The organism is Pseudomonas sp. JDS28PS106 (assembly GCF_036706555.1).
Classification (GTDB): domain Bacteria; phylum Pseudomonadota; class Gammaproteobacteria; order Pseudomonadales; family Pseudomonadaceae; genus Aquipseudomonas.
Genome location: NZ_JBAJGT010000022.1, coordinates 1 through 40,604 on the forward strand (window position 1 = coordinate 1; position 40,604 = coordinate 40,604).

Genomic DNA, 40,604 nt, shown 5'->3' on the forward strand with positions numbered 1-40,604 from the left:
GTTGATACGCCTGAACGCCATGGCGCGGGATGGAACCCCGTGGAGGGATCAGCCGGTATGACGACGCCCGGATGAGGCGGGCTGCGCCCGCTCATCGGAGAGAGTCGAAAGACAGTTGGCTCCTACAGGTTTTCGTAGGAGCGGATTTATCCGCGAGGCGCCAGTACATCCAGCACTCTACCCGCAGGCGAATTCAGTCCACCGTTACCCCAAGCTCGGCAAGGCGCTTGAGAAACGCATCTTCGTCCAGCACCGGCAAGCCCAGCTGATTGGCTTTGGCAAGTTTCGAACCGGCTCCCGGCCCTGCCACGACCGTATGGGTCTTGGCCGAGACGGACCCAGCCACTTTGGCGCCGAGGCTTTCGAGTTTTTCCTTGGCAATGTCGCGGCTCATGATTTCCAGCGATCCGGTCAGTACCCAGGTCTGCCCGGCCAGGGGCAGGCCCTCGACTTCCTTGCGCTCGCTGCGCCAGTGCATGCCGAAAGCCATCAGTTGAGCTTCGATTGCGCGAGCACGCTCGGCGTTGACCGGCTTGTCAAAGTATTCACGCACCGCGACCGCCTGGCGCTCCGACAGGGTCTGGCGCATGTCCAGCCAGTCCGCCTCGATGATCCGGTCCAGGGTGCCGAACTTGTCGGCGAGCTTCTGCGCCGAACCGGGCCCCACGTACGGGATGTGCAGTTTGTCGATCAGCCCGCCAAGGGTCGTGCCGGCTGCCAGATCGGCGCTCAGTTCGCCCTCCTCCTGCAGCTCGAGGCCGCACTCGCCCAGCAGCGCATCGATGACATTGCGGTTGTGTTCGTCTTCGAAGAAGGCATGGATCTCGTGCGCCACTTCCTGGCCGATATCCGGCAGCCAGGTCAACACTTCCGGCAGTGCCTCCTGTACTCGCTGCAACGAACCCAGGGATCGCGCGAGCACTTTGGCGGTTTCTTCGCCGACATCCGGGATACCCAGCGCATAGATGAAGCGCGCAAGGCTCGGCTTGCGACTCTCGGCGATGGCACCAAGCAGTTTTCGGGTGGATATTTCGGCGAAGCCTTCCAGCCCGATGATCTGCTCATGACCCAGCTTGTAGAGATCAGCCGGCGAGCCGATGAGCTTTTCGTCGACCAGTTGCTCGATGGTTTTGTCGCCCAGGCCTTCGATGTCCATCGCCCGGCGCGACACGTAATGGATGATCGCCTGCTTGAGCTGCGCTGCGCAGGCCAATCGACCGATGCAGCGATACACCGCACCCTCGCTGACGGTTTCCTTGCCCTTGCTGCGCTTTATCAGCTGGGTGCGCTCCACATGGGAGCCGCAGACCGGACAGGTGCGAGGGACTTCGACCGCACGGGCGGTGTCCGGGCGACGCTCGGTCACGACCTGCACCACTTGGGGAATCACGTCTCCCGCACGACGGATGATCACCGTATCGCCGACCATCAGCCCCAGCCGCGCGACTTCATCCATGTTGTGCAGCGTCGCGTTGGCGACGGTCACGCCCGCGACCTTGACCGGTTTGAGACGTGCCACTGGTGTGACCGCCCCGGTGCGACCCACCTGAAACTCGACGTCCAGCAGCTCGGTGAGTTCTTCCAGCGCCGGGAATTTGTGGGCGATGGCCCAGCGTGGCTCGCGGGCACGAAAGCCCAACTCGCGCTGCGCCGCCAAGCTGTTGACCTTGAACACGACACCATCGATTTCGTAGCTTAGCGACAGGCGCCGCTCACCGATGTCGCGGTAGTAGTCCAGGCATTCCTCGATACCGTCCGCGAGTTTGAGCTCGCGGCTGATCGGCATACCCCATTCCTTGAGCCGATTCAGCACGCCCACGTGTGTATCGGCGATTTCTTCGGAAACCTGCCCAATCCCGTAGCAGCAGAATTCCAGCGGGCGGTTGGCGGTGATCTTCGAGTCCAGCTGGCGCAGACTGCCGGCCGCAGCGTTGCGAGGGTTGGCGAAGGTCTTGCCGCCGATTTCCAGTTGGCTGGCATTGAGCCGCTCGAACCCGGCCTTCGACATGAACACCTCGCCACGCACCTCCAGCACTTCAGGCCAGCCCGAACCATGCAGTTTGAGGGGTACGTTGCGGATCGTGCGCACGTTGACGCTGATGTCCTCGCCGGTCGTGCCATCGCCGCGGGTAGCGCCGCGCACCAGCGCGCCCTCGCGATAAAGCAGGCTCACCGCCAGGCCGTCGAGCTTGGGTTCGCAGCTGTATTGCACCCGGGCGCTCTCGCCCAGCAGATCGCCGGCCGGGATATCGAGGCCTTCGTTGACCCGGCGGCCGAAATCACGCAGGTCGGACTCTTCGAACGCGTTGCCCAGACTCAGCATCGGCAACTCATGACGCACTTGGGTGAAAGCCGACAACGCTGCGCTGCCGACGCGCTGGGTCGGCGAGTCGGGCGTTACCAGATGCGGGTTGTCCGCTTCCAGCTTCTTGAGCTCCTTGAACAGCCGATCGTATTCCGCGTCCGGAATGCTCGGCTCGTCCAGCACGTGATAACGGTAGTTGTGTTGATCCAGCTCGGCGCGCAGTTCAAGGATTCGAGTTTCGACGGCCTTCATACGGTGTTCCTTCAAAAAGCAAAAGAGCAGCCTTGGCTGCTCATTTTTGTATTAGAGGTCCACCCGACGGAGGCGCAACGCTCCCCGCTCGGGCGGATTCGCCATCCGGTGGCGATCAGCGGCGTTGAGTCAGGGCACGACGCTCGAATTCGACGATCCGCTGGCGGTAATGTTCAATGGTCTGCGCGGTCATGACACTGCGCTGGTCATCCTTGAGCTCGCCGTTCAGTTCATGGGCCAGCTTGCGGGCGGCCGCCACCATGACGTCGAACGCCTGCTTGGGATGACGAGGACCCGGCAGCCCCAGGAAGAAGCTGACGGCGCGGGTGCTGAAATGGTCGATGTCGTCCAGATCGAAAACACCCGGCTTGACCGCGTTGGCCATCGAGAACAGCACTTCGCCGTTGCCGGCCATGCTTTCATGACGATGGAAAATGTCCATCTCGCCGAACCGCAGGCCACTTTCCAGAATGTTCTGCAGCAGCGCCGGCCCCTTGAAACCACCTTCGTCGCGGGAGATCACGCTGATGACCAGCACTTCCTCGACCGGAGCCAGATCCTTGTCATCGCCGCCACGCTGAAGCTTGTCGTCGGCGATGTCATCGTCCCGCCCGGTGAACAGGCTCGGCCCGTCCATGTCCAGACTCAGGTCCGGCTCGTCCTTGCGTTTCTTCTCGTTCGCCGCGCGCTTGGGCTCGCGGGGCGTCGCGCTCATCGACGGCAGGTCCTGCTCGTCGAGCTGCGGTTCTTTCTGGGTTTCCAGTACACGGGATGGACCAAGCACTTCCGCGGAGGATGAGTCGTCATCGTCCGGCAGATTGGAGTAGCTCCGGTCGAGCCTGAATTTCAGTTTTCCCTTGCCGCCGCGCATACGGCGCCAGCCGTCGAAGAGAATACCGGCAATGACAATGATGCCGATGACGATCAGCCACTCGCGCAGACCGATTTCCATGTAATCCAGTGCCTCTAATGAAAATTCTTGAAATAAGGGCCTAAACCCCTTTAATACGTGGTGCCAAGTCTATGTTCTGACTGGCATTTTGCCCACGGGAAAATAAAAAGTGGTCACTAAACTAGCACGACCAAAGGCAACTTTACACCGTCTGTTACGTCTGTCTGCTTTGTAAATTGACAGGTATCGCACTGAAGTCACAACTTTCATCCATCCGGGGCGGTTTCATGCAGGCAAAGCCTGTCCGGCTCAGGCGTCCACGAGGGCCATCGCCTCTTCGACGTCCACGGCCACCAGTCGTGAACACCCGGGTTCATGCATGGTCACGCCCATCAATTGATCGGCCATTTCCATCGCGATCTTGTTGTGAGTGATATAGATGAACTGCACTGTCTCGGACATTTCCTTGACCAGTCGGGCGTAACGTCCGACGTTGGCGTCGTCCAGCGGCGCGTCGACTTCGTCGAGCATGCAGAACGGCGCGGGGTTGAGTTTGAAAATGGCAAACACCAGGGCCAGGGCCGTGAGTGCTTTTTCCCCGCCGGACAGCAAATGAATCGTGCTGTTTTTCTTTCCGGGCGGGCGCGCCATGATTGTCACCCCTGTATCGAGTAGATCTTCGCCCGTCAGTTCCAGATAAGCCGAGCCGCCACCGAAAACTTTTGGAAAAAGTGCCTGGATTCCACTATTTATCTGATCGAAGGTCTCCTTGAAGCGGTTGCGGGTTTCCTTGTCGATCTTGCGGATCACGTTTTCCAGGGTGTCCAGGGCTTCGACCAGATCGGCATCCTGGGCATCGAGATAGCGCTTGCGCTCGGACTGCTGCTGATACTCATCGATTGCCGCAAGGTTTATCGCACCCAGACGCTGGATGCGCGCACCAATGTTTTCCAATTGTTGCTCGGCGTCGGCTTCGCTGGCTTGCGGGGTTAACGTGGCGAGCACGCCGTGCAGGTCGTAGCCGTCTTCCAGCAACTGGTCCTGCAACGTCTTGCGACGCACGGTCAGCGACTGCCAGTCCAGACGTTGCTGTTCCAGTTGACCGCGCAACAGTTGGGCCTGTTGCTCGGCCTGAGTCCGGCGCTTCTCCACCTCGCGCAGCTCGCGGTCGGCGTCTTCCAACGCCAGTTTGGCGATGCGCATCTCGTCATCGACCACCATACGCTTTTCCAGCAATTCTTCGAGCTTGAGGCGCAGTTCTTCCAGGGGCGCGGCGCCCTCCTCCAGGTTCAAACTCAACTGCTCGCGTTTTTCGCTCAGGCGTTCGGACTGCATCTGCAAGCGCTCCAGCGCCTGTCGCGTTGAATCGTGCTGCGCCCGTAGCGAGCCCAGACGCACCGCCAGCTGGTGGCTGCGATCCTTGTGCAGACGCGCATCCTGCCGCACTCGATCCAGCCGCTCGCGCAGGCTGTCGCGCCGGGCCTGGAGAAGTTCACGCTGCTCGGTGTCCTGCGCCATCGCATCGAGCGCATCCTGCAGTTGCAAGCGCGACTCGCCCAGCTCTTCGTGCTCGATGGCGCGCTGCTCCGCCAGTTCGGCCAGTTCCTCGTCCAGACGCCCGCGGCGCAGGGTCAATTGCTCGACCTTGGCCCGCGCCGCCGACAGCTGTGCATTGAGCTCGCTGTGCTGGCGTGCCTGATCCTGCAACTGACGGCGCAGGTGCTCGCGGGTCTCTTCTTCACGGGTCTGCTGTTCGCGCAGGCTCTGCAATTGCTCGTCGAGAACGGCCAGCGCCGCTTCGCGCTCGTCCCGTTCCAGCGCCAGCGCGCCGAGTTCCTGAGCCCGGGCGAGCACGCCGCTCTGCGCCTCGCTGGCACGTCGAACGCGCAGAAAATTTCGGCCTACCCAGTAACCGTCGCGGCTGATCAGGCTCTGTCCATCGCCCAGTTGCGAGCGTCGCGACAGTGCCTCGTCGAGGGTTTCGACCGGCAGCACCTGGCCCAGCCACGCGGAGAGGTCGACGGCGCTTTGTACTTTGTCCAGCAGGCTGCCCGGCGAGGACGAGCTGCCTGGCGCACCACTGTGCAGACGCAAATCGCCCTGGCGAAAGGCGGCCAGATCCAGATCGGAGAAATCGTCCACCAGCACGGCTTGCAGGTCCGCGCCCAGCACGGCTTCCACCGCCAGTTCCCAGCCCGGCTCGACACTCAAGCCTTCGGCGAGCCGCGGCCGGTCCGCCAGTTGTTGATCGCGCAGCCACTCGGCAGTACCGGTGTCCGGGTCGAGCGCGGCCTGCTGCAAGGCTTCGAGTGACGCGAGCCGGCCATCGAGCCGTTGCAGCTCGCCCTGCGCCTGCTGCTGCGACTGCCCGGCGGCCTGCAGGTCCTGGCGCATTTGTTCCAGTCGCTCGACGGCCTGCTCTTCCGCCATTCTCAGCTCGTCGAGGGTCAGCTCGCGGGTCGCCAGCTCTTCGGTCAGCTCAAGAATCACCGCTTCTTCCGGCGCTTCGACCAGCGACTGACGCTCTTCGCCCAGACGCCGCTGGCGCTCGGCGAGGCGTTCCATGCTCTGTTCGAGCTGCTGAATCCGCGACTGCTGGACCTGTGCCTGACGCTGGGGTTCGACGGACTGCTGGTTGAACCGGTCCCACTGCTCCTGCCAGCCCTGCATGTTCGCTTCGGCGTCTTCCAGGGCAACGGCCGACTCTTCGGCGGCCGCGCTGGTCATTTCCTGTTCGGGTTCAAGCATTTCCAGCTCTTCGCCCAACGTGGCCAACAGCGTCGTGTCGTGGCCCAGATGCGATTCGGTTTCCTGGCGTGCCCGTTCGGCCTCGCGCAAGTCGTCCTGCAACTGACGCAGGCGCTGCTGACCATGCTGAATACTCTGCTCGACTCGCGCTATATCGCCGCCGACCGAGTAGAAGCGCCCCTGCACCTGGTTGAAGCGCTCGGACAGGTCGTGATGGCCGTCACGCAGGCGCTCGATACCCGCGTCGGCGTTGCGCTGCTCGGCCACCAGTGCTTCGAAGGCCACTTCTTGATCGCCGATCACCGCCTCGCGCTGTCCCACCTGCTCGTTGAGCGCCTGCCAGCGCAAGGCCGACAGCTGCGCCTTGAGCTGGCGCTCTTCGGCTTTGTATTCCTGATATTTCTCCGCGGCCTGGGCCTGCCGATGCAGGCGTTCGAGCTGGCGCTCCAGCTCTTCGCGCAAGTCAGTCAGGCGCGCCAGGTTTTCGTGGGTCCGGCGAATGCGGTTCTCGGTTTCGCGACGGCGCTCCTTGTACTTGGAAATGCCGGCGGCTTCTTCGATGAAGTTGCGCAGATCCTCGGGCTTGGCCTCGATCAGCTTGGAGATCATGCCTTGTTCGATGATCGAGTAACTGCGCGGACCCAGGCCGGTCCCCAGGAAGATATCGGTGATATCCCGGCGCCTGCACTTGGTGCCGTTCAGGTAATAGCTGTTCTGGCTGTCGCGGGTGACCTTGCGGCGAATGGAAATCTCCGCGTAGGCGGCGTATTCGCCCACCAGCGTGCCGTCGGAATTGTCGAACACCAGTTCGATGCTCGCCTGGCTTACCGGCTTGCGGCTGGTGGAGCCGTTGAAGATGACGTCCGTCATCGACTCGCCACGCAAGTTCTTGGCCGAGCTTTCGCCCATGACCCAGCGCACCGCGTCGATGATATTGGATTTGCCGCAACCGTTGGGGCCGACCACAGCCGCCATGTTGCTGGGGAAGTTCACCGTGGTGGGGTCGACGAAGGATTTGAACCCCGCCAGCTTGATGCACTTCAGGCGCATGGATTCAACCCGCGTTCAGCGCGGTCAAGACCAGCCGACAGCTGCGCTGACCGTAGCTGAGCAGCACGCTGCGCACTTTCGCCAGATCGCGGGCCAGCACCGCTTCGAGCAGCTCGTCGAACAGCGCCAGATAGCCGCTCATTTCCGCCTTGCGCTCGTCCAGCGCCAGGAAATAACTGCGGTTCATGGACGGCTGCAGGTTTTCCACCGTCTCTTGCAGATAAGGGTTGGCGGCGAACGGGTAAGCCGCGCGCATCACGTTGAAGCTCTCTTCGACGAAGCTGCGCACATCCGCGTTCTCGTGGCTGGCGCGCAGGCGAGCCTGGATGTCGAGAAACGGCAGCAGGTCTGCTTCGGTCTGCCAGCGGGTGGCGACGGCCGTAGCGAGCAGCACGTACAACTCGCTCATCAGCGTGCACAGGCTGGTGACATTGTGCGCGTCGAGCACCGTGACCTGCGCGCCGCGACGCGGCAGGATCGCCACCAGATGGCGCCGTTCCAGGATCAGCAACGCTTCGCGAACCGAGCCACGACTGACGTTCAGCGCCTGGGTGACCTTCTGCTCCTGAATGCGCTCCCCAGGCTGGAGCTCGCCGCGAATGATCCGGTCGGCGAGGTGGTGAGCGATCTGCTCGGCGAGGCTGTCCGGGGCCTTGAACGTCATGGCTGTCCTTCAGGAACGATTGAATATACAAGCCGCGGAGTGTATCGCAACGGCAGCTGTGGCGCAGGGCCATTGCATGGCGACTGCAACGAAAGATGACCAGAATCATCGCTGTTGTCGCCGCCGGGGACATCGCTGCTTACAATGCATATCCGGCCCGAACGAGACTTCGGCCGAATCGATTGCCCAATCGCTGCCCGCCGCGCCGCGACAGCCGACATGAGAATCTTATGAGTCCGAAATCAAGCCGTACCGCCTACCGCGCCTCGATCATCCACTGCATCGCCGACCCCGCCGAAGTTCCGGCCGACGACGCCTGCCGCTATTTCGCGGACGGCCTGCTGATCGTGGAAGACGGGATCGTCCAGGCAGTCGGCGAAGCCAGCGACCTGCTCGCCACGCTGGGCAGTGATGTGACCCTTGTCGAATATCCCGATGCGCTGATCACTCCCGGCTTCATCGATACCCACATCCACTTGCCACAGACTGGCATGATCGGCGCCTATGGCGAGCAACTGCTCGACTGGCTGCAGACCTATACCTTTCCCTGCGAGCGTCAGTTCCAGGACCCGGCGCACTGCGCCGAAGTCGCCGACATTTTCCTGGCCGAGCTGCTGCGCAACGGCACGACCACGGCGCTGGTGTTCGGCAGCGTGCACAAGGAATCAGTCGAGGCGCTGTTCAGCGCGGCCGAGAAGCTCGACCTGCGGCTGATCGCCGGTAAAGTGATGATGGACCGCAACGCCCCGGACTATCTGGTCGATACGCCTGAGTCGGGCTATGCCGACAGCAAGGCCCTGATCGAACGCTGGCACGGCAAGGGCCGCCTCAGCTATGCGGTCACGCCGCGCTTCGCGCCCACCAGCACCCCGGAACAACTGGCCCTGGCCGGACAGTTGCTGGGCGAATACCCCGGCTTGTACATGCAGACCCACATCAGCGAAAACCTTCAGGAAGTAGAATGGGTCAAGGCGCTGTTTCCCGAGCGCAAGCATTACCTGGACGTCTACGACCACTATCAGTTGCTGGGCGAGCGCTCGGTGTTCGCCCACGGCGTGCATCTGTGCGACGCCCAGTGCGCGCGTCTGGCCGAAACCGGCTCGGCCATCGCATTCTGCCCGACGTCCAACCTGTTCCTGGGCAGCGGCCTGTTCGATCTGCCCATGGCCGAGCGGCATCAGGTCAATGTCGGCCTGGGCACCGACGTGGGCGCGGGCACCAGCTTCTCGATCCTGCAAACCCTCAACGAAGCCTACAAGGTGATGCAGCTGCAAGGCGCACGTCTCACGCCATTCAAATCGTTGTACCTGGCTACCTTGGGCGGGGCCCGCGCCCTGCGTCTGGAAGACAAGGTCGGCAGCTTCCAGCCGGGTAACGAGGCGGACTTCGCGGTGCTGGATTACAAGGCTACCCCGCTGCTGTCCTACCGTCTCAAACAGGCGAAGGATATCGAAGAGATCCTGTTCGTGCTCATGACGCTGGGAGACGACCGGGTCGTGAGCCACACCTATGCGGCCGGGCGTCTGGTGCATCGCCGCTGACGAAAACGACACCGCGCATCGCACCGGCCAGAGCGGCGCGCGGGTATTCCGTCCCGTGCCACTTGAGCCGCCCCCTTCGAGCCAGTATCCTCCGCCGCCGCTGTCGATCGGGAACTCATTCCAGGATTCCCGCCGCCCGTTCAACCGGGCGGCCAATCGGCAGCGCGCCCGTTCCTGCCAGACACTGCCGGACCGAACCTCCAAACATTCCGAGGTTCCCGGAAGTGCGGACGGCTATTGGGCTGCGCGCCTGCCACAAGCAAGGCGAGCAGACCGACACGTTATGACTTGGGGACAAGCGCCGACAAAGAGCGCGATCCCGACTTTATCGAACCAGGGGAGCACCGCATGAAACGTATTTTTTCCAACCTGTTGCTGGCGGGTAGCCTGCTGACAGCCGGACCGGCATTGGCCGACGGTCTGTTCCAGTGGCAGAGCAACAGCCTGACCTACCTCAACGGTCGGGACTTTGCGGTCAACCCGCACATTCAGCAGACCTTCACTTTCGAGCATGCGGATGCCTGGAAGTACGGTGACAACTTCCTCTTCGTCGACAAGATCTTCTACAACGGCAAGGGCGACGCAACCTCGGGCGACAATACCTACTACGGCGAAATCTCTCCGCGTCTGTCGATGGGCAAGATCTTCGGTCAGAAATTCGAATTCGGCCCGATCACCGACGTGCTGCTGGCCGCGACCTATGAGTTCGGCGAGGGCGACAACGAATCCTACCTGATCGGTCCTGGATTCGATCTGGCAATTCCCGGCTTCGATTACTTCCAGCTCAATTTCTACCATCGCCAGACCAAGGGCAATCGCGCCGGCGACGGCGTGTGGCAGATTACCCCGGTGTGGTCCTACACCATCCCGGTGGGCAAGTCGGATGTGCTGATCGACGGGTTCATCGACTGGGTGGTCGACAACGATCGCAATTCCCAGGGCAGCTACCACGCCAACCTGCACATCAACCCGCAGATCAAATACGACCTGGGCAAAGCGCTGAGCATGCGCGACCGCCAGCTCTACGTCGGCATCGAGTACGACTACTGGAGCGACAAGTACGGGATCAAGGACTCCGGGGCCTTCGATACCAACCAGAACACCGCCAGCCTGCTGGTCAAAGTGTTCTTCTGACCTTTGCTGTCCGCATGAAAAAGGGCGCCTGCGTGGCGCCCTTTTCATTCATCCATCCGCCATCAGGCCCTGGCGCTTTTCCAGACTTTGCTCACCAGCGTGAACGCCAGCACCAGCACGGCGCCTGCGACGATACCTGCCACGGCGTCCAGCAAGGTCGGCACGATCACCGCCACAGCGCCGGCCGCTGAAGCGACCTGACCGGTTACGCCTTCAACCAGGTGATGCAGGAACGGCAGGCCATGCACCAGAATGCCGCCACCGACCATGAACATCGCGGCCGTCCCCAGGATCGACAGCACTTTCATCAATACCGGCGCCAGCCATAGCAGGCCGTTGCCGATGGCTTGAGCAGCCGAGCCGGCCTTTTTCTTCAGGTACAGGCCCAGGTCATCGAGCTTGACGATACCCGCGACCAGCCCGTAAACGCCCAGCGTGATGACCAGCGCGACGATCACCAGCACGCCGACCTGATCCAGGAACGGCCTGGACGACACCACGCCGAGCGCCAGTACGATGATCTCGGCCGACAGGATGAAGTCGGTACGTATCGCGCCTTTGATGCGCTCTTTCTCGAACGCGACCATGTCGACCTTGGCGTCGGCGGCGGCCGTCTTGCGCTCTTCGTGTACGGCACCGGTTTCGGGGTGCAGCCATTTATGGGCGATCTTCTCGAACCCTTCGAAGCATAGGAATGCACCGCCGATCATCAGCAATGGCGTGATCAGCCAGGGGACAAAGGCGCTGATCAACAATGCGGCGGGGACGAGAATGGCCTTGTTGAGCAGGGAACCCTTGGCAACCGCCCAGACCACCGGCAACTCGCGGTCAGCGGACACGCCGGTGACTTGCTGCGCATTGAGCGCCAGATCGTCGCCGAGCACACCAGCGGTTTTCTTGGTAGCGAGCGCTACGTCGTCGAGCAGCGTTGCGATGTCGTCCAGCAGGGTCAACAGACTTCCAGCAGCCAAAATGAATATCCTTGATCGATAGTGAAACGTGAACGACACGTATTGAATCACAGCCAGGGGTGATTGGCGTGACATCGTTCAGACCAGGACTGGCGTCGTTGGTTTACTGGCTACGGACATTGCCCTGCCTACTGTAGGAGCCAGCTTGCTGGCGAGCTGCCGCAGCGCGGCAGCACAAACCGCGTTGTCATTCATCGCCAGCAAGCTGGCTCCTACGGATACGCGCTGGAAATCACTGACTCCCAAACGCAAAAAACCCGCCGAAGCGGGTCGTTTTGCAAACATGACCATCCCGACATCCTGTCGGCGGCCTCCTGGCTATGGTCGATCCTCCCTGACCACCGCAGCGATCCATCGCTGCAGCTGTTGAATCGAATCCTACCCCCCACCAGCCGCCGAGAACATAGCCATTTGCCTGACTTGCTGTAAGTCATTACCTACATAAAGAGACCCGCGTAAAAAAACGTGACTCCCTGCTCAGGTTTGGTCATTTCGGGCCGAGACGCTTTAGAGAAGAACCGAAACCCAGCCGGGGCTTGCTCAAAACAACAATAAGGATATCGGGGAAATGACCATGAACTTGCGCAGTTTGACCATAGGCCGGCGGTTGTGGCTGATTCTCTTTGTCGCGGTACTGATGCTTTTCGTACTGGCGGCCGCCATGCTCAAGCAGATCCACGACGATCTGTATCGTGCCAAGGCCGAGAAAACGACGCATGTGGTGCAGACCGCCAGCGGCCTGCTCGCCTACTATCATGGGCTGGAAACCGCGGGCTCGCTGACTCGCGAAGCAGCGCAACAGCAGGCGCTTCAGGCGATCCGGACCCTGCGCTACGGGCAGAGCGACTATTTCTGGATCAACGATTTGCGCCCGGCGATGGTCATGCATCCGACCAACCCCAAGCTCGAAGGTCAGGACCTGTCCGGCATCCGCGACCCCGACGGGTTTGCCGTCTTCAACGAGATGGTGACGATCGCCCGCGGTAAGGGCGCCGGGCTTGTCGATTATCGCTGGCCCAAGCCTGGTGCCAGCGAACCGGTGAGAAAGACGTCTTACGTACAGCTGTTTCAGCCTTGGGGCTGGGTGCTGGGTTCGGGAGTCTATGTCGACGACGTCGCCGCCGAGTTCCGGCAGCAGGTGATCCATGCCCTGCTCTACAGCGCGGCCATCGTGCTGGTCATGATGGTGCTGCTCGGGTTGATCGTACGCAGCATCGTCAGGCCGCTTCGCACCGCCGTTCAGGCCATGGCGAACATTTCCAGCGGCGAAAGCGACCTGACCCGCACCCTGGAGACCGACGGCAAGGATGAGGTCGCCGAGCTGGCCCGGCATTTCAACGCTTTCGTCGCCAAGCTGCGCAACGTCGTAAGCCAGCTGCAGACGTCCGCCGTGGGTCTGGCCGGTGCTTCCACTGAACTGGGCCGCAACGCCGAGCAGGCTCAGTCGCGTAGCCAGCAGCAGTCGCAGCAGATGGACCTGGTGGCCACCGCCGTCAACGAGGTGACCTACGGGGTGCAGGATGTGGCGAAGAATGCCGAGCATGCCGCCAGTGAGATGCGTGACGCGGAATCCCAGGCGCAGCAGGGCCAGGTCAACATCGACAACAGTCTGCGGCAGATCGAACATCTGTCCGCGACCATCGGCCAGGCTGTCGAAGTCATGCAGACCCTGGCAAGCGAAAGCACTCAGATCGGCAGCGTACTGGAGGTGATCAGTTCCATTGCCGAGCAGACCAACCTGCTGGCGCTCAACGCCGCCATCGAAGCGGCACGGGCCGGCGAACAGGGTCGCGGCTTTGCGGTGGTGGCCGACGAGGTAAGGCTGCTGGCCCAGCGCACCCAGAAATCAACGGCCGAAATCCAGGCCATGATCGAACGCCTGCAGCGTCATTCCGATGCGGCGGTGAAGGTGATCGGCGATTCCAGCCGGTCTTCGCAACTGACCATCGAGCAGGCTCATCAGGCCGGACAGAGCCTGACCTCCATCAGTCAGGCGCTGCGTAATCTCAACAGCCTGAACGCTTCGATTGCGAGCGCCACGCTACAACAATCCCATGTGGTCGACGACATCAACCAGAACGTGACGCAGGCCGCTCAGCTCTCCCAGAGCACCGCTCTGGCGGCCGAGCAGTCGACCGACGCCAGCCAGCACCTGCTCGGACTGAGCGAGCAGCTCAACGGCCTGCTCAGACAGTTCCGCGTCTGACCTGCGCTGCGACGACCCGCATGGAACCTGATGCGGGTCTTGTTGCCAGAGGCCTATCACTGGGAGGGCGTATAGATGCGCACACTGCAAATGGCCGGCCACGACGTGCCGGTCCTGGGCCAAGGCACCTGGCACATGGGCGAGAACGAAGATCGGCGCTCGGCCGAGATCGCCGGGCTGTGCCTGGGCATCGAGCAAGGGCTGACCCTGATCGATACCGCCGAGATGTATGCCGAAGGTGGCGCCGAGGAAATCGTCGGCCAGGCGATTGCCGGGCAGCGGGACAAGGTGTTCATCGTCAGCAAGGTGTATCCGCACAATGCCGGTCGCGCCGCCATGCAGCGCTCCTGCGAAGCGAGCCTGCGGAGGATGAAGACCAACCATATCGATCTCTATCTGCTGCACTGGCCGGGTCAGCACCCGCTGGAGGAAACGGTCGAAGCCTTCGAGCGTCTGCGCGAGGCGGGCAAGATCGGCCGCTGGGGCGTGTCCAACTTCGATGTCGCCGACATGATCGAACTCGACGGGATTCAGCGGCCCGACTCGCCCTGCGCGACCAATCAGGTGCTCTACAACCCGGAACAGCGCGGGATCGAATTCGACCTGCTGCCCTGGTCCGCCAGCCGGGGTCTGCCGACCATGGCCTACTGCCCGATCGGTCAGGCCGGTGACCTGCTGCACCACCCCGCCCTGCAGGAAGTCGCCCGGCGCCACGACGCGACGCCGGCACAAATCTGCCTGGCCTGGGTGCTGCGTCAGGACAACATGATCGCGATTCCCAAAGCGACCGATCCGCACCACATTCGTCTGAACGTGGCTGCGGCGGATATCCGGTTGACCGCGCAGGATCTAGCCGATCTGGATCGGGCCTGGCCAGCGCCGACGCGCAAGAAATCGCTGGCGATGGTCTGACACGGGACCCATCGCCAGCAAGCTGGCTCCTACGACCTGTAGGAGCCAGCTTGCTGGCGATGAACGATTACGCGGTGGGTCTGATACACCAAGCCGTCAACGCTGCGAAGCTCAAGGCCCGGTCGGATCCGGCGGCACGTCGCCTTCGCCGCTGGTATCGATGCTGACGACAACCGACATGCCCGGCCGCAGGCGCTCGGCCATCGGCTGGTCAGGATCGACGATGATCCGCACCGGAATGCGCTGGGAGATCTTGACGAAGTTGCCGGTGGCGTTATCGGCCGGCATCACACTGAACTCCGACCCGGTAGCCGGGGAGATGCGCTGCACCCGGCCATGCAGCTTGTGGTGATCGAGCGCATCGACCGTAAAGCTCACCGGTTGACCCAGACGCACGTCGGCCATCTGCGTCTCTTTCATGTTGGCGACGATCCATAGCCGGCTTGGCACCAACGCCATTAACTGGGCACCCGAGTTGACGTAAGCCCCCAGACGCACGCCGATCTGCCCCAACTGACCGTCGCGCGGCGCGGTGATCCGCGTGTTGTCCAGGTCGATCCGCGCTAGCTCGATAGCCGCCTCGGCGTTGGCCACCGAGGCCTCCAGCGATCCTCGATTGACGATCACCGTTTGCAGGTCTTCCCTGGCAATCGCAACCGCCGCCCTGGCTTCGGCCACGGCGGCCCTGGCCTGGGCATCGGCGGCCTGGGCGACGTCCAGTTCACTTCTGGAAATCGATCCGTCGGTGACCAGCGCCTTGCTGCGCCGCAGGTCCGCCCCGCTCTTGGTGCTTTGCGCGATCGCATTTGCCAGCTCGGCCTCGCGCTGGGCAATGGTCGCCTGCGCGCTGCGGCGCTGCTGCACGTTGTTGGCCAACGAAGCCTTCTGCACGGCCAGTTGCGCCAGCGCCTGATCCAGACGTTGACGGTAGATACGATCATCCAGCCGGACCAGCAGGTCGCCGGCCTTGACGAACTGGAAGTCCTGCACCGGCACTTCGTGAACGTAACCGCTCAGCTGCGGACCGATCACAGTGGTCTGCCCATGCACCCGGGCGTTTTCCGTGCTCTGGATCGGGCTGCCGAATGGCGGCAGCTGCCAGGCATAGAGCACGATCAGCACGCCGATCAGGGCAATGGCCGCGAAGATCGCCGAGGAGATGATCCGTTTGCGAGGTGAACTGGGCTGGCTTGTCACAGGCGCTTTGAGCGGCGCCGGCGGCGGGCCGTCGGAGCGGTTCCCGGGCTCCCCGCCAGGGGCGGGAGTGCGGGGCGAGCTGTTATCGGACTGCGTAGGTTCGGTCATACGGGTCGGGTACCGCCAGGGGTTACGGAAGGCGCGGGCGCGGGCGCCACAGGGGCCAGCGCCAAGGGCTGGGTCGTCAGCTTGAGCCAGAGCACGCGCAGGGAAATCCAGATCATTGTCAGCACCGCAATCAGGGCGATCAACATGAACACATCGTTATACGCCAGCACATTGGCCTCGCGAGTCGCCGCCGTCGCCAGCGCACTCACGGCGTGGGTATTGCGCAGGGCCGGATCTGCGATGTGCCCGGCGTAGCCGGCGGCATAGCTCTGAATGCGGGCCTGAACCGTCGGATCGATCAGCGTCAGGTGTTCGACAATATGGCTGGAATGAAATTTCTCGCGCACGATCTGGAAGCTGCCCAGCGCTGCCGAGCCGATCAGCCCGCCCAGGTTCTGGGTGATGCCGAACAGCACGGAAAAACTCACCATGTTGCGCGGGTTGGCGAGCACGCCACTGATGCCCAGCACCAGCGTCGGGCCGAGGAAAAAGGTGCCGCCGAATGCCAGCAGGAACTGGCTGACATACATGTTCGACTGGCGGGTCAGGTTGGTCGAGCCGCTGTCCATCCAGGCGCCCACTGCCATCATCGCCAGCGAGATCAGCAGCGGCTTGATCAGGTGCGCCGGATTGATCGTCAGGGCACTGACCGCGAGACCCGCGATGCTGCCCAACAGCATCACCAGATAAAGCGTGTGCAGTTGCTGGCTGCCCATGTTGAGCGCCTGAAGAAAACCCACCGCGCCTGTCGACTGCTCTGACAGCACGATGCGAAACAGCATCACTGCCAGGCCCAGTCGCAGGATCGCGCCGCTGCCCAGCCAGCGCGTGATCAGCAGGGGGTTGCGGCGATTATGCTCGATGGCGAGCCCGGCGCAGATCAGCACGATGGACGCCGCCGAGGCAACGCCGATCCATGGCGCCTCCAGCCACCATTCGATGCGTCCCAGCGACAACACTGCGCACAGTAGCGCCACGCCGGTGGCCAGCAGGGCGAAGGTCACGAAGTCGAGCTTCTCGAATGCCTTGAAGCGGTCACCCGGCGGAAGTTTCAGGACCAGCACACAGCCCAGCGACACCAATGCCATGCCGAGCTCGAACAGGTAGAGTCCGCGCCATTCGGCGATCTGCAGCAGATCCTCCGACACCAGCCGCGCCAGCGGCGTCGCCAGCTGCGCGGTGCCCAACCCCAGGACCATGGCCTTGACACGCCATTTCTGCGGGAAGGCCTGAATCATGTAATACAACCCAAGGGTGCTCAGCGCCGCACCGACCATTCCATGGGCCGCACGTACGGCGATGGCCGATTCGATATCGTTGACGAACAGGTGCGCCAGCGTCACCAGCACGTACAGCACCAGGAACAATTCGGTGAAGGCGCGCAACCCGTACTGCTGGCGGAACTTGACCAGCAGCAGGTTCATCGACACGTTGGTCATGATGTAGGCGGCGGGCAGCCAGGCAATATCCTGAGAGGTCGCACCCAGCGCACCTTGCAAATAAGGCAGGTTGGCGACCACCAATGCGTTGCCCAGGCCGCCGGTCAACGCCACGATCACCCCGATAATCGCGAACGCCCAGCGCCGCGGCGTGGAATGCAGCGGCGTGGACGGCGAGCCGGGCATGCTCGGACGTTCGTGGGGCGCCCACTCGCGCGGCGCGTACTTGTCACTCATCAGGATCGGTCACGGGCAAAGTCAGTATGGAGTTGAGCCTGATCGACTCCCCTGTGTGACAGCAACCAACAGCAGAATATTCATCGCAACCCGATCCGGACCTTCCGCGAAGTTGGCGGGTCCGATGCCACGGAGGCTATTCCGCGGGCCAGCCATCACGCTGCCGTGCCGTCTTGCATTGCACTCGCGCGCTGCTAGGATCAGCTGCGTGCGCCGGCGAACACAAGAATAACAAGCGAACATGAAGACCGAACATGAACAAGGAGTTCAGCATGAGTTCACAGGTTTCACCCGCCTTTTCGCCACGCCAGGCATCCCGGACCGCAACCGTACTGGTCGATGTCCGCAACCACATCGGCCATTTGACCCTCAATCGCCCGGCCGGGCTGAACGCGCTCACTCTGGAGATGGTCCGCACGCTCAGAAATCAGCTCGACGCCTGGAGCGAAGACGATGCCGTGTATGCCGTGGTGCTGCGCGGGGCCGGTGAGAAGTCGTTCTGTGCCGGCGGGGACATCCGCGCGCTGTACGAAAGCTGGCAGGCGCGCCAGACCGATCTTGGGCCGGCGGGCGAACCGCCCCACATGACCTTTTTCGCCGAGGAGTACGCACTAGACCAGCTGCTGCACCATTACCGCAAGCCGGTTCTGGCGCTGATGGACGGTCTGGTCCTGGGCGGCGGCATGGGCCTGGCGCAAGGCGCGGAGCTGCGCGTCGTCACCGAGCGCAGCCGGCTGGGCATGCCGGAAGCGGCCATCGGCTATTTCCCGGATGTCGGCGCCAGTTACTTTCTTTCGCGCCTGCCCGGTCAACTGGGCAAATACCTGGCCCTGAGCGGCGTGCAGATCGGTGCCGCCGATGCGCTCTACTGTCGGCTGGCCGACTGGGCCATGGACAGCGCCCTGCTTCCCCGTCTGGACCATATGCTCGACCATCTGAAATGGAAGTCCACGCCGCTCAAGGATTTGCAGGGTGCGCTGGCGAAAGTGGCCAGTCAGCATCTCCCCTCCCCGCCGCTGGAGACTCTGCGCCCGGCCATCGACCACTTCTTTGCGCTGCCTGACATCGCGAGCATCATGGAACAATTGCGGGAAGTCACTGTGGCCAACTCGCGTCAGTGGGCACTGGAAACCGCCGAACGTATGCAGGCCCACTCGCCGCTATCCCTGGCGGTGACCCTGGCAATGCTTGACCGGGGACAGCATTTGCCGCTGGCCGCCTGCCTTGCGATGGAGCTGCATCTGGATCGGCAATGGTTCGAACGCGGCGATTTCATCGAAGGCGTGCGCGCCCTGATCATCGACAAGGACAAGAAGCCGCGCTGGAAGCACACCTCTGCGCAGGACGTGACGTCCGCCGAGGTGGAGGCTTTCTTCAGTGGCCTGGAGGCTTGAATCGTGCAAGACATCGAATTGACCGAAGAGCAGGTGATGATTCGCGATATGGCGCGCGAGTTTGCCCGCAATGAAATCGCTCCACACGCGCACGCCTGGGAAAAGGCCGGCTGGATCGACGACGGGCTGGTGGCGAAGATGGGTGAGCTGGGCCTCTTGGGCATGATCGTGCCGGAACAATGGGGCGGCAGCTATGTCGACTACGTGGCCTACGCGCTGGCCGTGGAGGAAATCTCCGCGGCCGATGCCGCCGTCGGTACGCTGATGAGCGTGCACAGCTCGGTGGGCTGCGGTCCGGTGCTCAATTTCGGCAATCAGCAACAACAGCAGCAGTGGCTCGAAAAGCTGGCGAGCGGCCAGGCCATCGGCTGCTTTTGCCTGACCGAGCCGCACGCCGGCTCCGAGGCGCACAACCTGCGCACCCGCGCCAGGCTCGAAGGCGACGAATGGGTGATCACCGGCGCCAAGCAGTTCGTCAGCAATGGCCGCCGGGCACAACTGGCGATCGTGTTCGCGGTGACCGATCCGGAACTGGGCAAGAAAGGATTGTCGGCATTTCTGGTTCCGACCGACAATCCGGGGTTCGTGGTCGAGCGCAGCGAGCACAAGATGGGCATTCGCGCCTCGGACACCTGCGCGGTGAGCTTCGTCAACTGTCGCATACCGGCGGCCAACCTGCTGGGGCAGCGCGGCAAGGGGCTGGCGATTGCCCTGTCGAATCTGGAAGGCGGCCGGATCGGCATCGCCGCGCAAGCGCTGGGCATCGCCCGCGCCGCGTTCGAGGCGGCGCTGCGCTATGCCCGCGAGCGGGTGCAGTTCGACAAGCCGATCATCGAGCACCAGAGCATCGCCAACCTGCTGGCCGACATGCATACCCGCATCAACGCGGCCCGGCTGCTGGTCCTGCATGCGGCCCGGCTGCGCAGCGCAGGCCAACCCTGTCTTTCGGAAGCCTCACAGGCCAAGCTGTTCGCCTCGGAGATGGCCGAACGGGTCTGCTCCAAGGCGGTCCAGATTCATGGCGGCTACGGTTATCTGGAGGACTATCCGGTCGAGCGGTATTACCGCGATGCCCGGATCACCCAGATCTACGAAGGCTCCAGCGAAATTCAACGGCTGCTGATCGCCCGCGAGCTGCGCGACTATGTGCTGTAAGCCTTCTCCGCAGCGCTCTGCCCAAGGAGCCGACTTAACGCCGGGGGTTGAAACGCTCGCGTCCGAGCAAGGTTATCAGCAGCGCTACGCTATCGGCATTGCTCATCATCAACTCTGCCCGCTTGTTCTGATCGGCGTAAAAGACATCTCGAGCCTGCTCGAGCGTTTTCGCGCCGGTCACGCGCAGAATCGTTTGTTTGGCATCACCATCGCTGCGACTCAGATCACGCCATGATCCTTCCTCCGCTCGTCTGAAAAGCCTGCTTCGATCAGTGTTGTAAGACAGCGTTCGTTGCTGCTGCTCCATGATCTCGTTTTTCTGCGTCAACCGGTACGCACTCGAGTCGTCGAGCAAGTCGATATAAGGCCTTTCGGCATCCACGTAGACAATGTCGTCGGTATGGAGCACCAGATGGGTCAGCTCATGGAGCAGGATGGTTGCGTAATGATGTGATGCCGCGCTGAACGTTCCAGCCCGAACGACTTGAGTCTTCAAGCGGTGAACAGGCACCCGAAAGAACTTTTCAGTCAGGAAGAATCTTTCCTGCGGGTCATGGCGGAAAGTGAAAGCAGTGATGGATTCGTGCCATTGACGATTGATGCCGACGACGAAGCGGTCCGAGTTCTGGGGCGACAGGGAAGGATGCACGAGGCTCTCATAAAGCTTGACCACTGCGCGCCTGATAGACCTGTATAACGTGGTATCTGGTCGATGCTGCGAAAAGTACTCGTCGACCACACGCTGCGTGGTGGGGTGAACCGTCCCCGTAGACGGACGTGGGGTCAGATTGTCGATGCAGTTTTCAAGGTAGACACGTGCTTGCTCATGCCCGCTTTCGATAGCGGCTGCCCAACCGGTGGACTTGCGCCGGATTTCACGCATCCCACGGGCTTCAACCATGAGCATGTCATCGACCTCACGGTCCACGGCCGTCCCTCTCAGCCGACTGCCAGAGACACCCCCGCCTTTCAGCCCACCGAAGGTCAACTGCCACCTCTGATTCTCGCCCAGCACTACGGCCGGCCCCCACCGGTCGTCGATCACGATGAACCAGTGGTCCTGCTGGCGCGCGATCTGATACACCGAACCGCTGATAGCTACGTAGGCTCGACCTTCACTATCGGCATACGTACTCGTCAACTCATTCTTGCGCAACGTATTGAGCGCTACATCATGGGCCTCGAAGGCACGCAGCCGGCTACGCAGTTCCGGGGTTGGCTCACTGTTGCGCCAGCTGAAATCCAGGTAAGCCGCGGAACTCGCGGAGCCAGTCGTAGCTTCTGGATCGCGGGTGCTTTCCAATGCCGTGGCGTCCTCCTTGACGGCGTCTCCCGCTTCATCAATCCGGGTGGCCGCCGTCTGCCCAGACTCGTGCCGCGTCGCGATAAGCGTGCCCACCGCCGCAGTGAACTCCGAAAAGGCCTTGCCCCATTCACGTTCGCCGGCAGATGTAGCGGATGCCTTGAACAGGTCTCTGCTCTGCCAGACGCCCACCAGAGCCCCCAGGCGACCGGGCAGAAACGCGAGAGTCTGCTCCGCGCCCAGCCCGAACAGATAGCGAGATGACCTGCGCTGCTCCTGCTCGTTAGTGACCACGATCTTGCGGACGCTCCACAGGTAGCAACTGAGCATGTCCCTGAACAACAGCTCCAGCGCATTACCTTCGTAGGCCGTGATCTCCATGGTCACGGGTTTGGGACGGAACAGGGGAACGTCGAACGATGACTCCGTGCTGAAAGGCAGATGTGGTTCCTGGAACCCGCCGTTCGCGTATATCTTGCGCTGGGCCTCGTCAATGCGTTCGAGCAAGTAAGCCTGAAGCGTGCTGGACGTTCGAATGTCCTGCAACAGCGCTGCCTTGTCAGGGTATTCCTTGAAAACGAAGTCGCCGATCAGGGAATACAGAATCCAGGGCCCGGTGTTCTGGTCTTGTGGCGCGATGACATAGGTTCCCAGCACAATGGCCGTGTCGGGACTTGAGTCATCCGGCCTCAAGCGCAGAGGACTGATCGTTGCGTATTGCCCCTTGACCTTCAATCGCGCCAGGCCGTCAGGCATTTCCAGAATTGAACCGATCAAGCGGCGGGCATCTTCGCTAAGCCCGCCTTGCAGACGCAATGTAAGCGCCCTGAGCATTTCCAGCGCGGGCAACTGTCGGGCAAAAAGTTTCTGGCGCTTGCCGTAGTCCGGACTGTCTTTACCGAATGCTTTGCTCAGTAGTGCCACATAGTCTTGGGCAACGTTAAGCTTGTTCACCAGCTCGCGAATGTATACCGGTGTCAGCTTTGGGTCGGGCGGGGAGCCGTCCGCCATCCTGACAGACAAAATACCTTCTTGTGCGGCGTAAAAGCGGTTGGCGGCAAAATCGCTGAGGGTCTCGGTCGCCGACCGAGTAGCAGCCGGCAGCGCCTGAGGGACTGACCCCGTCGCCACGGGCGCCATCACATAGGATGTCAGAGTGATATTGATGAGGTCGGGATCTAGCTCCCGGTTCGGTAGATCAATGTTCAACTGGTCACGAACCCGCTGCCGGGCATAATGTTGAAGCATTGGAATGTCGAACAGAAAACCTTCGTTCAGGGCGCAGGTGATGTAAAACCTCTGCATGGCCTCCATGAGCTTGTCCTGGTCGATCCAGGACGCGTCCCTGATCCATTCGGGAACAATGGTCAGGCTGACAATCTCGCGAATGGCGTTTCGCAGCTCCGAAAGCATTCGCCGATTGACCTCATCTCGCTCGCAAATGTAGAGCATGTTGATAAAGTCATTGGACGTGAGGCGCCAGGCGGCGGCGTCCTGGCAAGCGTCGAGCGCGTTCACCACCTGACGCTCCGTGTCGGTGGTCTGAAGGGCATCAATCAGATTACCCTCGATATCGGTCAGCACGACCCGTATTTCAGGCGCCGTCGTGCTGGCGAGATAATCTTCCAGCCGTCCGCGATCCGGGTCCGGCATCAGATCATACAAAGCTTTCCCACCCCCCGTTTCCGTCAATCGCGCCGTCAGCTCGGCTTCCAGAGCGCTTAGGGAGGCGAAATCGCCGATGCCCATCCCTGCCGCCCACATCACCAAGCGATCCGGCGTATCGCATTGCGTCAGGATTAAGGCATTGTGTAGCGCAACGACTTCTTGCGCACCGAAGCTCAGTGCGACTGCAGAGCGTTGCACTCGGCCCTGACCCAGCGTTTTCTGAAGCACGTCGACCGGCCGGTCGAGCACCTGTTCGATCATGTCCAGCGCGTCAGCATCAACCTTTTTCAGGCGTCGCTGAATAAGAATTTCCAGTCGCAGCGCTTGTTCACGCACACGCCCGTTGATGGCCGCTGGTGATATCTGGGCATTTCCACGGCGCAGCGGCGTCTTGTAAAAATTGCGCAGCCTTTCTGCGTATCGCGTCGGGAATTCCTTGACCACTCGCTTTACGATCTGCATCAGCAGGTCGAGCGGCAACACGTCTACCTGCAGGTAATTTCCCGCGCTTTCGCGCTGGACGATCCAGTCGGCGGGCATCGCCAGGTCGACGGCCCCCGTGATGGCTTCCAGAATGTACGACGGGAGGCATCTTCGGGAAGCGCCCTCCCCACGCCCGACCCAGAGTGACCGGGCGTCAAGTCCGGGTTCCGCCAGTACGGCCAGGTACCGATTCAACGCCTCACCAATAGCGACATCCGCCTCTTGGTGAAGGTCAGCGACCTGGTTGACCTGCGTTTCCAGCCTGTCGACCTGATCAGCCCATGTTTCGAAAAGCAACCGCATGTCATCGCCGTGCTGTGACGTCGCCTCCTCAACTGAATCCCAGATGCCATGAAAGTCAGCTCGCCTGGTCGTCCAGCGCCAGGACCCGCCGAGATCCAACAGCCGGCAGTCGAGCAGCTGCCGAATGTCCAGCGCATCGTCGATCCGTACCGGTGCCTGATCGTAGCCAACCTTCGGCAGTGCGAGCACGTGATTCAAATTGCGTTGCTGCAATTCGATGACATCGGCCATGAGCGTGGCGAAGACAGGCGCGGCGACTTTCTGGTACTGCAACTCCAGAATGCCATTCTGCGAAATCAGGATGTCGTGCTCGACCACGTCTGCGTGTGCCAGCAAAACCCTTTGCGTGGGCGTGTCGGTCAAATATTCAGTGAGTGTGTTGCGGTCCCTGACGTGGACGAAGCCATAAGCTGATGAAAACAGATACAGGCCAGCAGAACTCAGGCCAGGGCACTCGAGGAGCATCAGCCCTGACAGCTTGATTGCTGGCCGACCCTCGACGCTGACTGAAATGCTTTCAACGGTGAGGCCGACCACCTCCTGTTGCGCTCCCGGCTGCGGGAGCAGTTGACGGAACCGGCGGTACATCGGCAAGTCAAGCTCGTTGCCGGCGTGAATTTTCAGCAGGTTCTGACGAAACGCATCGGCCAGTGCATCCGCCCCCGCTTGCTGCATGGACTGCGCCCCAGCCCAAGCGCAAGCCCAGTACGCGGTGAGCAATTTGCGATAGGCCAGCGAAACCTGATCCGACGCGTCGCTCAAAGCCTGTCGATACAGCCCGCTCTGATCCTTGTCGAGAACGGCCCCCTGACCGTCCAGAAATTGCCAGTTCAGTCCGTCCTCGAGCTGTTGGCCCATGTAGAGCTGATAAGCGGTTTCGGCCAGGGTCTGCGCCTTGAGTACGACGGCGACGGAAGCGTTATCCTCCGAGCGGCGGCGATTGACCACTTGCACCAGATGCGTAAATACATCGACAGATGGTGCGCTGAATTTGTCGACTTCGCCCTGCAGCGCTTCACCAACGGCCTTTTGCAGCGTAGGCAAGTTATGCAGAGTACTCGCGAGACGGTCCAGATGCGCAGCCTGCTGCTCCAGGATCAACTCCATGCGCCGAGTGAATGGATCATCCTTTACATGTTCGAGATCAATTTCCTGCCCGCCTGATCCTGCTTCCGGGAACTGCTGTTGCAGTGCGGCCAGGAGTGCATCCCGGGTAGCGTATTCCTTGATGCCGAACATGATGGTGCTCAGATAAATCGGCCCGGCCGGACGGGCGACTTCGCTAATGATGAGCGCGCCGGCCAATTCGGCGCTGACGGGCGTCCGACCACCGATCAGCAGTCGATCCACGCGGGGCATGATCTCGGTGGTCTGTTCGCTTTCTACCAGCGCGCGGAGCCATTCGGCGACGGCGATGGTGATGCGAGAAGCATCGACAGCCTCGTCGATGTCCTTGGCGTATCGGCGCCGGAGCGCTTCATCGTGAAAATAGGGGACTGCTGTTGCTGACATGTGCCGTTTCCTTGTTCCTGATTACACCGCGGCGCAGTCACGGGACTGCGCCGGGCAGGTCAGAAAACAGCGTATTCATCACGCAGACGAAGCTGCGCTACATATTGCAACAGGTCAGTTATTCGCGAATTTGCGGTTTCTCTCGACCCAGGCCGCAAAGGTATTGATGAAGCCCTGCAGAAACGGCCGGGTTTTTTCCGAAAGCTGGCCCTGCTCATCGAAAAACGAACCGGCGTTGCCCATATAGGATTCGGGCTGCTGCAGGCATGGCACATCGAGGAAAACCAGCGACTGGCGCAGATGATGGTTGGCGCCGAAACCTCCGATGGCGCCGGGTGACGCGCTGATCACCGCGCCGGGCTTGCCGCTCATGGCGCTTTTACCGTAAGGACGCGAACCGACGTCGATGGCATTCTTCAGCGCGCCTGGAACCGAACGGTTGTATTCGGGCGTGACGAACAGCAGGCCGTCGGCCCAGGCGAGCCTTTCACGGAAAGTGGCGTACGCTGGAGGAGGCGAATCGCCGTCGATGTCTTCGTTATACAGCGGCAGGTCGCCGATCTCGACGATCTGCAGGTCAAGGCTGGCGGGTGCCAGATCGGCGAGCGCCAGGGCGATCTTTCGGTTGATGGAGTCTTTGCGCAAGCTGCCGACCAGTACCGCAATGGAGTGGACCTGAGTCATCGAGAGTCACCGTCATCGGATTCGAAGGAAAAGTAGTTATAGAACAATTCGCTCAATAGACGCCGCCGCGAGCCGTTCATTGCAATAAAAATCATTGCAGTGAAATCGGGCGGTATTTTTTCCAGGGTGGCAAACTCCCCTGGCAAATGAAGGTCTGAAAGGCCGGACGCGCGTCACTGCCTGATGGGCGCTCCGGAAAACGAGCGGTTATTTTCAGAGGTTACAAAGCAAATGGCTTCAAAGCGCGTCGGACAGTTCCTTGCAAGAGATGCGGAAGACCGTGTCTACCCGGTGCACGTGTTTCACGAGTCGAGGCTCGACGCCAGCGATGGCGAGGAACTGGTGATCACCTACCGACTGGCGATCGGCGATCGGGTCACGCACCTGGGCGGTGATGACTTCGAGCTGGTGAAATCCGGGATCAGGATGACGCGCATTCCCTGACAGGGTGGCAGTTGTGGCGCGGGAATCGAGGGCGGTCAGGTATCGGAGAACAGCAGATACCAGAAAATCGCCGTCTCGCGAGAGTGCGGATCCAGCCCCCGATACCGCATGTGATCGACGCCACCCACCTGATAGCCGCAGCTTTCGTAGAGCCGGCAAGCGGCGAGGTTGTTGTTCTGGGTTTCGAGCATCACGCCCGGCAGGTTCCGCTTGCGGCTCCAGAATCGCGCCACGTCCAGCAGCGCCCGGGCGATGCCGTGGCGTCGCGCCGACTCATCGACCGCCAGTTCGTCCACATGGGCGAAACCGTTCCAGTGGGTGCTGAGTACCACATGCCCCACTGCCCGTTCGTCGAGCCATGCGACCAGCACCGTGCTGTCTGCTGCATCCCGATAATCGCAGAACTCCTGTGAATCGATACCGTAGTTCTTGCGATAGGGCTCGACCGGCTCCACCGGCCAGGCCGTCACGCGCTCACCGATCCGGACCTGCGCGTAACCTTCGACCATGAAGGTGAAATCGCCGTTGAGGATGTAATCCTCGAAGCATTCGTCGGCGACACGAATGTTCAAGGCCGGGCCGGGCGCGTTCATGTGCATTCCGTCCTGCAGACTGCGTCAGGACGCAGCCGCGGCACCGGCTTCCTGCAACTGCACCCACAATGCGGGCGCGCCAGCCGCCTTGGCGATCACAGCCATGCGCGCCTCGTGTTCGGCCAGTTCGCTTTCAGACGCACGAATGACCCGGCACGGCGTGCGGCCGGCCGGCAGACGGCGGATCTCGCTGCCCTGGTTGCCAGTGCCCTGCCCCGCTCCGGCGCCATCGCTGGAGTTGCCGGCCAGCGACAGGCTGGTCTGCCCGCCGGTCATCGCCAGATAGACGTCGGCCAGAATTTCCGAGTCGAGCAACGCGCCGTGCAGCTCTCGCCCGGAGTTGTCGACACCGTAGCGCTTGCACAAGGCGTCCAGGCTGTTGCGCTGCCCCGGATGCCGCTCGCGGGCCATCGCCAGGGTATCGAGCACGGTGCAGTATTGGGTGACGTCGGCCTTGTCGTGGGCGCCCATCAACGCGAATTCGTTGTTGATGAAGCCCACGTCGAACGCAGCGTTGTGGATGATCAGCTGAGCGCCCTTGATGAACTCGTAGAATTCATCGGCGACCTCGGCGAAGCGTGGCTTGCCGACCAGGAATTCGTTGGTGATGCCGTGAACGCCGATCGCGCCTTCGTCGCTTTCGCGATCCGGTTGCAGATAGACGTGGAAATGCCGCCCCGTCAGGCGGCGGCCGATCACCTCGACGCAACCGATCTCGATGATGCGGTGCCCGTCGGTCACCGGCATACCCGTGGTTTCGGTATCGAGTACGATCGACCTGTTATCTGTGTTTTGCACTGCCATTGCCCGTTGCCTCATTTGCAGGCGGCGATATTAGCATGTCGGCCGCGCAGCCTCAGCCATGCCGGATGCCCCGGACTTCGTCCACGCCGCGGTTGGCCAACTGATCGGCCCGCTCGTTGCCGGGATGGCCGATGTGACCGCGTACCCACTGCCACTTGACGGTATGGCGACTGACCTGCTCATCGAGCTGCTGCCAGAGGTCGGCGTTCTTGACCGGCTCCTTGGCGGCGGTCTTCCAGCCACGCTTTTTCCAGTTGGTCATCCACTCGGTGATGCCCTTCATGACATATTGCGAGTCGGTCACCAGCGTGACTTCGCAGGGGCGCTTGAGCTCTTCCAGGCCACGAATGGCCCCGGTCAGCTCCATGCGGTTGTTGGTGGTGTTCGCTTCGCCACCCCACAGTTCCTTTTCCACACCTTTGAACACCAGCAGGGCGCCCCATCCGCCAGGGCCGGGATTGCCCTTGCAGGCGCCATCGGTGAAGAGTTCTACGCTATCGCTCATACAGACTGTCCGGATTCGGTTGGCTTCGCAGCGATATGCATGGGCAGGATTCGATCAAGGCTCGCGGCTTTGCCGACTGACCTTGGCCATGGGCAGCGGGATCAGCTTGCCCATGGGCTCGCGACGCACCGGCTGAAGCGGCCTGAGGCCTACCACCAGCTTGCGCGCGACCAGCAGATAAAAACCGCCGCCGGGACTTTGCCGGCCGTCGCTCAGGCATTCGAGCCCGGAGAGCCGAGCCTGCCATGCCGCTGAAGCAAGGGGCGGACGATAGCATCCGAAGCGGCGTTTCTCCAGCGCGAAACCCAGCAGGTTCAGCCAGTCGGCAACCCGCGAAGGCGAGATGCAGCGCGCCTTGCGCAGGGCATCGCGGGCAAACACATGGCGCAACCCCCAGGTGCTCCAGGGATTGATGCCGATGATCAGCAGATGGCCACCGGGCCGGACGCTGCTGGCCGCTTCGCGCAGCAAACCGTGGGGGGACAGACAGAAATCCAGGCCGTGCTGCAGGACCACCACGTCGGCGGCATGCTCGCTCAACGGCCATGCCTGCTCTTCGCAGACGATCTCGACACCCGGCAAAGGCGCGCCCAGGCGTACGTTGCGCTGCACCTGCTGCGCCACCGGCGGGCTTTCGGCCGACGGCCCGTAATGCACGAGATAACCGCCGAAGTAGCGGCCCAGTTCCTCTTCGAGAACCCGCCGTTCCTCGCTCAGGAGCAGTTGCCCGACCGGCCCGGCCAGCCATTCGCGGGCCGCGCGGATCAGGGCGAGCCACTCGGGATCGGCCTGGGCAAACGCTTCATCGGTCATGTGTGATCTCCTTGGAATGCTCGCATCGCACAGGCTCAGCGCCTAAGATGCATCATCGTCTCAGGCTTAGCGAACTGCACCATGATACAGATCCACGCCCTGCACGCTTTCAGCGACAACTACATCTGGTTGTTACAGGACCTTTCAACCCGCCAATGCGCGGTCGTAGACCCCGGCGACGCCGCTCCCGTGCTCCAATGGCTGAAACAGAACCCGGAGTGGTCGCTGCGGGACATCCTGATCACCCATCACCATGCCGACCATGTCGGCGGCGTGGTCGCGATCAAACAGACTACCGGCGCACGCGTGTCCGGCCCGGCCAATGAAAAAATTCCCGCCCGGGACGTGGCCCTGGAGCACGGCGACCGGATCACGGCGCTGGGCCTGGACTTCGCTGTGTACGGGGTTCCTGGTCATACGCTTGGGCATATCGCGTTTTACCACGAAGACGCGGAGCGCCCCCTGCTGTTTTGCGGAGACACGCTGTTCGCGGCCGGCTGCGGGCGCCTGTTCGAAGGCACGCCGGAGCAGATGCATGCGTCGCTGCAGCAATTCGCTGCGCTGCCGGACACGACGCTGATCTACTGCGCTCACGAATACACCCTGAGCAACCTGCGCTTCGCCCATGCGGTCGAACCCGACAACCGGGACATCGCCGAGCGCCTTGCCGAAGTGACTCGCTGGCGCAGTGAGGACCGCATCAGCCTTCCCTCCAATCTAGCTCTGGAAAAGCGTACCAATCCTTTTCTGCGGGTCCATGAAACATCCGTTAAAGAAAAAGCGGACGAACGGGCCGGCCGGGTTCTTGCCCGCCAGACTGAGGTATTTGCCACCTTGCGAAGCTGGAAAGACAATTTCTGAGGCGGTAGCGAAACGGAAACAAAAATCTGAAAGGTTGACCCTGGGCAGGCTGCTTTCTAGAATCGCCCGACATTTTCGCCTGGATATACCCCCCAGACAATGTCGTCATTCAACAGCAAGCCCCCGGATTCGGACACATTGACTCGGTTGGCCCAGGCCGTGGCCGTCACGGCGGCCGCCCTGCTGGCAGGCTGCCAGAGCACCGCCCCCGTCGAGCAAAGCGTCGCCCAGCGCGCGCCGAATCTCGCCACTCCGATCAAACAGAAGCCGATTTTCCTGACCCACAAGGCCAACCCGGCGGCACCGCCGCAGGACGTCTGGGAGCGCATGCGCGAGGGGTTCCAGCTTCAGGAAGGCAACGACCAGAACCCGCGTATCGATCAGCAACGCCTCTGGTTCGCCAATAACCCGTCCTTCATCGAGAACGCGGGTGAGCGTGGCAGCCTTTATATGCATTACATCGTCGAGCGTCTCGAAGAGCGCAACATGCCTCTGGAACTCGCGCTGCTGCCGGTCATCGAGAGCGCCTACAATCCGATGGCTATCTCGCGCAGCAAGGCCGTCGGGCTCTGGCAGTTCATCCCGTCCACCGGCCGCTATTTCAACCTGCGCCAGACCAGCTTTTATGACGGGCGCCGCGACATTCAGGCCTCGACCGTTGCCGCTCTCGATTATCTGACCCGTCTGCACGACATGTTCAACGGCGACTGGCTGTTGGCGCTGGCCGCCTACAACGCCGGCGAAGGCACGGTAAGCCGGGCCATAGAGCGCAACGACAAGCTCAACCTGCCCACCGATTACTGGAACCTGCCGCTGCCGCAGGAGACTCGTGACTATGTGCCCAAGCTGCTGGCGCTGTCGCAGGTGGTGATGTCTCCTGAAGCTTACGGGGTCAACCTCAACCCCATCGCCAACGAACCGTATTTCGAAGTCGTCGAGCTGAACAAGCGCGTCGATCTGGCCAAGGTCGCCAGCGCCGCCAATATCGACGAGGACGAACTGATCCAGCTGAACCCGGCGTTCAAGAAGCGTCTGACCATCGACGGGCCGCAGCACCTGCTGGTTCCGACCGCCAAGGCTCAGGTACTGACCGCCAGCCTGTCGAGCATGAAGCCCGAGGAGCTCGTCGCCTGGCAGCCTTACCGCGTTCGTCGCGGCGATACGCTGGAAAGCATTGCCAGCCGTTACAAGGTCACGGTCAGCTCGATCAAAGGCAACAACAAGCTGTCAGGCAGTCGGCTCAAGATCGGCCAGTCGCTGACCCTTCCGGTCAAGGCCGGCGCCAATCCGTCGCAACCGGTCTTCGAAGCCATCGCCAGCAATGACGCGCCAAGCCGTAGCCGCAATTACAAGGTTCGCGGTGGCGACAACCTGACCAGCATCGCCAAGGCCAACAAGGTCTCGGTCGAAGATCTGCAGCGCTGGAACAAGCTTTCGGGCAACAGCCTGAAAGTCGGCCAGACCCTGGTCATGCAGGACAATGGCAAGGCTGCCAGTGCCAAGGGCGAAGGCAAGCCTGTGCAGTACAAGATCCAGAAAGGCGACTCCATGTATCTGGTCGCCAAGCGCTTCAACGTCGAGATGCAGCATCTCAAGCGCTGGAACCCTCGCAGCGGCAAAGCGCTCAAGCCCGGTCAGACACTGACCGTCTACGTGCCGCACTGACCGGTTCGGTCGCCCGCCCTCGCGAGCGGCCGACACGTCTTGCCTAGAACGGCATGCCCTCCATGCTTTTTCCTGTCCTTACAAGCTGTTACTGTTAGCGACCCTGAAGCCCAAGCCGCCTGGATCGTGATACGACCCTTCCTGTTCATCGTCAGTCTGGGCTTGAGCATCTGCGCCGACGCCGCCATCACCGAAAGTCATGGCTATGCACAGTTCGGCGTCCTCAAGTACCCGGCCAGCTTTACTCACTTCGACTGGGTCAATCCCGAGGCGCCGAAAGGGGGCACCCTGCGGATAATGGCGTTCGGCACCTTCGACACCCTGAACCCCTACACTTTCAAGGGCACCAGCCCGGTCGCGACCGGAAACTTCCTGCAATACGGCGTCAACGAGCTGAACGAGCCGCTGATGGTCGGCACTGGCCAGTACGATCCGTCCGGCGACGAGCCGACGTCGAGCTACGGCCTGGTGGCGCAGAGCGTGGAGTACGCCGAGGACCGCAGCTGGGTGGTATTCAACCTCAGGCCCCAGGCACGCTTCCACGATGGCAAGCCCATGACGGCGTTCGACGTGGCGTTTTCCTACCGCACCCTGCTCAAGGACGGTCATCCTCAGTACCGCACCGCCCTGCAGGAAGTGCAGCGCGTGGACATCCTCAACCGCCACCGGATCCGCTTCGTGTTCAAGCGCGCCGGTAACCCGCTGCTGATCCTGCGCTTGGGCGAACTGCCGGTGCTGCCCCAGCATTACTGGAAAGACCGTGACTTCAAGGCCACGACCTTCGAGCCGCCGCTGGGCAGCGGGCCTTACCGCATCACTCGGGTACGCCCCGGTCGCGAGCTGCTGTTCGAACGGGTCAAGAACTACTGGGGCAAGGATTTGCCGGTCAATCGCGGCAAGTACAATTTCGACCGGGTCGAAGTGGATTTCTACCGCGACAGCAACGTGGCCTTCGAAGCCTTCAAGGCCGGCGAGTTTGACATCTATATCGAGCACCAGGCCAAGAACTGGGCCAACGGCTATGACTTCCCGGCCGTGAAGAACGGCGATGTCATCAAGGCGCAGACACCTCACCGGATTCCGACCCAGACCCAGGGCCTGTTCATGAACACCCGCCGAGGGGCGTTCTCCGATATCCGCGTGCGGGAGGCCATGGGCCTGCTGTTCAACTTCGAATGGACCAACCGGGCGCTGTTCAGCGACGCCTATGTCCGCTCGACCAGCTATTACCCCAACAGCGAGTTCTCGGCGACGGGTTTGCCGACCGGCCGCGAATGGCTGCTGCTGGCCCCCTACCGGGACCGGCTGCCCGCCAGTCTGTTCACCCAACCCTGGGCGCCTTCGAAAACCGACGGCGGCGGCGTTCCTCGTGAAGCGCTGCGCAACGCCCTGGCACTGCTCGGTGAAGCGGGCTGGACCCTGACCGATGAAGGATTGCGCAACGGGGACCGACAGCCGTTGCGTTTCGAGATACTGCTGGTCAACCCCAACCTCGAACGCATCCTGCAACCTTATGTCGAAGACCTGCGACGTCTGGGCATTCAGGCCGGACTGCGCACCGTGGACCGGGCGCAGTACAAGCAGCGCCTGGACCGCTTCGACTTCGACATGATTCTCATGACGCTGCCCCAGACGCTGAGCCCGGGGCTGGAACAGTGGCAGTACTTCCATTCCAGCCAGGCCACGATCAACGGCAGCAAGAATTACGCAGGAATTGCCAACCCGGTGATCGACGACTTGCTCAACCAACTGCTGGCGGCGCAGACCCGCGATGAACAAGTCGCGGCAGCACGCGCGCTGGACCGGGTGTTGCTCTGGCAGCACTACAGCATTCCGAACTGGTACCTGAACAACCATCGCCTTGCCTGGCGCAATCGCTTCGCCATGCTCACCACCCCGCCCTATACCTTGGGCCTGCGCGCGTGGTGGCTCAAGACTCTGGAGAAAACCCGATGACCTTCCTGCGCACCTTGCTCAGTGGCGTGCTTCTGGCCGGGCTGGCCTGCTCTGCCCTGGCGGCCCCTCGACACGCCTTGACGATGTACGACGAGGCCCCCAAATACCCGGCCGACTTCAAGCACTTCGACTTTGTGAACCCTGATGCGCCCAAGGGCGGCACTTTCCGTCAGGCCGGCTTCGGCAGCTTCGACAGCCTCAATCCTTTCATCAACAAGGGTACGGCTGCCGAGGGCATCGAGCTGACCTACGACACGCTGGCGCGCTCCAGCCTCGACGAACCCATGACCGAATACGGCCTGATCGCCGAGAAGATCGAAAAAGCGCCTGACAACACTTGGGTCCGTTTCTACTTGCGCCCCGAAGCGCGCTTCCATGACGGCCACCCGATCCGCGCCGAAGATGTGGAGTTCTCGTTCAACACCCTGATCAGGGACGGAACCCCGATGTTCCGCGCTTACTATGCGGCCGTCGACAAGGTGATCGTCGAGGACCCGCTTAAAGTGCGTTTCACGTTCAAGGACAATCAGAGCCGGGAGTTGCCGCTGATCATCGGCCAGCTGCCGGTATTGCCCAAACATTTCTGGGCAGACCGCGACTTCACCAAAAACAGCCTGGAGTTTCCGCTGGGCAGCGGCCCCTACAGGGTCGCCGAGGTCAATGCCGGACGCTCGGTTCGTTACGAGCGGGTCAAGGATTATTGGGCCAAGGACTTGCCCATCAACCGTGGGCAGTTCAACTTCGACACCCTGACCTATGACTATTATCGGGACATGGACGTGGCCCTCCAGGCCGGCAAGGCCGGGCAATTCGACTACTGGCTCGAAACCAGCGCCAAGAACTGGGCCACGGCCTACGACATTCCCGCCGTACGCGACGGTCGACTGATCAAGGAAGAGCTGCCCAACGGCAACCCGCAGGGCATGCAGGGCTTTGTGATGAACCTGCGTCGTCCGGTGTTCCAGGATCCCAGAGTGCGTGAAGCACTAACCCTGCTGCTGGACTTCGAATGGACCAACAAGCAGCTGTTCAACGGTTCCTACACCCGCACCAAAAGCTACTTCGACAATTCGGAAATGGCCGCCACCGGGCTGCCATCCCCCGAGGAGCTGAAACTGCTCGAACCGTTGCGGGGCCAGGTCCCCGAGCGCGTGTTTACTGAACCCTTCCAGTTACCGGTCAATGACGGCAGCGGAATGATTCGCCCACAGCTGCGCCGCGCTTTCCAGCTGCTACAGGAAGCGGGCTGGACCGTGAAAAACGATAAGATGACCGATGCCCAGGGCAACCCGATGAAGCTGGAGTTTCTGCTGGCGCAGACCCAGTTCGAACGCGTGTTGCTGCCCTACAAGCGTAATCTGGGCGATCTGGGCATCGAATTGACGATCCGTCGGGTCGACACCGCGGAATACGTTAACCGGCTGCGCTCACGGGATTACGACATGGTCGTCAGCAGCTTCCCGCAGTCCAGCTCACCGGGCAACGAACAACGGGAGTACTTCCATTCGGTCAGCGCCGACCGCAGCGGCAGCCGCAACCTGATGGGCCTGAAGGACCCGGCGGTGGACAGCCTGGTGGACGGTCTGATCAATGCCGACTCCCGGCAGAGCCTGGTGACCCATGTGAAAGCGCTGGATCGGGTTCTGCTGTGGGGCTTCTATGTATTGCCGAACTGGCACATCAAGACCTGGCGCGTTGCGTACTGGGATCACATCGCCCATCCAGGCGTAAAAGCGCTTTCGGACATCGGCACCACCACCTGGTGGTACAAACCCGATGCGAAACCGGCCACGCCTGTCGACCAGACACAACAGCCGGGCGTCGCGCCCGCCCGTGCGGAGCAATGACATGCTGGCCTACATTCTTCGACGCTTGCTGCTGATCATTCCGACGCTGCTCGGCATCCTGGTGATCAACTTCATCATCGTTCAAGCCGCGCCTGGCGGGCCCGTCGAACAGATGATCGCCAAGATCGAGGGCTTCGACGGTGCCACTAGCCGCATCGCCGGCGGCGGCGCTGAAGTGGCCGTGGCCGGTTCCAACTATCGCGGCGCGCAGGGACTGGACCCTGCGCTGGTCAAGGAAATCGAGCGGATGTACGGCTTCGACAAGTCGCCGCCCGAACGCCTCTGGCTGATGATCAAGAATTACGCACAGCTCGATTTCGGCGACAGCTTCTTTCGCGATGCCAAGGTCATCGACCTGATCATCGAGAAGATGCCAGTGTCCATTTCCCTCGGGCTGTGGAGCACGCTGATCATGTACCTGGTGTCGATCCCGCTGGGCATCGCCAAGGCGACCCGCCACGGCAGCGCGTTCGATGTCTGGACCAGTTCGGCGATCATCGTGGGCTACGCGATCCCCGCGTTCCTATTCGCGATTCTGCTGATCGTGCTATTCGCCGGCGGCAGCTACCTGGACTGGTTCCCGCTGCGCGGCCTGACCTCGAACGACTTCGACGAGCTGAGCACCGTCGGCAAGATCCTCGACTACTTCTGGCATCTGGTGCTGCCGGTCACTGCGCTGGTCATCGGCAACTTCGCGACCATGACGCTGCTGACCAAGAACAGCTTCCTCGACGAGATCGGCAAACAGTACGTGGTCACCGCCAAGGCCAAGGGCCTGTCGAACAACCGCGTGCTGTACGGCCATGTGTTCCGCAACGCCATGCTGCTGGTCATCGCCGGCTTCCCCTCGGCTTTCATCAGCATCTTCTTCACCGGCTCGCTGCTGGTCGAAGTCATCTTCTCCCTCGACGGCCTGGGCCTGATGAGCTTCGAGGCGGCGATCAACCGGGATTACCCCGTGGTATTCGGCACCTTGTTCATCTTCACCCTCCTGGGACTGATCGTGAAGCTGATCGGCGACCTTACCTACACGCTGGTCGACCCGCGCATCGACTTCGAAAGCAGGAAGCATTGATATGACGCTGTCTCCCCTCAATCGCCGCCGCTTCGAGCGTTTCAAGGCCAACAAGCGCGGCTGGTGGTCGCTGTGGCTGTTCCTGATCCTGTTCGTCCTGAGCCTGGGCGCCGAGCTGATCGCCAATGACAAACCGCTGGCGTTGCGCTACGACGGCCACTGGTACTTCCCGGTGTTCGAGCGTTATCCGGAAACCACCTTCGGCGGCGAATTCCCGCTGGAAGCCAACTACAAGAGCCCGTACATCCAGGAGCTGCTGGCGGCGAAGGATGGCTGGACCCTGTGGGCACCGATCCCGTTCAGCTACGAAAGCATCAACTACGACCTCAAGGTCCCGGCACCCGCCCCGCCTTCGCGTGACAACTGGCTGGGCACCGACGACCAGGGCCGCGACGTGCTGGCCCGGGTCATCTATGGCTTTCGTATTTCCGTGCTATTCGCGCTGACGCTTACCGTGCTCAGTTCCATCATCGGCGTGATCGCCGGTGCATTGCAGGGCTTCTATGGCGGCTGGGTCGACCTGCTGGGCCAGCGCTTCCTGGAAGTCTGGTCCGGCCTGCCGGTCCTCTACCTGCTGATCATCCTGGCGAGCTTCGTGCAGCCCAACTTCTGGTGGCTGCTGGGGATCATGCTGCTGTTTTCCTGGATGAGCCTGGTGGATGTGGTACGCGCCGAATTCCTGCGCGGACGCAATCTGGAATACGTGCGCGCGGCGCGGGCGCTGGGCATGCAAAACGGCGCCATCATGTTCCGTCATATCCTGCCCAACGCCATGGTGTCGACCATGACCTTCATGCCCTTCATTCTGACCGGCGCCATCGGCACCCTGACCGCACTGGACTTTCTGGGCTTCGGCCTGCCCGCGGGATCGCCATCGCTGGGCGAACTGGTCGCCCAAGGCAAGGCCAACCTGCAGGCGCCCTGGCTGGGCATCAGCGCTTTCGCTGTACTGGCACTGATGCTGACCCTGCTGGTGTTCATCGGCGAATCCGCCCGCGACGCTTTCGACCCGAGGAAATGACATGAACCCGGACAATCTGATCGAAATCCGCGATCTGGCGGTCGAGTTCGTCACAGGCGACTCGCGCCAGCGTGTGGTCGAGAACATCAGCTTCGATATTCGACGCGGCGAGACCCTGGCGCTGGTCGGCGAAAGCGGCTCGGGCAAATCCGTCACCGCGCACTCCATTCTGCGCTTGCTGCCCTACCCCGCGGCCAGTCATCCGCAGGGCAGCATTCACTACGCGGGCGATGACCTGCTCAAGCTGAACGAGAAGAAGCTGCGTTCGATTCGTGGCAACCGCATCGCCATGATCTTTCAGGAGCCGATGACCTCGCTCAACCCGCTGCATTCTGTCGAAAAGCAGATCAACGAAGTGCTGGGCCTGCACAAGGGCCTGACCGGGCAAGCGGCCACGGATCGTACCCTGGAGCTGCTCGATCTGGTTGGCATCCCCGAGCCGCGCAAGCGACTCAAGGCCCTGCCCCACGAACTGTCAGGGGGCCAGCGTCAACGGGTCATGATCGCGATGGCGCTGGCCAACGAGCCGGAGCTGCTGATCGCCGACGAGCCGACCACGGCGCTGGACGTGACGGTACAATTGAAAATCCTCGAACTGCTCAAGCAGTTGCAGGCGCGCCTGGGCATGGCATTGCTGTTGATCAGCCACGATTTGAACGTCGTGAGGCAAATAGCCCATCGCGTATGTGTCATGCAGCGAGGTTGCATCGTCGAACAAGCATCCTGCGAAGAGCTGTTCCGGTCACCGCAGCATCCGTACACCCAGGTTCTGCTTGGCGCCGAGCCCAGTGGCGCTCCGGCGGCCAACCCCGCCGGGCCGGCACTGCTCGAAGTCGAGGACCTGAAAGTCTGGTTCCCGATCAAGAAGGGCCTGTTCAAGCGAACCGTCGATCACGTCAAAGCGGTCGATGGCATCCGCTTCAGCCTGCCCAAGGGGCAGACACTGGGGATCGTGGGTGAAAGTGGTTCGGGCAAATCGACACTGGGGTTGGCGATTCTTCGGCTGATCGGCAGCGAAGGCGCGATCCGGTTCCAGGGCGAGACGCTAGACACCCTGTCGCAGCAGCAGATCCGGCCGTTGCGCAGGCAGATGCAAGTGGTGTTTCAGGACCCTTTCGGCAGCCTGAGCCCGCGCATGTCGGTGGGGGAAATCGTGGGTGAAGGCCTGCGCATCCATCGCATGGGAACGGCTGCGGAGCAGGAAACGGCCATTATCGAAGCGCTCAGGGAGGTAGGTCTGGACCCAGGAACCCGGCACCGCTACCCCCACGAGTTTTCGGGCGGGCAACGGCAGCGTATCGCCATTGCCAGGGCCCTGGTGCTGAAGCCGGCGCTGATTCTGCTGGACGAGCCGACCTCGGCCCTCGACCGGACAGTGCAGCGTCAGGTAGTCGAGCTGTTACGCTCGCTGCAGGCCAAGTACAACCTGACATATTTGTTCATCAGCCATGACCTGGCTGTCGTCAAAGCGCTCAGCCACCAGTTGATGGTGGTCAAGCAAGGCCAAGTGGTCGAACAGGGTGCGGCGCAAGCTGTTTTCGCCGCACCGCAACATCCTTATACACAACAGCTGCTCGAGGCTGCCTTCATGGCGCCGGTAGCTGTCGATTAACCTCAAGAGGAACAACACATGGGTTTTCTCGCCGGTAAGCGCGTCCTGATCGTCGGTGTCGCCAGCAAACTGTCCATCGCATCCGGCATCGCTGCCGCCATGCATCGTGAAGGTGCAGAGCTTGCTTTCACCTACCAGAACGACAAGCTCAAGGGCCGTGTCGAAGAATTCGCAGCAGGCTGGGGTTCGGGCCCTGAGCTGTGCTTCCCTTGCGACGTGGCAAGCGATGAAGAAATCAACAAGGTCTTCGAAGATCTGAGCAAGAAGTGGGACGGCCTGGACGTCATCGTTCATTCGGTCGGCTTCGCGCCGGGCGATCAGCTGGACGGCGACTTCACTGAAGCCACCACTCGCGAAGGCTTCCGCATCGCTCATGACATCAGCGCCTACAGCTTCGTAGCCCTGGCCAAGGCCGGTCGCGAAATGATGAAAGGCCGCAACGGCAGCCTGCTGACCCTGTCGTACCTGGGTGCGGAGCGCACCATGCCGAACTACAACGTGATGGGCATGGCCAAGGCCAGCCTGGAAGCCGGCGTTCGTTACCTGGCAGGCAGCCTGGGCCCGGAAGGCACCCGCGTCAACGCCGTATCGGCCGGCCCGATCCGCACCCTGGCCGCTTCCGGCATCAAGAACTTCCGCAAGATGCTGGCCGCCAACGAAGCGCAGACGCCACTGCGTCGCAACGTCACCATCGAAGAAGTCGGCAACGCCGGCGCCTTCCTGTGCTCGGACCTGGCGTCGGGCATCAGCGGTGAAATCATGTACGTCGACGGCGGTTTCAACACCACCGCGATGGGCAACATCGAAGAGTGATCAATTCGATGCTGTAAGAGAGGCCGCTCATTGAGCGGCCTTTTTTGTGGGGTTGCGCCCTTGGCGGCGATTTCCGCACGCGGATATGGCGTCATTCCTGATCGCCAGCAAGCTGGCTCTCATCAAACAAAAACTATCTTGTTGATTTGCATCGCCGTGAGGATGTGCTCGTTGTGGGAGGGAGCTTGCTCGCGACGGCTTCACTGCGGTGGCACTGTTGGCATTGGGCATATCCATTACCGCGTCGGCTGGGCCATTTGGTTCCGGCCCTTACGGCCGGGTCACTTTCCTTTCGGGGAAAGTAACCAAGGCCTGAACTGACCCCCAAAAGTTGGACATCCAGTTCGACCCAAGGGGACAACCATGACGAAGTACAATCCGGCGTTCAAGCTCAAGCTGGTCAAGCAGTGCTTGTCCAGCGACAGTCTCAATAGCGT

General features: G+C 61.8%; 29 protein-coding genes. 15 read left to right on the forward strand and 14 right to left on the reverse strand.

The window, feature by feature from the left end; translation table 11 throughout:
• Positions 1-193: 193 nt before the first annotated feature.
• The 4 genes from ligA to TRP66_RS22735 form a co-directional block, all read right to left on the reverse strand.
• A complete protein-coding gene (gene ligA / locus TRP66_RS22720; RefSeq protein WP_333407665.1) occupies positions 194-2,557 on the reverse strand; it encodes an NAD-dependent DNA ligase LigA in 2,364 nt (787 codons plus the stop codon).
• A 115-nt stretch (positions 2,558-2,672) separates the two neighbouring features.
• Positions 2,673-3,509: a cell division protein ZipA gene (gene zipA, locus TRP66_RS22725; protein ID WP_333407667.1), complete on the reverse strand. Its 837-nt coding sequence runs from the start codon at positions 3,507-3,509 to the stop codon at positions 2,673-2,675.
• Positions 3,510-3,758: 249 nt separating this feature from the next.
• Positions 3,759-7,247: a chromosome segregation protein SMC gene (gene smc, locus TRP66_RS22730; protein WP_333407669.1), complete on the reverse strand. Its 3,489-nt coding sequence runs from the start codon at positions 7,245-7,247 to the stop codon at positions 3,759-3,761.
• A 4-nt stretch (positions 7,248-7,251) separates the two neighbouring features.
• Positions 7,252-7,911, reverse strand: coding sequence for a GntR family transcriptional regulator (locus TRP66_RS22735; RefSeq protein WP_333407671.1), 660 nt, complete (start codon positions 7,909-7,911; stop codon positions 7,252-7,254).
• Between the two features lie 230 nt (positions 7,912-8,141).
• Between TRP66_RS22735 and guaD the strand changes: the two genes are divergently transcribed.
• Together guaD and TRP66_RS22745 are read left to right on the forward strand one after the other, a co-directional pair.
• Positions 8,142-9,452, forward strand: coding sequence for a guanine deaminase (guaD, locus tag TRP66_RS22740; RefSeq protein WP_333407673.1), 1,311 nt, complete (start codon positions 8,142-8,144; stop codon positions 9,450-9,452).
• Positions 9,453-9,800: 348 nt separating this feature from the next.
• The gene (locus TRP66_RS22745; RefSeq protein WP_333407675.1) at positions 9,801-10,586 is read left to right on the forward strand and encodes an outer membrane protein OmpK; all 786 of its coding nucleotides are present in this window, start codon (positions 9,801-9,803) and stop codon (positions 10,584-10,586) included.
• A gap of 62 nt (positions 10,587-10,648) precedes the next feature.
• Here the strand turns inward: TRP66_RS22745 and TRP66_RS22750 are convergent, their stop codons facing one another.
• Positions 10,649-11,557, reverse strand: coding sequence for a DUF808 domain-containing protein (locus TRP66_RS22750; RefSeq protein WP_333407677.1), 909 nt, complete (start codon positions 11,555-11,557; stop codon positions 10,649-10,651).
• Between the two features lie 78 nt (positions 11,558-11,635).
• Positions 11,636-11,848, reverse strand: coding sequence for a hypothetical protein (locus tag TRP66_RS22755; RefSeq protein WP_333407679.1), 213 nt, complete (start codon positions 11,846-11,848; stop codon positions 11,636-11,638).
• 283 nt (positions 11,849-12,131) lie between these two features.
• Between TRP66_RS22755 and TRP66_RS22760 the strand changes: the two genes are divergently transcribed.
• The gene (locus tag TRP66_RS22760; RefSeq protein ID WP_333407681.1) at positions 12,132-13,763 is read left to right on the forward strand and encodes a methyl-accepting chemotaxis protein; all 1,632 of its coding nucleotides are present in this window, start codon (positions 12,132-12,134) and stop codon (positions 13,761-13,763) included.
• 75 nt (positions 13,764-13,838) lie between these two features.
• Complete coding sequence (locus TRP66_RS22765) at positions 13,839-14,675, forward strand: aldo/keto reductase (RefSeq protein WP_333407682.1); 837 nt, start codon at positions 13,839-13,841, stop codon at positions 14,673-14,675.
• Positions 14,676-14,786: 111 nt separating this feature from the next.
• On the opposite strand, the gene TRP66_RS22770 is transcribed toward TRP66_RS22765, so the two are convergent.
• Positions 14,787-15,980: an HlyD family secretion protein gene (locus tag TRP66_RS22770; RefSeq protein WP_333407684.1), complete on the reverse strand. Its 1,194-nt coding sequence runs from the start codon at positions 15,978-15,980 to the stop codon at positions 14,787-14,789.
• Positions 15,977-17,656, reverse strand: a complete 1,680-nt coding sequence (locus TRP66_RS22775) for an MFS transporter (protein WP_333407686.1) — start codon at positions 17,654-17,656, stop codon at positions 15,977-15,979. The genes TRP66_RS22770 and TRP66_RS22775 overlap by 4 nt, the downstream gene beginning before the upstream one ends.
• Positions 17,657-17,928: 272 nt before the next feature.
• On the opposite strand from TRP66_RS22775, the gene TRP66_RS22780 reads away from it, so the two are divergent.
• Entirely contained in the window at positions 17,929-19,050 is a 1,122-nt protein-coding gene (locus TRP66_RS22780) for an enoyl-CoA hydratase/isomerase family protein (protein ID WP_333407688.1), read from the forward strand.
• Positions 19,051-19,053: 3 nt separating this feature from the next.
• The gene (locus tag TRP66_RS22785) at positions 19,054-20,205 is read left to right on the forward strand and encodes an acyl-CoA dehydrogenase family protein (RefSeq protein ID WP_333407690.1); all 1,152 of its coding nucleotides are present in this window, start codon (positions 19,054-19,056) and stop codon (positions 20,203-20,205) included.
• Between the two features lie 34 nt (positions 20,206-20,239).
• Here the strand turns inward: TRP66_RS22785 and TRP66_RS22790 are convergent, their stop codons facing one another.
• Positions 20,240-25,474 (reverse strand): dermonecrotic toxin domain-containing protein, encoded by a 5,235-nt coding sequence (locus tag TRP66_RS22790; RefSeq protein WP_333407692.1) that lies wholly within the window; start codon positions 25,472-25,474, stop codon positions 20,240-20,242.
• A 114-nt stretch (positions 25,475-25,588) separates the two neighbouring features.
• Positions 25,589-26,158, reverse strand: a complete 570-nt coding sequence (locus tag TRP66_RS22795) for an NADPH-dependent FMN reductase (protein WP_333407694.1) — start codon at positions 26,156-26,158, stop codon at positions 25,589-25,591.
• A 231-nt stretch (positions 26,159-26,389) separates the two neighbouring features.
• Between TRP66_RS22795 and TRP66_RS22800 the strand changes: the two genes are divergently transcribed.
• Positions 26,390-26,602, forward strand: a complete 213-nt coding sequence (locus TRP66_RS22800; RefSeq protein WP_333407696.1) for a hypothetical protein — start codon at positions 26,390-26,392, stop codon at positions 26,600-26,602.
• Positions 26,603-26,637: 35 nt separating this feature from the next.
• Here TRP66_RS22800 and TRP66_RS22805 read toward each other — a convergent pair whose 3' ends face one another.
• Genes TRP66_RS22805 through TRP66_RS22820 form a run of 4 tightly spaced genes read right to left on the reverse strand, consistent with a single transcriptional unit; the run spans position 26,638 to position 29,317 of the window.
• Entirely contained in the window at positions 26,638-27,195 is a 558-nt protein-coding gene (locus tag TRP66_RS22805; protein ID WP_333407698.1) for a GNAT family N-acetyltransferase, read from the reverse strand.
• Between the two features lie 24 nt (positions 27,196-27,219).
• Entirely contained in the window at positions 27,220-27,999 is a 780-nt protein-coding gene (dnaQ, locus tag TRP66_RS22810; protein ID WP_333407700.1) for a DNA polymerase III subunit epsilon, read from the reverse strand.
• 52 nt (positions 28,000-28,051) lie between these two features.
• Positions 28,052-28,504 carry a ribonuclease HI gene (gene rnhA / locus TRP66_RS22815; protein WP_333407702.1) on the reverse strand — a complete coding sequence of 151 codons (453 nt, stop codon included), beginning with the start codon at positions 28,502-28,504 and terminating at the stop codon, positions 28,052-28,054.
• Between the two features lie 54 nt (positions 28,505-28,558).
• Entirely contained in the window at positions 28,559-29,317 is a 759-nt protein-coding gene (locus TRP66_RS22820) for a class I SAM-dependent methyltransferase (RefSeq protein ID WP_333407704.1), read from the reverse strand.
• A gap of 81 nt (positions 29,318-29,398) precedes the next feature.
• On the opposite strand from TRP66_RS22820, the gene gloB reads away from it, so the two are divergent.
• From gloB to fabI, 8 genes are all read left to right on the forward strand, one after another.
• Positions 29,399-30,178, forward strand: coding sequence for a hydroxyacylglutathione hydrolase (gloB, locus tag TRP66_RS22825; protein ID WP_333407706.1), 780 nt, complete (start codon positions 29,399-29,401; stop codon positions 30,176-30,178).
• A gap of 99 nt (positions 30,179-30,277) precedes the next feature.
• A complete protein-coding gene (locus tag TRP66_RS22830) occupies positions 30,278-31,843 on the forward strand; it encodes a lytic transglycosylase (protein WP_333407708.1) in 1,566 nt (521 codons plus the stop codon).
• A gap of 126 nt (positions 31,844-31,969) precedes the next feature.
• On the forward strand, positions 31,970-33,799 hold the full coding sequence (locus tag TRP66_RS22835; protein ID WP_333407710.1) for an extracellular solute-binding protein: 1,830 nt from the start codon (positions 31,970-31,972) through the stop codon (positions 33,797-33,799).
• On the forward strand, positions 33,796-35,646 hold the full coding sequence (locus TRP66_RS22840) for an extracellular solute-binding protein (protein WP_333407712.1): 1,851 nt from the start codon (positions 33,796-33,798) through the stop codon (positions 35,644-35,646). The genes TRP66_RS22835 and TRP66_RS22840 overlap by 4 nt, the downstream gene beginning before the upstream one ends.
• A 1-nt stretch (position 35,647) precedes the next feature.
• Complete coding sequence (locus TRP66_RS22845; protein ID WP_333407714.1) at positions 35,648-36,721, forward strand: microcin C ABC transporter permease YejB; 1,074 nt, start codon at positions 35,648-35,650, stop codon at positions 36,719-36,721.
• Between the two features lies 1 nt (position 36,722).
• Positions 36,723-37,742 (forward strand): ABC transporter permease, encoded by a 1,020-nt coding sequence (locus tag TRP66_RS22850; RefSeq protein WP_333407716.1) that lies wholly within the window; start codon positions 36,723-36,725, stop codon positions 37,740-37,742.
• Position 37,743: 1 nt separating this feature from the next.
• Positions 37,744-39,354, forward strand: a complete 1,611-nt coding sequence (locus TRP66_RS22855; RefSeq protein ID WP_333407718.1) for an ABC transporter ATP-binding protein — start codon at positions 37,744-37,746, stop codon at positions 39,352-39,354.
• Between the two features lie 18 nt (positions 39,355-39,372).
• On the forward strand, positions 39,373-40,167 hold the full coding sequence (gene fabI, locus TRP66_RS22860) for an enoyl-ACP reductase FabI (protein ID WP_333407721.1): 795 nt from the start codon (positions 39,373-39,375) through the stop codon (positions 40,165-40,167).
• The last annotated feature ends 437 nt before the right edge of the window (positions 40,168-40,604 follow it).

Excerpts from the sequence above, each read along its gene's own strand:
- ligA (WP_333407665.1), bottom strand. The coding sequence starts at position 2,557 with ATGAAGGCCGTCGAAACTCGAATCCTTGAACTGCGCGCCGAGCTGGAT.
- zipA (WP_333407667.1), bottom strand. The coding sequence starts at position 3,509 with ATGGAAATCGGTCTGCGCGAGTGGCTGATCGTCATCGGCATCATTGTC.
- smc (WP_333407669.1), bottom strand. The coding sequence starts at position 7,247 with ATGCGCCTGAAGTGCATCAAGCTGGCGGGGTTCAAATCCTTCGTCGAC.
- TRP66_RS22735 (WP_333407671.1), bottom strand. The coding sequence starts at position 7,911 with ATGACGTTCAAGGCCCCGGACAGCCTCGCCGAGCAGATCGCTCACCAC.
- guaD (WP_333407673.1), top strand. The coding sequence starts at position 8,142 with ATGAGTCCGAAATCAAGCCGTACCGCCTACCGCGCCTCGATCATCCAC.
- TRP66_RS22745 (WP_333407675.1), top strand. The coding sequence starts at position 9,801 with ATGAAACGTATTTTTTCCAACCTGTTGCTGGCGGGTAGCCTGCTGACA.
- TRP66_RS22755 (WP_333407679.1), bottom strand. The coding sequence starts at position 11,848 with ATGGTCATGTTTGCAAAACGACCCGCTTCGGCGGGTTTTTTGCGTTTG.
- TRP66_RS22760 (WP_333407681.1), top strand. The coding sequence starts at position 12,132 with ATGAACTTGCGCAGTTTGACCATAGGCCGGCGGTTGTGGCTGATTCTC.
- TRP66_RS22765 (WP_333407682.1), top strand. The coding sequence starts at position 13,839 with ATGCGCACACTGCAAATGGCCGGCCACGACGTGCCGGTCCTGGGCCAA.
- TRP66_RS22770 (WP_333407684.1), bottom strand. The coding sequence starts at position 15,980 with ATGACCGAACCTACGCAGTCCGATAACAGCTCGCCCCGCACTCCCGCC.
- TRP66_RS22775 (WP_333407686.1), bottom strand. The coding sequence starts at position 17,656 with ATGAGTGACAAGTACGCGCCGCGCGAGTGGGCGCCCCACGAACGTCCG.
- TRP66_RS22780 (WP_333407688.1), top strand. The coding sequence starts at position 17,929 with ATGAGTTCACAGGTTTCACCCGCCTTTTCGCCACGCCAGGCATCCCGG.
- TRP66_RS22790 (WP_333407692.1), bottom strand. The coding sequence starts at position 25,474 with ATGTCAGCAACAGCAGTCCCCTATTTTCACGATGAAGCGCTCCGGCGC.
- TRP66_RS22795 (WP_333407694.1), bottom strand. The coding sequence starts at position 26,158 with ATGACTCAGGTCCACTCCATTGCGGTACTGGTCGGCAGCTTGCGCAAA.
- TRP66_RS22800 (WP_333407696.1), top strand. The coding sequence starts at position 26,390 with ATGGCTTCAAAGCGCGTCGGACAGTTCCTTGCAAGAGATGCGGAAGAC.
- TRP66_RS22805 (WP_333407698.1), bottom strand. The coding sequence starts at position 27,195 with ATGAACGCGCCCGGCCCGGCCTTGAACATTCGTGTCGCCGACGAATGC.
- dnaQ (WP_333407700.1), bottom strand. The coding sequence starts at position 27,999 with ATGGCAGTGCAAAACACAGATAACAGGTCGATCGTACTCGATACCGAA.
- rnhA (WP_333407702.1), bottom strand. The coding sequence starts at position 28,504 with ATGAGCGATAGCGTAGAACTCTTCACCGATGGCGCCTGCAAGGGCAAT.
- TRP66_RS22820 (WP_333407704.1), bottom strand. The coding sequence starts at position 29,317 with ATGACCGATGAAGCGTTTGCCCAGGCCGATCCCGAGTGGCTCGCCCTG.
- gloB (WP_333407706.1), top strand. The coding sequence starts at position 29,399 with ATGATACAGATCCACGCCCTGCACGCTTTCAGCGACAACTACATCTGG.
- TRP66_RS22830 (WP_333407708.1), top strand. The coding sequence starts at position 30,278 with ATGTCGTCATTCAACAGCAAGCCCCCGGATTCGGACACATTGACTCGG.
- TRP66_RS22840 (WP_333407712.1), top strand. The coding sequence starts at position 33,796 with ATGACCTTCCTGCGCACCTTGCTCAGTGGCGTGCTTCTGGCCGGGCTG.
- TRP66_RS22845 (WP_333407714.1), top strand. The coding sequence starts at position 35,648 with ATGCTGGCCTACATTCTTCGACGCTTGCTGCTGATCATTCCGACGCTG.
- TRP66_RS22850 (WP_333407716.1), top strand. The coding sequence starts at position 36,723 with ATGACGCTGTCTCCCCTCAATCGCCGCCGCTTCGAGCGTTTCAAGGCC.
- TRP66_RS22855 (WP_333407718.1), top strand. The coding sequence starts at position 37,744 with ATGAACCCGGACAATCTGATCGAAATCCGCGATCTGGCGGTCGAGTTC.
- fabI (WP_333407721.1), top strand. The coding sequence starts at position 39,373 with ATGGGTTTTCTCGCCGGTAAGCGCGTCCTGATCGTCGGTGTCGCCAGC.